Here is a 55736-nt window from a genome sequence, read left to right as displayed (position 1 = left end):
CCTTGCTCACCATCAGGTGGCGTACCGAGAATCCGACGGTCGAGTGCACCGGGTCGATCGCCCAAGTGCCAACGCCGAGCTGTGCGGTCGCAGTGGTCATGTTCATGTCTCCTGAGTTCTCGCGGCCGGCCATCCCGACCTTTCAGAAGAGTAAACGGACCGCAGTCCGAATTGATTCCCGGGGTCGGGTCAGCCGTCTCGACCCCAGACCGCTTCAGCCCCGGCGTCTCCGATTCGCACCACCCCGACGGTCGCCGATATTCCGACGACGAGCGCCAGTATCGCGACGACAATCGCCGCGGCGCGCCTCGGCCGGCCGGTGCGGGTCTCGAGTACGTGCAGGAACGCCAGCGCCAGGGCGACCACGAGCAACCCCACGGCGAAGTAGATCATCCATTGGCCGCGTTCGGCGTGGGTGACCAGGATGGGGCTGGGCTGGGCGTTCTGGTCGTAGAGCCATTCGCCGGCCTCGACGGTGAGCGGGGTCAGCGCCGTGGTCGCCGCGGCGAAGGCCAGCACGAGCCATACGAACCGTCGCCTGGCGGCCGGCCAGATGGCACAGAGGATCTCCAGCGCCGCGGTCAACGGCGCGAGCACGACGATCGCGTGGACGAGCAGGGCGTGCGCAGGGATTCCGGCAATGGTCGTCACAACGCTCCTCGAGCTGTCGGGGCCAACGCCACAATAACGGCCACCGCCGTGGTTCGGTTCAAGCCACACCCCCCGCGAGCGTGCACGTTTGTACGCAGATCACCGGCGAGTCGCGTACAGACGCGCACGCTCGCGGGTCTGGCGGCGAGGGGGTACGCGTCAGGCGGCGAGGGGGGTATAGGTGGTGGTGCGCTGGCGCGCGGGCCTGCCGATACCCGCCGCGATCGCGACGAGCTCCTCGACGGTCTTTGCCGAGCCGAACTCCGAACCCGCCATCCGTGAGATCGTCTCCTCCATCAGCGTGCCGCCCAAGTCGTTGGCGCCGCCGCGCAGCATCACCTGCGTGCGCTCCACACCCAGTTTGACCCAGCTGGTCTGGATATGAGAGATCCTGCCGTGCAGCATGATCCGTGCCAGCGCATGCACGGCGCGGTTGTCGCGGTGCGTCGGGCCCGGCCGGGCTCCCCCGGCCAGGTACAGCGGCGAGCTCTGATGCACGAACGGCAGCGGCACGAACTCGGTGAAACCGCCGGTGCGGTCCTGGATCTCGCTCAGCACCCGCAGATGACCCACCCAGTGGCGGGGCTGGTCGACGTGACCGTACATCATCGTCGAACTCGACCGCAGTCCCACCTCATGGGCGGTGGTGACGACCTCGACCCACAGGGATGTCGGCAGCTTGCCCTTCGTCAGCACCCAGCGCACCTCGTCGTCGAGGATCTCGGCAGCCGTTCCCGGGATGGTGTCCAGACCCGCCTCGCGAAGGCTGATCAGCCACTCCCGGATGCTCAGCCCGCTCTTGGTCACCCCGTTGGCGATCTCCATCGGCGAGAACGCGTGCACATGCATCGACGGCACCCTGGCCTTGACGGCCCGGACCAGGTCGGCGTAGCCGGTGACCGGCAGCTCCGGGTCGATGCCGCCCTGCATGCAGACCTCGGTCGCGCCTGCCACATGCGCCTCCCAGGCCCGGTCGGCGACCTCGGCGGTGGACAGCGAGTAGGCGTCGGCGTCGCCCCTGCGCTGCGCGAAGGCGCAGAACCGGCAGCCGGTGTAGCAGATGTTGGTGAAGTTGATGTTGCGGTTCACCACGAAGGTGACGTCATCGCCGACGGTGTCGCGCCTGAGCGAATCCGCCAGCGCGGCAACGGCATCCAGCGATGGCCCGTCCGCCGCGGCCAGCGCGAGATACTCGTCGTCGGTGCAGCCGGCCGGATCGCGCTCCGCGGAGCGCAGCGCCGCCGCGACATCGGTGTCGATGCGTTCCGGCGCGCGCGCCGCGAGTTCGTGCACCTTCTCCCGGATCGACTCCCAGTCCCCGAACGCATCCTGCAGGTCGCTGCGCGTCTCCGTGTGGCGGCCCTCGGTGTCGATCGCGGCGTGCAGGTCGGTGCGGCCCAGCGACTCCATCGCCTCGTCGGGTTCCTGCCAGGGACGTCCGACGGGATTGACGTCGCGGGCGTATCCGCTGTCCGGATCCGTCAACGCCACCACATGGCCACGCACCCGCGGGTCGATCCAGGCCGCACCCGCCAGCACGTAGCGCGGATGCGCGGTCAGCCGCTGCACGAGTTCGTAGCCCGCTTCGGCGGTGACGGCGGCCAGATCATCCAGCGCGGGCCAGGGCCGTTCCGGATTCACATGGTCCGGGGTCAGCGGCGAAACCCCGCCCCAGTCGTCGACGCCCGCGCCGATCAGCGCCAGGCATTCCGCACGCGCCACCAGGTTCGGCGGCGCCTGGATGCGCATGCCGGGGCCGAGCACCAGCCGCGCCGTCGCGACGGTGGCGACGAAGTCGTCGATGCCGGTATCGGGCACCGCGGCCATCGCCGTGTGCTCCTTGGCCCGGAAGTTCTGCACGATGACTTCCTGCACGTGCCCGAATTGCTTGTGCGACTTGCGAATCGCGTGCATCGTCTCGGCACGCTCGGTGAGTGTCTCGCCGATACCGACCAGCAGGCCGGTGGTGAACGGGATCGACAGCCTGCCTGCGTCGTCCAGCGTCCGCAGCCGTACCTGCGGGTCCTTGTCCGGGCTGCCGTAGTGCGCAAGGCCTTTGGTCTCGAACAGCCGCCGCGACGTGGTCTCCAGCATCATGCCCATCGACGGCGCGACCGGCTTGAGCCGAGACAGCTCGGACCAGCTCATCACGCCCGGGTTCAGATGCGGCAGCAGACCGGTCTCTTCGAGCACCCGGATCGACATCGCCCGCACATAGTCCAGCGTCGAGTCGTAGCCGCGCTCATGAAGCCACTGCCGCGCCTCGTCCCAGCGCGTCTCCGGCCGGTCGCCCAGCGTGAAAAGAGCTTCCTTACAACCCAGTTCGGCCCCCCGACGGGCGACGTCGAGAATCTCGTCGGGTTCCATGTACATGCCGAGACCCTGTGCCCGCAGCCGGCCGGGAACCGTCACGAACGTGCAGTAGTGGCAGGTATCCCGGCAAAGGTGGGTGACCGGGATGAAAACTTTGCGTGAGTAACTGATCGGCAGGCCGCCTGCGGGTCCGCGACGGCCAGCCGAGGTCAGGCCGGCGTCGCGCACCCTGGCCGCGCTGGCGCACAGGTCAGCCAGGTCATCGCCCCGCGCCGCCATCGCGATGGCGGCCTCGTCGACATTGAGCGCGACACCGTCGCGGGCTCTCCGCAGCACGCGCCGCAAGGCGGCCGGACCTGGCGTTGCGCTTGCCTGCTTCAACGGGACGACCGGGCTGGGCAGTTCGATACCGCGCTGGGGGTTCAGAGCCACTCCCATGTAACCCCGGTACTGGTGGATTTCATCCGCACATCCCGCATTTCGACAGCGCCTGACACCGCCTGATACCGCCCTGATACAGCTACGCATGGCATACCGGCCACAGTAGTCCCCGCCGCTGTGCGGGCCCGCGCTCCGCCACCGGGAGTCACCCGTCGAGCGGCCCTGTCGGATTCATCCCCCAAAACGGGTGAAATCGCCCGCAAACACGCGCTGAAGGCGCGTTTTCCTCGGCGAGGTCCCGTGAACCGCGTAGGTTGTTGCGCGGTCGGGTAGGACGGTTAAGGGGCAATCATGGAGATTTCGGCGCGTTCAATGTTGATGGCGGGGGTATCGGCGGTGGCCGCCAGCAGCCTTGTCATCGCACCCGTGGCGGTGCCGCCGGGGGGGACCTCCCTGGCTCCCGAGGTCCGGCTCGCAGCGGCCGTCGCCCCGCAACCGTTCGTGGTAACGCAACCGGCCATCACCGACACCGCCGCGCTGGAGACCCTGGCCCAACTGGCCCCGAGCCTGTTCGTCGCGCCGCCGACCCCGCCGGGGCCTGTCCCAGTCCCGCAGGGCCAGGGTTTGGCCGATGCCATCGTCAACATCTGGTACGCCGTCGAGCCCTGGATCAGTTACGGCGTCGACCTCGCCCAATGGGCGCTGGGCTGGATACCGTTCGGCTGGATACTGGGCGACCAGATCAGCCTGTTCTGGTACAACCTGGTCCTGCCGGTCACCGACGCGGTCATCGTCGACAAGATCGCGCCGATCGTCGCCAACCCGCTGAACCTGAGCGCCTGGTGGAACGGCTTCGTCGCGGTGACAAACGCCACCATAAACGGGCTGGTCGACCTGGGCGTGGCCGAGCTCTACTACTGGTTCGGGTGGATCCTGCCGCCGTGCCCGCCCGGCTGGTGCGCGCTTTCCGCCACCACAACGACCACAGCGGCCACCGACGCCCTCGAGGCCCCCACGCTGCGGTCGGTGATCGGAGACATCGTCCTGCCGCCCGTCGATGACACGACCAACGCGCTCGTCGACGCCAACCAGCGGTTCTTCACGACAGTCAAGAACGTGACGGAATTCGGCCTGTTCGACGTCGCCAAGCCCGTTCTCGATGACCTCAAGCTCGACTTCGCCTCCGAACAGCTCGATCTCAACTACACGCTGGTGAACCGGCTCGCGACAGAGCAGGTCGAGTTCACCAACGAGGCCATCACCGTGCCGAGCCGCTTCCTGCACGACGTGCTGGAGGCCGGCCAGGACCCGCTGCAGGCCATCTCGGATCAGGCGGATTTCCTCGCCGAGCGTGCCACCACACGCACGAACAACGCCGTCGACGCGATCGTCGACTACACCGATGCCCAGCTCGGCAACGTGCTCCCGGGCAAGGCCGAGCAGGCCGAGACTCCGACGACGCTGCGGACAGTGGACGTCGCGCAGACACCCGAGCCGGCGACGGACACCACCGAACCCAGCGAGCCCGCGGAGCCGACGGTCAAGAGCACCGGTCGCGACACCGGGCCGCGCGGCGCGACGCACGGCATCGTTCGCGGGCAGGGCACCCAGTCGGGGACGCTGTCGACGGTGGGCAGCCGTGCGACCCACGACGGATCGGACGCGACAACCGGGACGAACAAGGCGGCCCAGGGCGCCAAGAAGGCCGTCAGCGACCTCAAGAAGACCGTGAGCGACGTCCGCTCGGCCGTCCGGGACGCCCTCGGCGGCAAGAAGACAGCCGATAAGAGCACCGACGGCGGCTCCGACGACAAGTCCGACGAGTAGCGGTCACCGGCCCGGCCGCCCCATCAGCACCCACGTCGGCGGCAGCGCGCCGAGGAAGACGAAGATCAGCACGCCATAGGCCATGATCCCTCGGCCCCCGAAGACAATGTCGCCGCCGGGGCCGCCGAGGGTCATGACGGCGACCGTCCCCAGCCAGGTGAACAGGGGCAGTGCGGCCAGTCGGCCCGAGTCGGTCCAGTGCGTCGCGGCCCACACGAGCGCGGCGTTGAGGGCGCCGCTCGCCAGCGCGCTGATCGGGAACGGCACCGAACCCAGATGCACCGGCAGATAGATGGCGCCGACCACCGCGGAGATGACGCCGTCGATCGCCAGCAACGTCAGGACGACGGCACGCCCGGTGCGCGTCTGGCCGGGATCCGCACGGACGCTACCGGTGGTGGCGGTCAGGTCGGGATGCTGTCGAGGACACCCACCGGCGAACCCACAACCCGTTGGCAGCTGTCGAGGCGGTCCTGCCGGTGCTGCAGGGTCGGGTCCAGATCCGGGTCCACAGAATGATGTCCCTTCGACGGGTCGCTGATTGTCGGGAGCCTACCTCGCGGCCCGCTGGCTAATCCAGGTTCACGCCCGCGAGCAGGTCGGTTTCCCAACCGCGGGAATCGCGTTCGCCCGGGGTGCCCTCCACGAGCACGTAGTGCTCGGCCGCCAGCACCGGCATCGCTATGCCGTTCGACAGCGCGCACGACCGGCCGTCGGGGGCCACCGTCACCTGAGTTGCGTGGGCGCGCAGGGCGTCGATCTTGGCGGGCAGGACATCGCTGACGTCGACGACCGCGTCGATCGCGTCGTCGGGATAGCCGAAACCCAGGTCGTCGACGGGCACTTCGATCCAGCCATCGGGCACCGCCGCCAGGCCCGCCAGGCCGTTCCGGAAGGCGCTGGTCGCGATGACGGTCCAGTACAGCTTCGGCACCGGCCACGACCCATCGGCACCGGCAGCCGCGACGGCCGCGGTGGTCACCCGATGCGCCTGGATGTGGTCGGGGTGCCCGTAGCCTCCGTTCGGGTCGTAGCTGACCACCACGTGGGGCCGCAATCGGCGGATGATGTCGGCCAGCGCCCCGACGGCCTCGTCCGGGTCCGCGTCGGCGAAACGCGTCCTGCCGCGCGCCGGTGTCCCCACCATCCCCGAGTCCCGCCAGTGACCGGGACCGCCCAGGAAGATCGGCTCGGCGACGCCCAGCGCCCGCAGCGCGGCGCTGAGTTCGCCGATCCGGTAGCCGCCCAGTTGATCTGCCCGATCGACCACCAGCTGGGCGTAGCGTTCGCCGATCACCTCGCCCTCTTCGCCCAGGGTGCAGGTGACGACGTGGACGTCGGCGCCGCGCGCGACGTAGCTCGCGATGGTGCCGCCGGTGGTCAGCGTCTCGTCGTCGGGATGCGCGTGGACGAACAGCAGGCGAGGTGACATCGACGCGACCCTACCGCCTGGATCGCCCGCGACGCGGCGCCGTCCCACCCCACGCAGCCGGCCCCGGCTCGCATACATTCTGTTCGTGAGTCGGCGCACCATCGAGTTCGGCTGCGCGATCATCGTCATCGGTCTGCTCGCGGGTCTGGCCGGAGTCGCCACCACGCTGCTGCTGCACGCCGTCGAACACCTCACCTACCACTACACCTTCGGGGACCTGCTGGCGGGCGTCACCGACGCCAGCCCGGTCCGGCGCGCGCTGGGCCCGATGATCGGCGGCGCCCTCGCCGGGCTCGGCTGGTGGGCCTTGCGGCGGCACACCGAGATCCCCACGCTGACGGCGACCATCGCGAGCGGCCGCGTGCGACGGCTGCCGCTGTCCATCGACGCGGCGCTGCAGGTGCTGGTGGTCGGTTCGGGGGCGTCGCTCGGCCGCGAGGGCGCCCCCCGCCAGCTCGCCGTCGCGGTCGGTGACCTCGGCACCTCACGCTGGTCGCTGACGGCGAGGGACCGCGAGATCCTGCTCGGCTGTGCTGCGGGAGCGGGCCTCGCCGCGGTGTACGCCGTGCCGGTCGGCGGCGCGCTGTTCGCCGTCCAGATCGTGCTGAGGAGTTGGCATCCCCGCGTCGTCGGCACCGCGCTGATCACCTCGAGCCTCGCGGTCACGGTGGCATCGCCGGTGACCCATGAGAGAACCCCGCTGCACTGGCCCGACCCGCAGCTGTCCTACTTCCTCACGCTTGCCGGTGTGCTGCTCGGGGTGATCGCGTACGCGGTGGGCATGGGATTCAACCGCCTGATGGACGCCGCTCGGCCCGCGACACCCATCGCGTCCTGGACGCTGGTCCCCGCGATCGCCTGCGCCGGCTTGCTGATCGGCATCTGCTCGGCATGGTGGCCGGAGCTGCCCGGCAACGGCAAGAGCATCTTGACCGTCACCCTCAACAGCGGCCTGACGCTGGGCGCCGCGGTGATCCTGCTGGCTCTCAAGCCGATCCTGACGGCGGTCTATCTGCGCGCGGGTGCGATCGGCGGCATGCTGACCCCGTCGCTGGCCACCGGGGCCGCGCTGGGCACCGCGATCGCACTGGGGGTCAACACCTGGACCTCCGCCTCGGTGAACGTGCCGGCCGTCTCGCTGACCTGCGCCGCCGGCGTGCTGGCGGTCACGCAGCGGGCTCCCGTGTGGGCCGCGGTCTTCGTGTGGGAGCTGGCACGGCCGCCGTGGTGGTTGTTCGCACCCTTCCTCGCCGCGGCGGCGGCCGCCCACGCGCTGCGGCTGTTTCACGAACATCGGGTGCGCAACCGCGATGGGTGACCGGACTGCTACTGGGGCGTCTTCACCCAGTTGCCCGCGTCACCGACGATGCCGACCGGCACCGCGCCGGTCAGGCCGACGTTCTGAACGCTTGGCCCCGTCGCGACGATGGTGGTGTCCTGCAGTATCGGCAGCACCGTCGCCATATCCCACAGCCGCGGCTCGACGGCGTCGATCACGTCAGCGACGTCCTGGCTGCCGTCCAGCGCGGCGTCGATCCTCGGCTGGATGCTGCGGTCGCACACGCCGGTGATGTTGCTGGGCGCCTGGACCAGCTCGCCGAGCTCCGGTGCCGCGACGGGCGCGGTCGGTGTGGAGGGCGGGGGCGGCGGCGGCGCCGGGGTGGGAGCCGGGGGCTGCTGCGGCGCAGGCACGGGCGCGGTCGAGACCGGGGTGGCGTCCAGCGCCGGGCAGCCGTAACGCGATGCCAGCACGGTGGCCAGGTCACCGCCGGCCTGACGCCAGCCGACGACGGCGTCCACCCGGTTGTTGAGCAGGGCGTCGCCGAACAGCGCCACCGGATCCAGCGCCAGCACCGATGCCTCGATGCCGACGTTGCGCAGCTGGTCGGCGGCCGTGTTGGCGACGGCGACCGAGGTCGGGTCGTTGGCGGCGACACCGATCACCAGCGACAGCGGAACACCGTCCTTGGTGATTCGGCCGCGGCTGCTGTCGGGCACTGGGGTTCCCGGCACGGGTGGTGCCGGGTTGGAGACCGGTTCGACCTGATATCCGGACTCGGCGAGCAGGCGCAACGCCGCCTGGGTGGTCATTGCGGGCGGTGCGGTCGGCACATAGCCCGGGTCCGATGGCGAGCGCACCTGCGCCTGGGCGAGGGTGACGGTGTTGTCATCACCGGCGCCCACCGACGCCAGCAGGTCCACGTCGAGAAGCCCGAGGATCGCCTTGCGCACCTGGTTGTCCGCCAGCTTCGGCTCCTGTGCGCGCAGCGTCAGCTGCATCACCCGTGGCGTGACGATCCTGGCGGTCCGCACGTCGGGTATGGCGCTGAGCTGGGCGAAGGTAGCGGCTCCGCCGTGAACCTGGGCGACCTGGGTGTCACCGTTGCGGATGGAGTCGGCGAGTGCGGCGGGTGTGCCGGCGCGGCGGAACAGCACCAGATCGGGTTGGGCGGGCTGGCTCCAGAACCGGTCGTTGCGGGCCAACAGGATCTCGTCGCGTTGCGGGTCGATGCTCTCCACCCGGAACTGCCCGCCGGTGACCGGCATCGCCCGGGCCAGCCCGGCCACGAATCCGCCGGGAATGTCCTTCACGATGTGCGCGGGCACGATGTTGTTGAACAGTTCGCGCCATGCCGGGTATGGCTGCGAGAAGGTGACCACCGCCTGCTTGCCGCCCTCCAGCGACTGCACCCCGGTGACTAGGTCGTAGCCGGCGGGATCGACCACTCCGGGCTGGCTGACCATCTGCCGCCACATGTACCAGTAGTCGTCGGCTGCGATGGGCGCGTTGTCCGTCCATTGCGCCTCTGGGCGGATCTTGTACGTCACGGTGTACGGATCCTGGCTGGTCACCTCGGCCGATTCCAGCAGCGTGGTGTCCAGCTCCCATCTCGACCCGGTCGGGGTGTTCGGGTCGGGAACGGGCCGAAACGAACTCGGCAGGACCAGCGCGGCCATCGCGGCATTCACGGGCGACTGGTCGGAGAGCATGTGCGGGTTGAAGCCGGGCCCGATCGCGTCGATGGCCATGATGATCTGCGTCGCCTTGGCCGGCGGCGGAGGGCTGGTCTCGGTGGTCTCTTCGCTCTGCGGTGCAGGCGGCGGGTCGACCGTGCAGCCGCCAAGGGCGAGCAGCGGCACGGCGATCAGGGCACCGATGGCGACGCGGGAGCGTCCGGGGAAGGACCTCGGGCGAATCGGCACGCGTCTCAGGGTATCGACCCGGCGCGCTGTCGCCGGGATCATGCAGCGTGCGCGCCGCCCGGGGCGTTGGTTCGCGTGAGGGCTCAGCCGCGAGCCTTGGCCCGTGAGCGGGCCCTGGCCCGGCTGGTGGCGTCGAGTTCCACCTTGCGCACCCGCACGATCTCGGGGGTGACCTCGACGCACTCGTCGGCCGCGCAGAACTCCATGGCCTGCTCGAGGTCGAGTTCGAGCGGCCGGGCCAGCGTCTCGATCACGTCGGCCGTCGAGGAGCGCATGTTGGTGAGCTTCTTCTCGCGGGTGATGTTGATGTCGAGATCCTCGGCCCGCGGGTTGATCCCCACGACCTGGCCCTCGTAGGTGTCCTGGCCGGGTTCGACGAAGAACTGGCCGCGGTCGGCGAGCTGGATCATCGCGAACGGCGTGATCTGGCCGCTGCGGTCGGAGACCAGCGAGCCGGTGTGCCGGGCGCGGATCTCACCCGCCCAGGGGCGGTAGCCGTCGAACACGGCGTTGGCGATGCCCGTGCCGCGGGTTTCGGTGAGGAAGTCGGTGCGGAAACCGATCAGGCCGCGGCTGGGCACGATGAAGTCCATCCGCACCCATCCGGCGGCGTGGTTCGTCATCTCTTCCATGCGGCCCTTGCGTGCGGCCATCAGCTGGGTGATGGCGCCGACGAACTCCTCGGGACAGTCGATCGTCATGGCCTCGAACGGCTCGTGCAGCTTGCCGTCGACGGTGCGGGTGACCACCTGCGGCTTGCCGACCGTGAGCTCGAAGCCCTCGCGGCGCATCTGTTCGACGAGCACCGCGAGCGCCAGCTCCCCGCGGCCCTGCACCTCCCACGCGTCCGGGCGGCCGATGTCGACGACCTTGATCGACACGTTGCCGACCAGTTCGGAATCCAAGCGGTTCTTGACCATTCGCGCGGTGAGTTTGTGGCCGGACACCTTGCCCGCCAGCGGCGAGGTGTTGGTGCCGACCGTGACCGAGATGGCGGGCTCGTCGACGGTGATGCGCGGCAGCGCGTGCGCATGGTCGGGGTCGGCGAGGGTGTCGCCGATCATGATCTCCGGTATGCCCGCGACGGCGACGATATCGCCGGCGAACGCCTCGTCCGTCGGCGTCCTCTCGACGCCCTCGGTGACCAGCAGTTCGGTGATCTTCGCGGTCGTGATCACCGGATGGCCTTCCACGTCGCGCATCCAGGCGACCTGCTGCCCCTTTTTGATGCGGCCCTTGTAGATCCGGATCAGCGCCAGCCGGCCCAGGAACGCCGACGCGTCGAGGTTGGTGACGAGCGCCTGCAGCGGGGCTTCCGGGTCACCCTGCGGCGGCGGGATGTGCTCGAGCAGAACGTCGAACAGCGGGTCGAGGTTGTCCCCCGCGGGATTCTCACCGTTGGCGGGTTCGACAGTGCTGGCGATGCCGGCCCGGCCCGATGCATACAGCGTCGGCAGGTCCAGCGCCTTCTCCGCGGCGGCCTGCGCCTCGTCGTCCAGGTCTGAGGCCACGTCGAGCAGCAGGTCGTGGCTCTCCTCGACGACCTCGGCGATGCGGGCGTCGGGACGGTCGGTCTTGTTCACGACGAGGATCACCGGCAGATGCGCCGACAGCGCCTTGCGCAGCACGAACCGGGTCTGGGGCAACGGCCCCTCGGACGCGTCGACCAGCAGCAGTACGCCGTCGACCATGGACAGGCCGCGTTCGACCTCGCCACCGAAGTCGGCGTGCCCCGGGGTGTCGATGACGTTGATGACGGTCATGGTGCCGTCGGGGTGGTGCCGGTGCACGGCGGTGTTCTTCGCCAGGATGGTGATGCCCTTTTCCTTCTCCAGGTCACCGGAGTCCATCAGGCGTTCGATCGCGTCGTCACCGCGATGGCTCAGTGCGCCCGACTGCCTGAGCATCGCGTCGACCAGGGTGGTCTTGCCATGATCGACGTGGGCCACAATGGCGACGTTGCGGAAGTCGGGGCGTGCAGTCACGCCGGTGATTGTCGCAGTGTGAAGCGCCGATCACGAAAACGAGAGATGCCCGTCACTTGAAATCCACCAAGTTCGCCGACCTGAAGCCCAAGAAGAAGTGTTGCCGCAGCAAGCCGCGCTGCAAGCGCTGCCCGCTGGTGCTGCACAAGGTGCACAAGGCCGAGCTGATGGGCCTGCGCGGCAAGGAGCTGGAGAAGGTGTTCAAACGCGCGCGCAAGGTCTAGATGTTTTCTGGGCGGGCGCTCCAGCGCAGTCCGGCAGATCGGACCTGCTTGGCAGCCCATGCGGCGTACCGTGGAATCACCGTCAGGATGATGACTACGCGTCCTTGGAGGTGTCGACATGACGGTGTACGAGATTCTCACGGTCGGCCTGATCTTCATCTTGGCCGCGGCGACCGTCACGGCGATCTACGTGGGGATGATGAACTGGATCAACGCCGCCCACGTGGTGCGGTGCATGGCATGCCATCACCTCACGTTCTCAGGGGTCAACCAGCCCCAGCCGTCGTGCGCTCACTGCCGCCATCCGGCGATCATGCATCCGATCTATTCGGCCCACCACCCGCACCAGATCCGCGTGGTGGCCGACCAGTTGCGGTACTGAACCCGCAACGTCGACGGCCGCGCCGGTGAGGCGCGGCTATCGCTATCTGCGCCATGACCGGTCACACATCGGGGCCTGACGCCGGTCGCATCGCCGCGGCGAGGTCATTCACCCAGGCCCGGTCGGCGGGCACCCAGGGCAGTTCGTCGAGTTCGTCGGTGCCCACCCACCGCAGCGCCCGGTGGTCGTGCGGTCGCGGTACGCCATCAATGCCGGTGACGAGGTAGGCGCGCAGGGTGATCGTCGGGCCGAGCCGCGCCCCGACGACGATGTCGACACCGAGCCGCGGCCCGACCACGACGTGGACACCGAGTTCCTCGCGCAACTCGCGCACCAGTGCGGCGGCGTCGTCCTCCCCCGGCGACACCTTTCCGCCGGGAAGCTCCCACAGTCCGGCCAGTTCCGGCGGGCGGTCACGCTGGGCGACGAGCAGCCGCGAACCCGATATCAGGGCACCCGCAACCACAATCTGGTTCCGCATCCGGTTCTGCACTGCCCGCGACGGTATACCGTCGGGATATGGCTGTCTTGACAGACGACGAAGTGGACGCCGCACTACCCGGACTCGACGGATGGGAACGCTCGCACGGCGCCCTTCGCAGATCGGTCACCTTCGGATCCTTCCTCGACGGCATCGACGCGGTGCGACGCGTGGCCGACCGCGCCGAGCAGAAGGATCACCATCCCGACATCGACATCCGTTGGCGCACAGTTACTTTCGCGTTGGTAACGCATTCGGCGGGCGGGATCACCGACAAGGACGTGGCGATGGCACACGACATCGACGGGATCCTGCACCCCGGCGGGTAGCCGCGGTCCAGCCCAACGTCGCCACCGTCGCGACGATGTAGACCAGACCGGCCCAGGCCAGATACCACGGGCGGCTGATCTGCCAGATGTCCGGCTGGGCGAAGCCGAGCAGCCACGGCGGGCCGATCAGGGTCAACGCCAGCCAGCCCCAGCCCAGGACCCGCGCCCCCGTGCGTTCGCGGAGCGGTCCCTGGAGCAGCCAGATGATCAGCGGCACCACCCACGCCCAGTGGTGGGTCCACGAGATCGGCGACAGCAGTAGCCCGAAAAGTTCGACGACGAGTATCGCGCCCAGCCGGTCCACGTCGACGTCGATCGCGCGCCACGCGAGGAGCGCCAGCGCCGCGCTGAGGGCGATCGCGACGAGCACGATGGGGCCGTAGCCCGCGTCGTACCCGAGTATCCGGGAGATGCCGCCGCGCCAGGACTGGTTGAACGACGTCCCGATCGGTCCGACGCGGTCGGCGTCGCCGAGCAGTTCGAGGAAGTAGCGCCGGGTCTCCCCGCCCACGGCGAGTGCCGAAACGGCGATGGTCCCGGCGAAGACGACCGCCGAGAACAGCGCGGCACCCCACCGGCGGACACCGACGAAGTACAGCCCCGCGACGGCGGGGGTGAGTTTGATACCCGCCGCGAGGCCGACCAGCAGCCCGGAGAGCCACCAGCGCGTGCTGTAGACGGCGCAGAGCACCGCGAGCACCAGCAGCACGTTGATCTGGCCGTAGTCGAAGTTGCTGCGCACCGGTTCGAGCCAGATGCCCACCGCCGTCCACGCCATCGCGACCCGCCGGTCCCCCGGGGTGTCTCCGCGCAGCAGCCGCAGGCTGATCCGGACCACGCCGTACAGCGCCACCACGATGCCGAGCTGCCAGACGAGCGCCAGCACGCCGAACGGGACGAAGTGCAGCGGGTAGAAGACCACGGCGGCGAACGGCGGGTAGGTGAAGGGCAGCGGAAAATCGGGCGTGAGGTCGGCGTACACGTAGTCATAGAGCGCGCCGGACTGGCCGCCGGACTGGCCCAGTGTGCCCGCGCCGCCGACGTACACGTGCAGATCGACGAAGTTGGCGCCGTTGGGCGTCAGGTACGCCCACATCAACCGGGCGGCCATGCTGAGCGCCAGGAGGATCGGCGCGGCCGCGGACAGTCGCGCGGCGGCGGTGGAGGGTGCGGCGGTGGCTTCTATCCGTCCGACTCTATCGAGCGGTCACCATCTCCCTTCGCTCCCGTAACGGTTCCATAAACGCCACACGTGTCACTTGAGTAACACCAGTAACTCGATAACTTCGGGCGAAGGCGTGCCCTCAACCGATTGGGAGTGAGATGAGATTCACCAGGAAAATGCTTGCCACCAGCATGTTCGCCGCTACGGCGGCGGTGCCGGTCGCGTTGGGGCTGAGTGCGACGGCTTCCGCCCAGCCCGCCCCGCCGCCCCCTGCGCCCGCTCTACCTGCCGTGCCCTTCCTCGACCAGCTGGCGTCCGTGCCTGCCCTCGCCCCGCAGCTGCTGCAGAGCGTGGCATCGGTGCTGACCAACACGCAGTCGGCCGCCCCGGTAGCGCCAGCGCCTGCGCCGGGCGCGAGCGCGACGGTCACACTGCCGCAGCCACCTGCCGTGGTGCCCCAGACGGTCGCGGCACCCGCCGTCACGCCGCCGGCCACACCGGCTGCCGCAGGTCCCGGATCGCTGATCCCGTCGGGAGAGGTCAACGTGCCGCAGGTGCCGTTCCTGCCGGTTCCGCTGCCGCAAACGGTGTCGTTCCCTGGTGATCTGGCGTCGCTGGCGCCCGCAGGTGTCCCGGTGCCCGCAGCTGCCCCGGTGCCCGCAGCGCCCGTCGCCGCACCTGCTATCCCGGCACCGCCGCTGCCGGGTGTCACCGCGCCGGCCCCGGTTCCGAACATGCTCTCCCCGTTGATGTTCCCGACCTCGGCCCTGCCCTGACATTTCGCTGCACACCACCGAACGCACTGGGAGCACCCATGTCACCGTCAAGAACGCTGTTGGCCGCCGTCGTCTCAGTCGGCACATCGGCCGCGTTGCTGCTGGGAGCCGGCGTAGCGAACGCCGACCCCGTTTCACCGCTGCCGATCGATGCCCTGCAGGCACCCGGGCTGTCAGCGGTGCAGAGCCTCGGTCCGGTCATCGAGCAGGCGGCGGCAGACCCGTCGAATGCCGCGTCGATGCTGATGGCGGCAGCGGCGGCGTTCACCGGTAATTCGTCGGCACCGACCGATTCGCGCAATGTGGCGTCGGCGGTGAATCAGTTCGTCGCGCAGCCGGTGTTGGCCGCTCCCGAGCATGTGCCTGCTCCCGGTGCGGTCCCGGCCACCGAGGCGCACCTGCCCGCGGGCGTCGACCCGGCGAACGCGGTCGGACCGGCGCCCGAGGCCGCACCGCTGGCGGATGTGCCTGCGCCGCTGCTGCCCGATGCGGCGCCCGCGCCGCTGCCTGGCGCCGTCCCCGCCGCCCATTCGGCACCGGCGCCCGCACCGGGTGCGCCGGCTGCGCCGGCGTTCAGCCCCGACAGTCCCCCCACGCAGGACTTCATGTACCCGTCCATCAGCAATGGGTGCCTGGCCGACGGCGGAAACGTCCTCGCGACCGCGATCTCGGTGGCGGGGCCCGCCAAGATCCCGACCCCGGGGCCGGGCCCGGGTCAGACGGCCTACGTGTTCACCGCGATCGGCACGCCGGGACCCGCAGCCGAACAGCGGCTGCCGCTCAACGTGACGTGGGTGAATCTGACCACCGGAAAGTCGGGAAGCGCCACGCTCAAGCCGCAGGCGGACATCAACCCGCAGGGGCCGACGACGCTGACCGCGATCACCGACACCGGTTCGGGCAGCATCATCTCGACGATCTTCGGTCAGGTCACGACGACCGAGAAGCAGTGCCAGTTCATGCCGACGATCGGCTCGACGGTGGTGCCCTGACGGCCCACCCGACCGCCGAGCGAGAAGCCATGGTCGTCAACTCAAGCTGTTGACGACCATGGCTTTTTTCGCTGGCTTCTATTTCGCCGCGTTCAGGCGCCGGCCGCGTGCTCCCTGGCCAGCGCGCGATACCCGTCGGCGTTGTTCGCGATCTTGGTGATCTCGTCCGCGGTGAGCGGTCTGCGCACCTTCGCGGGGACCCCGGCCACCAGAGAGCCGTCCGGCACAATCGTGCCCTCCAAGACGACCGCCCCCGCGGCGATCAGGCAACGGGCTCCGATCCGCGACCCGTTGAGCACGACCGCGCCCATCCCGACAAGGCTGTCGTCGCCGATCGTGCAGCCGTGCAGCACCGCGTTGTGTCCGACGCTGACGCCGCGCCCGACGTTGAGCGCGAAGCCGGGGTCCGCATGGGCCGAGACGTTGTCCTGCAGATTGGTTCCCGCACCGATCGTGATCGCCTCGCAGTCCGCGCGGACAACCGCGCCGTACCAGACGCTCGCCTCGTCGCCGAGCTCGACGTCGCCGATCACGCTCGCGCCGGGCGCCACCCAGGCGGAGCCGCTGAGCCGCGGCGAACGTCCGGCGAAGGCCGTGATGTGAGGTTCCGTCACGATCGCGGCTACCTCAGTAGGCCATGAAGAGGATGGCGTCGCGGTCGTACTCCCGGCCGGGATGTGCCTCGGAAAGGTGCGCCTGCACCTTCTCGACGAGATCGTCTTCGTCGCTGCCGATGATCGACTCGCCGCACGGGCAGTTCAGGTGTGTCTTCATCAGTTCACCATCCCACAGCGGGACCCGGCCACCGCCTCGGCATGATGACCCCATGGACCTCTACGACGTCATGCGCACCACAGCGGCGGTGCGCGAGTTCACCGACGAGCCGCTGACCGATGAGGTGCTGGCCCGTATTCTCGACAACGCACGGTTCGCCCCAAGCGGCGGAAACCGGCAGGGCACCCGAGTCATCGTCGTCCGGGAGCGTTCGACCCGGGAAGCTTTGGCGCAGCTGACGATCCCGGGGGCGCGCCGCTACATCGCCCAGCGCCGCAACGGCGAGAACCCGTGGAATCCGCTGCATCCCACCCCGTTGTCCTCCGACGACATCGCGGTCACCGAGGTCCCGCACGCGATGACGGCTCCGCTGCTCGACGCATCGGTCGTGTTGGTGGTGTGCGTCGACCTCGGGGTGGTCGCGGCGATCGACCAGGACCTCGACCGGATCGGCGTGGTCGCGGGCGCGTCGGTGTACCCCTTTGTCTGGAACATCCTGCTCGCGGCGCGCAACGAGGGCTTCGGCGGCGTCCTGACCACGATGGTGGTGGCCGAGGAACCCCGGGTCAGGCAGCTGCTTGGCCTTCCGGAGGACCATGCGATCGCGGCGGTGCTGCCGATGGGTGCGCCGGTTCGCCAGCTGACCAAGCTCAAGCGCAACAGCGTCGCCGAGATCGCCACCCGCGAGCGATTCGACGGCGAACCCTTCGAATAGCGCTTCCCGCGCCGAGATCTACATGACGGTCGTGGTCGCCTGAATCCAAGCGCGGGGGCACGACCATGGCTCAGGCCTTCGCCTTCGCTGCCGCCTTCATCTGCTTCTGGAGCTTCTTGTACGACCGCACCTGCTGCAGCGACGCCGCATCGGTGACATCCGCGACCGACATATGCGTGCCGGCGGTGCCGTAGTCGCCCGCGGCCTCACGCCAGCCCGCGGGCGTCACACCGTACTGTTTACCCAACAGCGCCAGGAAGATCCGCGCCTTCTGATCGCCGAACCCCGGCAATCCCTTCAGCCGCCGCAGCACCTCGGCCCCGTCGGCGCCGTCGGTCCACAACGCCGCCGCATCGCCGTCGTAGCGGTCTACGATCACCTGAGCCAGATCCTGGATCCGCTTGGCCATCGACCCCGGAAACCGGTGTACGGCAGGGCGTTCCGAGCACAGCTCGACGAAGCGGTCGGGGTCGTACTCGGCGATTTCGCGCGCGTCCACGCCGCCGATGCGGTCGGCGATCTTCTTCGGCCCGGCAAACGCGACTTCCATCGGTACCTGCTGATCAAGCATCATCCCGACCAGCAGTGCGAACGGGTTGGCCTCCAACAGAGCATCGGCCGCCGGATCCTGGACAAGCTGCAGCGTAGGCACCCGATCGAGTTTAGAGCCTGCAAAACGAGTCAGTAAGTGCCCGAAGCACTGCCAGTTGCTTCGTAGGGCGGCGAATCAACGGCTTGCATTGACAGACTGTGCGAAGGTTGTACACGACAACCGGTGTCGCCGTGGAGGACGAAGAAGTGTGAGACGTGTGGTTGCACCTCTACTCGCGGCGGTGGTCACCGCCGTGACCTTGGCCCCAGCGGCGAACGCGATACCGGACCAAGGCACGCCTGCCTTCGATGAGTACCTTCAGGGTCTCGCGCGCAACGGCTACAACCTGAATCCTGACACTGCGTGGCGCGTTGCCCACCAGGCATGTGTAGGTGGCTTGCCTGGATACATCGGCTGGGAACTGGCCGCTCAAGGGGTGATCGGCCCGGGAGCACAGGATCGGGTGATGGACGTAGCCAGGCAGTACGCCTGCCCGGTTCAGTAATTGACCCGTCTCCTCGAGACCTGCTGGTCGAGCAACCTCCCGACCAGCAGTGCGAACGGATCGGCTCCCAGCAGAGCATCGGCCACCGGATCCTCGACAAGCTGCAGTCTGGCTTCGGAGCCAGTTTAAGGTGGCTCCAATCTGGTGAGGTGATATGTCCGGCGAGCTCGCTCTGGCGCTGGTGGCGGCGCTGACTGTCGCGGTCGTGGCCGCGTCGGTGGTCGTCGTGCGGACCCGCCGCGTGGTGGCCACCCCGACCGAGCGGGCGGTGCATGCCGCGCTGCACACCGCATCGCAGGCGGCGCGCGCGCTTCGCCGAGGTCTCGACGCCGAATCTGCCGAGACCGCTGCGCCTTTCCTGCGCAGCCTGACCGGTGCCCGAGGTATCGCGCTGTTCGACGCCGACGCCGAACTCATCGCCCGCGATCCGCGCGACGACCCGATCTGGATCCGCGACGTGGTCGAGGCCGCCGACCGGACAGCCCGCGATTCGATGACCGGGGCACGCCGACTGCTCAAGAGCACCACGGTCGGCGACGTCGTCGCGCAGCCGCTGATCGCCGAGAGTGGCGACGTGCTGGGTGCCCTCGTCGTGGTCAGCACCCAGCCGCCCGGCCCGGGCATGCTCGGCGCGGTGGGAGAGGTGGCCGGTTACGCGGCCAGCCAGATCGAACTCGCCGACCTCGACGCATCCCGCGCCCGCCTCGACCGCGCCGAGGTGCTCGCGCTGCGCGCGCAGATCAGCCCGCACTTCATCTACAACGCACTGAACACCATCGCCTCGTTCGTCCGCACCGATCCCGACCGCGCCCGCGAGCTGATCCTCGAGTTCGCCGACTTCACCCGCTATTCGTTCCGCGCCGCAGGCCAGTTCACGACGCTGGCCGACGAACTCGGCAACATCGACCGCTATCTGACCCTTGAGCGCGCCCGCTTCGGCAGCGCGCTCAAGGTCCGGCTCCAGGTCGCACCGGAGGTGCTCAACGTCGTCGTCCCGTTCCTGGCGCTGCAGCCGTTGGTGGAGAACGCCGTACGCCACGGACTGGCCGGAAAGGGCGGGGGCGCAGTCGAGATCATCGCCCGCGACGAAGGAACCGATTGCGTCATCACCGTCGAGGACAACGGTGTCGGCATGGATCCCGACGCCCTGCGGCGGGGCACGGGTGACGCGCTGCCCGCCGGAACCGGACGTTCGGCCCATGTCGGCCTGACGAATGTCGACCATCGCCTGCGCGCTGCCTTCGGCAACGATTACGGTCTGGTGGTCGAGACCGCGATCGGGGCCGGAACCAAGGTGATCATGCGGGTCCCCAAGTTCCGATCCGGAGTCCGGGCGGACGCAGGCGCGTTGGGAGTGACCCTGGAATGAGTCAGGAATGACCACCAAGCCACTGACGGTGCTCGCGGTGGACGACGAAGCGCCCGCGCTCGACGAGCTGGCCTACCTCCTGGGCCGCCACGCAGACATCAAGGAGGTCCGCACCGCCGGTGACGCCACCTCGGCACTGCGTGAACTCAGCCAGCACACCATCGATGCGATCTTCCTCGACATCAACATGCCGGGCCTGTCCGGCATCGAACTCGCCGGGGTGCTGGCCAACTTCGCCAGCCGGCCCGCCGTGGTCTTCGTGACCGCCCACGACGACAAGGCGGTGGCCGCCTTCGACGTCGGCGCCGTCGACTACGTCCTCAAACCGATCCGTCAGAACCGGCTCGATGAAGCGGTGCGGCGGGTGTGCACCACGCGGTCCGGCGAGTCCGACGCATCCAGGGCGCCCGCCGCACCGGCAGCCCCCGCCGACACCGTCCCGGACTCCGACGTCATCCCCGCCGAACTCGGCGGTATCACTCATCTGGTGCCGCGGGACAGCATCGGCTGGGTCGAAGCCGAGGGTGACTACGCCCGCCTGCACTCGACGTCGGGCTCCCACCTGGTGCGCATACCGCTGAGCACCCTCGAGACGCGCTGGCGCGATCACGGTTTCCAGCGGATACACCGCTCCTACCTGGTGGCGCTGCGGCTGGTGACGGGGCTGCGCAACACCGACGGTGCGGTCCTCGTGCGCTTGCGCGCCAACGGCGCATCGCCCGCGGTGGAGCTGCCGGTAAGCCGGCGCCAGGCGCGTGAGCTGCGCGACAGAGTGGTCCGCGACCCGATGCGCCAACTCAAACCGGCGGGTGGCGGTGATGACTAGGTGATGACTAGCGGTGAGCGGCCACAGCGACAACGGGTGGTGCTCGCGCACCGACGGGGCTCGCGCGTGGTCCGCACCCGGGCCGAGGTGCAGGAACAGACGCAGGTCGGCGACGCGCTGGTGCGCGGCCTGGTGCGGGCGCAGCTCGGCCTTGCCCTGCGCCTGACCGCTGTCGTGATCGGCACCGCTGCGGCGCTACCGCTGATCAACGGATTGTTCCCCCAACTGGGCGCGCTCACCATTGCCGGCATGCGCGTCAATTGGCTCATCCTGGCCGTGCTGGCCTATCCGATGCTCTACGGGGTCGGGCGGCTGTACATCCGGCTGGCCGAGCAGGGTGAGCGGGATTTCGTTCGCGTGGTCGACGGCGAGCCGTGACGGCGCACCGCACAGCGCGGGCGGACCGCATGTGACCGGCCAGCCGCTGACGGCCGCGGCGCTGCTCGCCGCAGCGGTGGCGACCGTGGCCATCGGCGCCTACGGGGTGCGGTTCTCGCGCACCACCTCCGACTTCCTCGTCGCGTCCCGCGGCGTCGGACCGCAGTGGAACGCCGCCGCGATATCCGGTGAATACCTTTCGGCCGCTTCGTTTCTCGGCGTCGCCGGGCTGATTGCGAAGTACGGCGCCGACGCGCTGTGGTACCCGGTCGGCTGGACCGCGGGCTATCTCGGACTGCTGCTGTTCGTCGCGGCACCGCTACGCCGGTCGGGCGCCTACACGGTCCCCGACTTCGCCGAGTTCCGCCTCGGCTCGGTGTGGCTGCGCAAGATCGCCATGCTCGTCGTCGTCGTGATCTGCGTGTTCTATCTGGTACCGCAGTACCAGGGTGCCGGGCTGACGCTGAACATCCTGCTCGGTATGCCGGTGTGGATCGGACCGCTGGTGGTCGGCGCGATCGTCATCACCAACGTGGTCGCCGGTGGCATGCGCTCGATCACCTTCGTCCAGGCCTTCCAGTACTGGCTCAAGCTCACCGCGATCGCCATCCCCGCACTCGCGCTGCTCGGCCTGTTCGTGTCCGACCGCGGCGAGCTGGGCGGGCCGCTGCCCCCGACGGTGCAGGCGCAGACCACCGTTGCCATCGACACCGACGTCGTCGTGCACGTCGCGGTGCCCGCGGGCATCACCGTCACCGGAACCGTCGACGGCGTCCCTGTCGAGAACGTGCACATCGGCAGCCCCGGCGAGCACACCCTTGGCGAAGGAACGACGCTCACGCTCGCGGCGGGCGCCGCCACCCCGGTCGTGGCGGGCGCCCCGAGTGCGGGATCCGACTGGATCGCCTCGGGCGGGGGCCTGGGCGGTGCCCATCCCCTCTACCAGGTGGTGTCGATCATCGTGGCGACCTTCCTCGGCACCATGGGGCTGCCCCACGTGCTGGTCCGCTTCTACACCAATCCCGACGGCCGGGCCGCCCGCCGCACCGCGTCGGCGGTGATCGCCCTGGTGTCGCTGTTCTACATGTTCCCGATCATGCTCGGCGCGTTCGCCCGGCTCTACGTGCCGCAACTGCTGATCACCGGCGCGGCCGACGCCGCCGTCCTGCTGGCGCCCGGAGCCGCCATCGGAGGCGCGTTCGGGGAGGTCCTGGCGGCGCTGGTGGCCGCAGGCGCCATAGCGGCGTTCCTCGCGACGTCCTCGGGCCTGCTGGTCAGCATCGCCGGCGCGGTGGCCACCGACGTGCTACACAGCCGCATCCGCGACTTCCGGATCGCCGCCGTCATCGGCGGCCTCATTCCGCTTCCCCTCTCGCTGATCACCTCGGGGCTCGAACTGTCCCGCAGCGTCGGGCTGGCGTTCGCGGTCGCCGCCTCCACGCTGTGCCCGCTACTGGTGCTGGGCATCTGGTGGCGCGGGCTGACCGCGATCGGCGCGGCCTGCGGGCTGGTCGTCGGGGGGATGGTGTCGGGCACCGCGGTCACGCTGGCCATCGCGGGTGTCGTCGACGACCACGTGCTCGGCGGCTGGCCGGGAATCATGACGGGCTATCCGGCCGCCATCAGCGTTCCGCTCGCCTTCGCGACGATGGTGGTGGTCAGCAAGCTGACCCGATCAACGGCGCCGCCCGATGTCGCGCAGATCTTCGCACGGATGCACGTCCCCGCCCGGCCGCGAGATTGTGACCACCTGGGGATGGGGCCACGCCGCTTCGACGTTGTTATCCGCATGCTGCAGACTCAGCTGACGATGGCGCGCAGGCAGAGGGTGGCTTTCCCGCTGCTGGCCTTTGCCTTCGCCACGATCATGCTCGGCACCACATTGCCGACGCCGATGTACGCGTTGTACGGCGAACGCATGCACTTCGCGGTGGTGACCACCACCGTGATCTACGCGACCTACGCCGGCGGGGTGCTGGCTGCGCTGCTGCTGTTCGGCCGCTGGTCCGATGCGGTGGGACGGCGTCCGGTGCTGCTCGTCGGCGTCGCCGCGGCCCTGGCGAGCGCCGTCGTGTTCCTGTCCGCGGATTCGGTGCCCCAGCTGCTGGCGGGACGGCTGCTGTCCGGGCTGTCGGCCGGCCTGTTCACCGGCACCGCGACAGCCGCCGTCATCGAGGCCGCCCCACCGCGCTGGCGGGGACGGGCGACCGCGGTGGCCACCGTCGCAAACATCGGCGGCCTTGGCGCGGGGCCCCTGCTCGCGGGTGTCCTCGTGCAGTACGCGCCGCAACCGTTGCATCTGACGTTCCTCGTGCACATTGCGCTGGCGGTGCTGGCCGGTGCCGCGGTGCTGATCGCGCCGGAGACCTCGCAGCGCGCCGGACGGATCGGGGTGCAACGGCTGTCCATCCCCGCCGAGGTCCGGACGGTGTTCCTGATCGCAGGCTTCGCCGCGTTCGCCGGTTTCGCCGTCACCGGGCTGTTCACCGCCGTCGCGCCGTCGTTCCTGGCCGACGTCGTCGGCGTCGGCAACCACGCCGTCGCCGGCGCTGTATCCTGCTCGATCTTCGCCGCGTCCGCTCTGGCGCAGATGGCCGCGGGCTGGCTGCCATCCGGATCGGCGGTGGCGATCGGCTGCGCAATCCTGGCCGTCGGCACGGTGATTCTCGCAGGGGCCCTGCACTTTTCGTCGTTGACGGGGATGATCGTCGCGGCCGTGGTCTGCGGGATCGGCCAGGGCATCAGCTTCAGCAGGGGCCTGGCCGCCGTGGCGGAGCGGACGCCGCCGAGCCGTCGCGCCGAGGTGAGCTCGGCGTATTTCGTTATCGCCTACGTCGCCATCTCGCTGCCGGTCGTCGGAGTCGGCGAGGCCGCCCAACACTGGGGACTGCGCACCGCGGGCGTGAGCTTCTCCGCCGCGGTCACCGTCCTGGCGATCGTGTGTCTGGTCGCGATCCTCGTCGAGGAGGCCCGCATCGCGCGCCGCGAGTCGGCGACCGCGCCCAGCCGGACTTGAGTGCCTCTGCTCGGCGCGGCGCGCCTAATCCGGTGTCACGCCTACCCGCTCTTGCGCCGGAACTCCCTGCGATTCTCGACGGGTCCATGCGCCCGCGGCTGTTTGCGCCCGCCATCCTTGTGGTCGGATCCACCCGCTGAACTCGCGTTCTTGCGCTCCAGCGCCTCGCGGAACTTCCGCTTGGTGTCGTCCCCCTCGTCGCCGCCGGTCACGTCGGTTGCACCCGCAGGTTCATCAGCCATGAGCGAAGCCTAGCCCCGTGTCGCCACCTTTATCGGCGGCCCGGCGGCACGCCGTACACATGCGAAATCGGCAGCGTGAGCACCACCCGACGGTCATCGACCATGGCGCGCCGGTAGTCATCCCAGTCGGGGTGCTCACCGGCGATGTTGCGGTAGAGCGCAATCAGCGCCTCGACGGTGTCGTCATCCGGTGAGGCGGCGGGCGGGGTGAGGATGGCGTCACCCTCCGCGACCGCGTAGGCCCACCCGTCGTCGGAGCTGACGTGGATGGACGCGCGCGGGTCGCGACGCAGGTTGCGCGTCTTGGCCCGGGGCTCGGTGATCGACACCTCGATCGTGACCTGGCGCGGATCGAAGAAATACGCCACGTTCGACAGCTGCGGTCTGCCGTCGCGCTTGATGGTGGCGAGCACCCCGAGCGAGTTGCCACTGATCAACGCCAACAACTTGTCGTCGAACACCTGCCGGGCCATACGCCGAGCCTACGTGGGCCGCGAGGGTGAGCGCCGCCTATCCCGGCAGGCGTTTCTACACTCGGTGTGGTGGCAGCTCTGTCCGGAATCGACGGGAATGTTCTCGAGGGTGTCTCCGCGACGACGTTGTGGACGCTGCGCAACCGCGCCACCGAGGCGATGCGTTCCGACGGGGTGATCCGCGATCCGCTGGCGATCACCCTGTTCGACGCGATCGACTACGACTACCGCAGGTTCGGCAGGCCCGACCAGGTGCACGCGCTGCGCGCGTTGGCCTTCGACGCCGCCACCCGCCGCTACCTCGCGCAGCGCCCGCAGGCGTCCGTGGTGGCGCTCGCCGAGGGTCTGCAGACCAGCTTCTGGCGGCTGGACCGGGCCGGGGTGATCGGCCAATCACGGTGGTACTCCATCGATCTGGCGCCGATCATGGCGCTTCGCGAACGCCTGCTGCCGCGCGACGACCGGATCGTCGCACTGGCACAGTCCGCACTCGATTTCACCTGGATGGACGCGGTGGACCCCGCGCAAGGGGTGTTCATCACCGCTGAGGGACTGCTGATGTATCTCGACCCCGTCGACGCGATGCGTCTCATCGGAGAATGCGCGGCCCGGTTCCCCGGCGGCCAGATGATGTTCGACTCGATCCCCCACTGGCTCAGTCGCCGGACCCTCGAGGGGTTACGCCCCACCCGCCGCTATACCCTGCCGCCGATGCCGTTCGCGATGACACCCGACGAGGCGCTGGCGCTGGCGGGCAGCATCCCGCAGGTCAGCGCCGCGCGGGATGTCGCGCTTCCGCGCGGGCGCCGGTTCTACCGGCTGGCGGCCTGGCCGGCGCTGGACCGCATGGGTGTGCTGCGCCGCAACCGCCCCAGCTTCACGGTGTTGGAGTTCGGCTCGTGACCCGCTACGCCGTCCTGCTGAGGGGCGTCAACGTCGGCGGGGTGAACCTGAAGATGGCCGACGTCGCCGCCGCCCTGGAGGGCGCCGGATTCGGCGCCGTGCGCACGATCCTGGCCAGCGGCAACGTCCTGCTCGAGAGCCGTTCCAACGTCGGGGCGGTCAAGACCAAGGCAGAACGGGCGTTGCGCGACGCGTTCGGGTACGACGCCTGGGTGCTGGCCTACGACCTGGACACAGTCGCGGCGATCAGCGCGGACTACCCCTTCGACCGGGAGGTCGACGGCCACCACTCCTACGTGACGTTCGTCAGCGACGCGGCGGTGCTCGACGAGCTGGCGGCCCTGGCCGACGACGCAGGTGAGGACGAGAAGATCCAGCGCGGCGACGGGGTGATCTACTGGCAGATCCCGAGGTCTGCGACGCTGACCAGCACGATCGGCAAGACCATGGGCAAGAAACGCTACAAGTCCTCGACCACCACCCGCAACCTGCGCACCGTCGAGAAGCTCCTGCGGTGACGGCCGACAAGGTGGATGCCACCGTGCTGACCGGTGTTTCGGAGACGGCGCTGCTGACCCTGCTGGTGCGGGCCACCGAGGCGCGCAGATCCGACGCCATCCTCGAGGATCCGATGGCGATCGGCCTCGTCGATTCGATCGACTTCGACTTCGCCAAATTCGGTCACCACCGCCGCCAGGACATGGCGCTGCGTGCCATCGCCTACGACGGCCAGACCCGCCGCTACCTGACCGACCATCCCGCGGCGACGGTGGTGGCACTGGCCGAGGGCCTGCAGACCAGTTTCTTCCGCCTCGACGACGGCCGAGTGGGGCATGAGTTCCGTTGGCTCACCGTCGATCTGCCGCCGGTCGTCGCCCTGCGCAGCAAGTTGCTGCCCCCCTCGGAACGGGTGACGATGCTGGCCCAGTCGGCGCTGGATTACACGTGGATGGATCACGTCGACACCGCCGACGGGGTGTTCATCACCGCCGAGGGTCTGCTCATGTACCTGCAGCCCACCGAGGCGATGGGGTTGATCACCGAGTGCGCCAGGCGATTTCCCGGCGGGCAGATGATGTTCGACCTGGTGCCCCCGTCGCTGGCGGCCCTGACCCGACGCGGAGTCCGGACCTCGCGGCGCTACCGCATACCGCCGATGCCGTTCACCTTGTCGACGTCCGACGCGGCGAGGCTGGCGACCGTCGTGCCCGGGATCCGGGCGGTCCGCCCGGTGCCGCTGCCCACCCCCCGCGGCCGGGTGCTCAACACGCTGACCTGGGCGATCGAAAACCTGCCCGGACTGAACGGCATCCGCCCGACGTGGACGCTGCTGGAGTTCGGTTGAGATTCGCTCGGGTATCGGTAGAGAAACCCCTCACAGCAGGGTGTCTACCGCAGGGGCGGAGTCCGCGTCGACGGCCCCGGCGTGGTCGCCGATCAGCGCCACCAGCCGGTCGGTGACGGCGGGCGCCAGGTCGTGGCCCATCCCCGCGATGGTCACGTGGCGGGCCCCCGGGATGGCCGCGGCAGTGGCGATACCGCCGCTGGGGTGCACGATGAGGTCGCGGTCGCCGTGGATGACAAGCGTCGGGGCCGTGACGGCGCGCAGTTCGGCGGTGCGGTCCGCCGACTTCATGATCGCGTTGATCTGCCGCGCCACTCCGGCACCGGCGACCGGGCCCGGTCCGCGCTCCCATGCGCCGGCGGCGTAGGCGGCCGCGGCCCCTTCGTCCAGCGGCATATGCGGGCTGGCGATGTGGCGTGCCAGCTCCATGTGGCGGGCGATGAATCTCGCCCTGGTGCGCGGCGCGGGTTTGGCGAGCAGCGCCAGCGTCGACCTCGCCGGCTGTCCGACGTCGCGGGCGCCGGTGGTGGAGAAGATCGACGTCAGCGTCGCCGCCCGGCGGGGATGGCGTGCTGCGATCGTCTGAGCGATCATCCCGCCCATCGACATGCCGACCAGATGGGCACTGTCGATGCCGAGGTGGTCGAGCAGGCCGACCGCGTCGGTAGCCATATCGGCCAGGTCGTAACCGTCGCGGCGGGGCCTGCGGGTGAGTTGGCGCAGCCGGCCGGCCGGCTTGCTGGTCGCCCACGTCGACCGCCCGACATCGCGGTTGTCGAACCGGATGATGCGGAACCCGCGATCTGCCAGGCCCGCCAGCAGCGCCGGTGACCACGAGGTCAGGTCGAGCGTCAGGCCCGCGATCAGCAGGAGCGGCGTACCGGCGGGGTCGCCGCTGGTGCGGTAGCACACCCGGCTGCCGTCCGGGAACACGCAGAAGCGGTCCGCCGTCATGCCTGCAGCACCGCGATCCGGGCGCCCTGTTTGCGACCTGTGACGCCAGGCCCCGAAAGGTGCAGGTTGGGGTCGACCACGGAGTCGTCGCGCAGCAGCTTGACGTCGCTGTGGTAGCTCATCGAGGTCAGCCAAGGCTCCCCCGCGCCCTGCTTGGGCAGCTGGTCGATCGCACGCTTGACGTAGCCGGCACCGAAGTCGAGGAGCGGCCGCGTCGGCATGGCCGGGTCCGCCAGCTCGGGTCGGGCGACGGTGTGACCGTTGGCGTCCATGTGGGTCAGCAGCCTGCAGAAGTGTTCGCACAGCAGCCCGACCTTCAGGGTCCACGACGAGTTGGTATAGCCGATGGCGAACGCGAAGTTCGGCACGCCGGTCAGCATCATGCCCTTGTACGCGACCGTGTCGGCGATGTTCACCGGCTCCCCGTCGACGCGCAGCGTCATACCGCCGAACGCCTGGACGTTGAGCCCGGTCGCGGTGACGATGATGTCGGCCTGCAGCTCGCGCCCGGATTCCAGCAGGATGCCGCGCTCGGTGAAGGTGGCGATGCGGTCGGTCACCACCGAGGCGCTGCCGTTGCGGATTGCCTTGAACAGGTCACCGTCCGGGACGGCGCACAGCCGCTGGTCCCACGGGTTGTAGTCGGGGTTGAAATGCTCGTCGACCGGATAGCCCGCGGGCAGCTGCTTGGCGTTGAGATAGCGGATCAGCCGGCGGGCCGTTCCCGGGAAGCGCTGGCTGAACCCGTACACGGCGCGCTGCCTGGCGATGTTGAACCGGCGCGCGACGGCGTAGCCTCGCTGGTCACCCAACAGCTTCCTGGCGGTGTTGGCGATCGCGTCCTTCGACGGCACCGACATGATGTAGGTCGGCGAGCGCTGCAGCATCGCGACATGGCCCGCCGTGGCGGCCATGGCGGGAACGAGCGTGACGGCGGTCGCGCCGCTGCCGATGACGACCACGGTCTTCCCGGCGTAGTCGAGATCCTCCGGCCAGTGCTGCGGATGTACGACCCGGCCCGCGAAGCGTTCCCGGCCCGCGAAGTGCGGGGTGTAGCCCTCGTCGTAACGGTAATAGCCCCCTGCGCAGAAGATCCAGTTGGCGCTGATCTGCACCAGCTCCGCCTGCCCGTCCTGGCCGCGTTCCACGTCCACCAGCCAGCGCGCGTCACCGGTCGACCACGCGGCGCCGAGCACCCGGTGGTGGAAGCGGATCTTCTCGTCGATGCCGTTCTCGGCGGCGGTCTGACGCAGGTAGGACAGGATCTTGTCGGCCGAGGCGATGGCGTGGTCGTCCCGCCACGGCTTGAACTCGTACCCGAAGGTGTGCAGGTCGGAGTCCGAACGAATGCCCGGGTAGCGGAACAGGTCCCAAGTCCCGCCGGTGGCGCCACGAGCCTCGAGGATGGTGAAGGTCCGCTGCGGATGCTCCTTCTGCAGGTAGTAGGCGGCGCCGATGCCGGAGATGCCTGCCCCGACGATCAGCACGTCGACGTGTTCGACGGCGCTGGCGGACCGTGAATTCGAAACCATGACTGTGACTCCTTGCCGGGATCCGGGAAACCAGGTGGAAAACTGTTGCATCGATGATGGCCGGACACCCGGTCGGTTCCAAGGTCATATCAACACCATCATGGCGACGATGTGGTGCAAAGTGCACCAGTCGACATAGTCTGACCGGCATGTGGAGCCAGCCGTCCGCGCGGGTGCGGGACCTCATTCGCCAGGGCGCACAGATCGCCGTCGATCCCGCGGCCGCGGATTGGCTGGAGGAACTCGACCGTGCCACGGTCGGCTCCAATCGGGCGATCGTCGACGACCCGGTGCTCGCGTCGGCCATCAGCGCGACGAACCGGGCCAACATCGTGCACTGGGCCACGGCCAACATGGTCGATCCCGGCGCACCGGTGCCTGCCAACCTCGGGCCGGAGCCGCTGGGGATCGCACGGGATCTCGTGCGCCGGGGTATGGACAACGCCTCCCTCGATGCCTATCGGGTCGGCCAGGGCGTCGCCTGGCGCAGGCTCATGGAGATCGCGTTCGGTCTGACATCGGATCCGGCCGAGCTGCAGGAGATGCTCGACGTGTGCTCACGGTCGGTCAGCGCGTTCCTCGACGCGACCCTTGCCGGGATCGCCGCGCAGATCGAACTCGAACGCGACGAACTCACCCGCGGCAGCCACGCCGAGCGCCGGGAGACCGTGACGCTGATCCTCGACGGGGCCCCGATCGGCCGTGAGAGGGCCGAAGCCCGCCTGGGATACGCGCTGAACCGCCACCACACGGCGGCCATTGTGTGGAGCGACACATCCGAGGGTGATCTTGGCCACGTCGATCGCGCCGCGGAGGTTTTCGGCCGGAGCGCGGGCGCGACGCGGCCGCTGAGCATTCTGGCGAGCACCGCGTCCCGGTGGGTCTGGGTACCGGGGGCCGGCGGAGTCGACGCCGCGGCGCTCGGGCGGGCCATCGCCACGATACCCGGGGTGCGCATCGCGGTCGGGCCCACCGCCGCCGGCGTCGAGGGGTTCCGCCGCAGCCATCTCGACGCGATCACCACGCAGCGCATGCTCGCGCGGCTGGAATCCCAACAGCGCGTTGCGTTCTTCAGCGACGTCCACCTGGTCGCGGTGCTGACCCAGGACCCTGCGCGCGCGAACGAGTTCATCAGCCGTGTTCTCGGCGATTTCGAGCATGTCGACATTGAATTGCAGTCGACCATAAGGGTTTTCATCAATGAGCAGTGCAATGCCTCGCGCGCGGCGGCCCGGTTGTACCTGCACAGGAACACGCTGCTGCGCCGGATCGCCCGCGCGGAAGAGTTGCTGCCGCGGCCTCTGGGTCAGACCAGTGTCGAGGTCGCGGTCGCCCTGGAGGCGCTGCGCTGGCGCGGCAACCGGACCACGATCTGAAAGGCGATGCGCCTCAGCCGAAGGCCGACGCCACGTAGCGCAGCGCGTCGTCCTTGTCGACGCCCAATGCGCGCGCCGCCGACACGAAAGTGTGCGCCGCGGTGGCCATCGCGGTGTCGGAGGGATCCACCCGTGCGACGAAAGTGCCGAACCGTCCGCGGGTTTCGAGAATCCCCGCCGACTCCAACTCACGATAGGCACGCGCGACGGTGTTGACTGCCAGATTCAGCTCGGCGGCGAGTTCGCGTACCGTGGGCAGCCGCGTACCCGGCGACAGCCTGCCGTCCCGCACCCCCGCAATGATCTGCGTCCTGAGCTGATCGAACAGCGGCCTGGCCGCCCGAACGTCAACTCGCACCCAATCCCCCAGATTTGCCACATGCCCAGTATCGCCTAAACCGCTAGTTTGGTCATGTGCAAGTAACGGTGTTCAGCGGCGCCGGCATCTCCGCCGAAAGCGGTGTGCCCACGTTCCGCGACGTCGAGACGGGGCTGTGGTCAAAGGTCGACCCGTACGAGATTTCCAGCGAACAGGGTTGGCTCGACCATCCCGACCGGGTGTGGGCGTGGTATCTGTGGCGCCACTACATGATCGACGCAGTTCAGCCCAACAATGCGCATCTGGCGGTCGCGGAGTGGGAGGACTACGCGGACGTGCACGTCATCACCCAGAACGTCGACAATCTCCATGAGCGGGCCGGCAGCAAACGGGTGTACCACCTGCACGGGAGCCTGTTCGAGTTCCGTTGTGACGCTTGCCACTCCAGGTTCGAGGGTGACCTGCCCCCGATGCCCGAGCCGGTTGAATCGCTGGATCCGCCGCACTGCCCGTGCAGCGGCCTGATCCGGCCCAATGTGGTGTGGTTCGGCGAAGCCCTTCCTGACGCCGCATGGCAACGTTCAATGGCCGCGGTCACCTTCGCCGACGTGCTCGTCGTGGTGGGCACGTCGTCCATCGTCTACCCCGCGGCCGGCTTGCCCGAACTGGCACTGGCCAAGGGCACCGCGGTCATCGAGATCAACCCGGAGCGCACCCCGCTGTCCGACGTCGCGACGGTGTCACTGCGGGAATCCGCTGCAACCGCGATGCCGGGTCTGCTGCAGCGCCTTCCCGAGCTGCTCGGACGCGATCAGCTGGCCTAGGTTTGGCCTAGGTTTGGCCCCGCTCGGGCCGTACCGCGCGCCCGATGGCCATCTCGGCGACGGGCAGCGGCGCCCACCGCGGCATCGCCCAATCGCGGCGCGCGTCCTCGAGCTGGAATCCCGCGCCTGCGATCGTGTCCTCGGTGTGCCGATGGGTGTGGCAGTTGCCCAGCAGGCGCGGCCACACGGTGGCGTCAGCCAGCCGCTGCAGCTGCGCCCGCGGCCCGGTACCGGCGATGTGCTCGAGATACCGCAGCTCCCCACCCGGCCTCAACAACGAAAACAGTTGCCGCAGAACGCCGGCGGGCTCCTCGATCGAACACAGCACCAGCGAGCAGACGACCGCGTCGAAGGGTTCGGCCGCGTGAAACTGCTCGACGGCCTCCTCCGTGACGGTCACCGGAACCGGCGCGGTGACCGCGGCTTCCCTTGCCACCGCGGCCAGCCTGCGCTCGGGCTCGATGGCGACGACCTCGCTGACACCGAGTGGATAGAACGCGAAGTTGGTGCCGGTACCCGCCCCGATCTCCAGCACGCGCCCCGTGAGGCCGCGGAGATTCTCGATGCGCATCCTGCGGATCGCGTCGGGTTCGTGTCCCGACATCACGGTCCACAATCTGGCGAACACCGGATTGTCGATCGTCGTGCTCATCGAGCAGTCCCTTCAGCCGTGCCGTTCACTTCCACGGTCTACACCTCAGCGCTGGTCTGCGCCAGCGCGGCGCGGCCGGGTGCTCGATCTGCTCGATCCCCGCCGGTCTCACTGATACCGATCCGTGCCTGCAGCCGGGCCAACGGCCCAGGCGCCCACCAGTTCCACCGGCCCATCAGGTGCATGAACGCGGGTACCAGCATCATCCTGATCAGGGTCGCGTCCGCGAGCACGGCCAGCGTCAGCCCCAGGCCGAACATCCGCATCAACGCCACCTGAGCCGCGATCAACGCGGCGAACGAGATCGACATCAGCAGCGCGGCGGCGGTCACCACCCGGCCGGTGCGCGCCAATCCCAGCGCCACGCTTTCGTCGTTGTCCCCAGGCCCCTGCGGCGATGCCAGCCAGTACTCCCGGATGCGCGATACCAGAAACACCTCGTAGTCCATCGACAGGCCGAAAGCGATGCAGAACAACAGGATCGGCAAATTGGACACCAGGGTGCCGGTGGGGGTGGTGCCCAGTGCGCCCAGGTGGCCGTCCTGGAAGATCCACACCAGCGCACCGAACGCCGCCGACAGCGACAACACGTTGAGCACCAGCGCCTTCAGCGGCAACACCACACTGCCGGTCAGCAGGAACAGCAGCACGAAGGTGATCCCCGCGATGACACCGAGCACCAGCGGCAGCCGGGAGGTGATGGAGTGGGCACTGTCCCGGGTCGCCTGTGCCACCCCCGCAAGCTGGACCGGTTTGCCACCGGGGGTCGCCACGGCATCCAGCCGGTCCAGCTGGCGAGAGGAGGCGTCGCTGAACAGTGGCGCCTCGGTGCTGACCGTCAGATACGCGCTGCCCTGCGCCATCCCGGTCGACGCCGACGGTGGTCCCGCCAGGGCGCCGTCGACGAAGGAGCCCCCCGGCGCCGACACCGACGCGACGTCGTCGACCTGCGACAGCCGGGCGGCGTAGCGGTCGATGTCGGTGACGTCGAGTCCGGCGGTATCGGGGACGACGACCGTGACGTTGGCGGTCGAGTCGGTGGCGAAGCCGGATCGCAGCTGATCGCCGACGTCGCGGGCCGACGCCGAGGGCGGCAGCACCCGGTCATCGGGGAAGCCCCACTTGATGCCGAGGAAAGGCGCCCCCAGCAGGAGGAGCACAACCACCACCGCGGTGCTGATGGGGATGGACCGCCGCATCACGAACTTCGTCGAGCGATACCAGAACGACCGCTCGACGGGTCGGCGCCGGGGGTCGGGACGGCCCAAAAGCCGCCGGGCGAACCGGCGGACGTCCAGTGCGTCCAACCGATCGCCCGTCAGCGCGATCCCCGCCGGCGCCACCACGATCGCGGCGGCCGCGGCGAACACCACGGTGGCGACGCCGGCGTAGGCAAACGACTTCAGGAAGTACATCGGGAACAGCACCATGGCCACCATCGACAGCGCGACGGTCACCGCCGAGAAGAGCACCGTGCGGCCCGCGGTGGCCATGGTTCGGACCAGCGCGGCATCACGCCCGGCGCCCGCCTCCAGCTCCTCACGGAAGCGGCTGACGATCAGCAGCGTGTAATCGATGGCCAGGGCCAGTCCGAGCGCGACGGTCAGGTTCATGGCGAAGATCGACACGTCGGTGACCAGGGTGACGGCGCGCAGCACCGCCATCGACCCCAGAATCGCCAATCCGCCGACCGCCAGCGGCAGCGCCGCGGCGACCAGGCCGCCGAACACCCAGATCAGCACCACAAAGCTCAACGGGACCGCGATGGATTCCATTTTGAGCAGGTCTTTTTCGCTCTGCCTGTTCAGCTGGACGTACGCCATCGCTTCACCGCCCGCGCGCACCGTCACGCCGTCGCGGTCACGCACCAGCCGGTCGGCGAGCTCCTTGGCGTGTTTCTGTGCGCCGGTCTCACCGCCTGTGATACCCGCGACGATCAGCCCCGTCCTGCCGTCCTTGCTGACCAGCGTGGCCGCGGCCGCGGGTGGTGCGGTCCACGCCGAGGTCACGTTCGCGACGTAGGGCGAGGCCGCCAACTGGCCGGCGATCTCCGTTCCCACGGTCCTCGCGGAGGCGGCGCCGGGCTGGTCGGCCGTCACGCTGATGATCAGTTCCATGTCGCCCGCGTGGAACTTGTCGGCGAGCAGGTGCTCGGCCTGCGTCGATTCCGACGACGGGTCGGCGAAGCCGCCCGCCGAGAGCTTGTCGGCGACGGGTATGCCGAAGATGCCGGCCAGCACCATCACCAGCCCCGCCACGGCGAGCATCCGGCGCGGCGCCGCAATGGCCAGGTGGGCGATACGTTGCAGCACTTTTCTTTCCTGTCGTTCTTTCCTGTTCTTGCCCGGCCCCTGCCGGTCCGTTCGGTCAGGTCCCGCCAAGCACACGTCGGACCCGCTGCCGGATATGACGTGCCCGGCCGGCCGGGGGTTCAACGCGCCGGGAAAGGGTCGGGCAACGGCCGCCCGGGCTGGGAAGTTAAGGAAATTGGGGAAACCCCCGATTCCGGGCGCCGGAGGTGCAACTAGCCTTGCGCTCATGCGCACCATGACACCGGTTATGTCGTGTTATCTGGCCGAGTGGTACCGCCCCGACCTGACCCAGCAGGTTGTCGACGGCTTCTTTGCCGCCCTCGACGCCGCCGTTCGTGCCGCATCCGGCCCGGATGGTTCGCTGCGCCTGCTGGTGACGCTCGCTGTGCCCGCCGACGAAGTCCTCTACGGCGTCTTCACCGCCGACCACGCCGACCACGTCCTGCAGGTGTGCCAGCAGGCGGGCGTGCCCGTCGAACGGCTCAGCACAGACGTCGGCGCCCGCATCGATCGCGGCGGAGGCGTGGAACGGAACCCCGGAACCTACCCGTAAGTAGTATTGCCAGCATTTTCCGAAAGTCGACTCAAAGAATCCTTAGAGGCGGCCCATAGTCTCGACCACATGTGGATCGACGACACCAACGCTGATGTCATCAAGGTTGACTTCGACGCGCTCTACCACGGCGATGTCCTGGTCGAGGGAGACACCTCCGAGCAGTTCGACGAGTGGGGTCTGCTGCCGACGGCAGTGTGAACATGCGGGCGCCGGCCCGGCGCCCGCACGCCGGGGCCGAGTTTGCCCGCAGCGGCCGCCGTAGCGCCTCGCTGACCGCCGTTGATTCCGCCAGCCCTCGTCAATCCTCGTCAATCCTCGTCGATCCTCGTCGATCCACTCCGTTACCGCACTACCGCGGCGCCATGCGGATCGCCCCGTCCAGCCTGATCACCTCGCCATTGAGCATCGGGTTCTCGATGATGTGCACCGCAAGCGCACCATATTCATCCGGATCCCCCAGCCGCGCCGGATGCGGCACCTGCTGACCCAGTGACTTCTGCGCCTCCTCGGGCAGCGAACCCAACAGCGGCGTCTTGAACAGTCCGGGCGCTATGGTCACCACGCGAATCAGCTCACGCGCCAAATCGCGGGCGATCGGCAGCGTCATCCCCACCACGCCGCCCTTGGACGCCGAGTACGCAGCCTGACCGATCTGGCCGTCGAACGCCGCCACCGACGCGGTGTTGATGATCACGCCGCGCTCCTCCCCCACGGGTTCGGTCCTGGCGATCCGCTCCGCGGCCAGGCGCAGCACATTGAAGGTGCCGATCAGATTCACCGAGATGATCGAGGTGAACGCGTCGAGGGGAAATGCGCCGTTGCGGCTCAGCGTCTTGATGGCGTTGCCGATGCCGGCGCAGTTGACGTTGACACGCAGCGGCCCCATCTCCTCGGCGACATCCAGCGCCGCCGAAACCTCGTCGGGATCGGTGACGTCGGCCTTTACGAACCGGGCCTTTACGAACCGGGCGCGTTCGCCCAGTCCCCTGACCACGTCCTCACCCCGCAGATCGATGACCACGACCGACGCGCCGCGGTCGAGCAGGCGCTTCACCGTCGCCAGTCCCAGGCCGGAGGCCCCACCGGTCACCACCGCAACGGCGTCTTTGATCTCCACTCGCTGACTCCTGTTCGTCTCGTGTTCGTCTCGCGGGGAGCGGGATTTCCGCACGATGAGGGCCGGACTACAGCCAGTCGCGCAGCACGGCCTCGGTGTCGGCGCCCGGCACCCCGGGAGGGGTCGGCGCGTCGGGGACGCTGCGGGAGAACCGTGGCGCCGGCGAGGCCTGCAGCCGGCCATCGTCGCGGTAGAAGGTGTGGCGCTCGGCCACATGCGGCTCGGAATCGACCTCGCCGGGGGCCAGCACCGGCGTAACGCACGCGTCGGTGTCGGCGAACACCTTCGCCCAATGGTCGCGGTCGTGGGCGCCGAAGGCCTCCGTCAACCGGGCCCGCAGCTCGGGCCAGCGGGCGACGTCGTTCTGGCCGGGCAGATCGGCCCCGGCCAGGCCCAGCCCGGCCAGCAACTGCGTATAGAACTGCGGTTCGATGGCGCCGACCGCGACATAGCGGCCATCGGCGCACGCATAGGTGTCGTAGTAGGGGGAGCCGCCGTCGAGCATGTTCGTACCGCGCTCGTCGGACCACATGCCGTTGCCGCGGAACGACCAGATCATCTGCATCAGCACCGAGGCACCGTCGACCATCGCGGCATCGATGACCTGGCCCTTACCGGAGGTCTGCCGCTCCCACAGAGCGGCGAGGATGCCCACGATGAGGAACATCGATCCGCCGCCGAAATCACCGGTGAGATTCAGCGGGGGGACGGGGCGTTCGCCGGACCGGCCGATCGAATGCAGCAGACCATTGAGGGAGATGTAGTTGATGTCGTGGCCGGCCTGCAGCCTGCGCGGCCCGGTCTGCCCCCAGCCGGTCATTCGCGCATAGACCAGGCGGTCGTTGACCGTCGCACAGTCGTCGGGACCGAGCCCAAGCCGTTCGGTGACACCCGGGCGGAACCCCTCGATCAGCACGTCGGCCTTGGCGATGAGCCGCATCACCAGCTCTCGGCCGTCTTCGCTTTTCAGGTCGGCAGCAACCGAGCGGCGGCTGCGCAACAGGGTGTCGCGGCCGGGCATGGGCAATGCGTCGGTCTTGCGCGGCCGGTCGATGCGCACCACGTCAGCCCCGAGGTCGCCGAGGATCATGGCGGCGTGCGGGCCGGGTCCGATGCCGGCCAGTTCGATGACTCGCAATCCCTGCAACGGTCCCGGCATGCGTCTGCAACCTCCGCTTCGTCGCGCCGCTCAGATAGTTCACGTGTCCAACCATCTGGGTTCTCGCCAGCGTATCCGGCCGCCCTGCGGGCCTGCCGAAAATCAGTGGACCGTGCGACGCACTCTGCGTCACCATCGATTGTGTGAGTACGCAATACGACATCCAGCAGCCGGTGCGGCCGACGGGTGGCTGGCGTGTACTCGCCCCCTTTGGCTACCGCGAGTACCGACTGCTCATCGCCGCGGTTTCGATCTCGATCTTCGCCGAGGGCATGTGGGCCGTGGTGATGGCGCTCCAGGTGATCGCACTCGACAACGACCCCACGTCGCTGTCGTTGGTCGCGACCTGCCTGGGCGCCGGACTGGTCTGCTTCGTGCTCGTCGGCGGGATCGCCGCGGATCGCATCAGCCAGCGCAAGATCATCATCGCCGTCGAGGCGGTAAACCTGATCGCGGTGTCGGCCGTCTGCGTCCTCGGCATGACCGGCACGCTGCGGATCTGGCATATGGCGGTCGCCGCGGGCGCGCTCGGCATCGCTGCGGCGTTCTTCTTCCCCGCCTACAGCGCGATCCTGCCCCGCATCCTGCCCGGAGAACAGCTGCTGGCGGCCAACGGAGTCGAAGGGGTGCTGCGTCCCGTGTTCCAGCGGGCCGTCGGCCCAGCGGTCGCGGGCGTGCTGGTCGGTGCGACGTTCCCCTCGCTGGGCGCGGCGGCGGTGGCCGTCCTGTTCGGCATCGGACTGGCACTGCTGGTTGCGACCAGTCCGGCCGGCGCCGCGCCGGGGCAGGCGACCGGACCGCGCCCGCACGTGCTCGCCGATCTGCGCGACGGGTTCCGGTTCATGCTCCACACCCGATGGCTGCTGTGGACGCTGCTGTTCGCGAGCATGTTCGTGCTGGTGGTCATCGGCCCGATCGAGGTGCTGCTGCCGTTCATCGCGCAGGAGCGATTCCACGACGGTGCCCGGTCGTACGGGTTCATCCTGGCGTTCTTCGGGATGGGCAGCGCGCTTGGCGCGCTGGCGGTCTCGTCGGCGCGGCTCCCCCGCCGCTACCTCACGGTCATGATGGCGATGTGGAGCGTCGGGTCGATCCCGCTGGTCGTCATCGGGTTCACGTCGTCGTTCCCGTTGATGGCCGCCGCCACGTTCCTCGTCGGCGTCACCGACGGCGCCGGGATGGTGATCTGGGGGACGCTGCTGCAGCGGCGGGTGCCGACGCAGATGCTCGGCAGGGTGTCGAGTCTCGACTTCTTCGTTTCGCTGGCGTTCATGCCGCTGTCGTTTGCGATCGCCGGGCCGCTGTCGAAGGTCGTCTCGATGCAGACCATCTTCCTGGTAGCAGGTCTGGTGCCGGTGGCGCTCGCCGCGATCGCCATGACCGCGGCCCGCATGCCGCGCGATGAGATCGAGCACCCGTTGCGCTGAGCGGTCCACTCCGACGCCAGGACCGGGTCGACCCACCACGGCGAAATCTGCATCAGGGTTGTGCCCGCCGCGGTTGGCACGACCCTGAGGCGGGACTCGGCGCAACTCGACAAGCCGACAAACAGATGGGCACCCCCGCCGCTTGCGGGGGTGCCCATCTTGTTGTCGCAGTGGATCAGTGGCCTACGCGCAGACCGCTTGCACCGAGCGATGACGTGTCATCCGGGCGGATGACATCGAACCACAGCGGGCTGTCCACGCCGCGCGGCGCGTTGTCCGCGGCGGGGACGATCGGTTGGGTGACATGGTTGTCGGCGTTGGCGGGTGCGGCAAGTCCGAGGATCGCCGCGACCAGACCACTGGCGGCGACTGCGGCAAATCCGAACTTCTTCATCTTGGTGTCTCTTCTCTGTTCTTCCTCATCGGCACTCACGCGGGCTCGATCGGGCTCTATCCGGTCGGGGGGCCGGCGCATACCGCACCGCGGCCCGGTGGTCAACTCAACGCATCTGGCGCTGACGTGACTTACTGATAAACACACAGGTCAGGCGGATAATTCCAGTGGCAGCAATTGAATGCGTAGTGGCAGAAATACACCAACACCCGCCAAAACCGACCACAATCCGGTGACCGCAGCGTCACGCGCGCGGCCCGGGTGCGCTCGGTCACGCCCGCCGGGAAAGGGGCCGCAGCCGTGTTTGCCATCAGCCGCCTTGGTACACCTTGCGGTAGCTCGTCGGCGACAGCCCCACCCCGCGGCGCAGGTGATGGCGCAGATTGCCGCCCGACCCCAATCCGGACAGCCGCGCGACCTCGTCGACGGCCAGATCGCGGGACTCCAGCAGCTCGCGAGCCCGGTCGATGCGACGGTTACGCACCCACGCGCCCGGGGATTCCCCGGTCTCCTCACGGAACCTGCGGTTGAAGGTCCGCGGACTCATATTCGCCCGACGGGCCAGCACCCGCACCGTCAGCTCGTCGTCCAGATGGCGCATCGCCCACTCGCGGGTGGCCGCCGTCGAGGCGTGATCGGGGACCGGCACATGGCGGTCGATGAATTGCGCCTGGCCGCCCTCCCGCCATGGCGGCACCACGCAGTATCTCGCGACGGCGTTGGCTACTTGGGCGCCGTGATCGGAACGAATGATGTGCAGGCACAAGTCGATTCCCGCGGCCAGCCCCGCCGAGGTGAGCACATCGCCGTCGTCGACGAACAGGACGTTCTCGTCGAGCAGGACGTCGGGATGCAGTCGCCGCATGTCGTCGGCGAATCGCCAGTGCGTCGTCGCCGGGCGCCCGGTGAGCAGCCCGGCGGCGGCCAGCACGAAGGCCCCGGTACAGATCGACACCATCCTGGTGCCGGGACGGATGCGTGCGAACGCCGCCTCCGCCGCCGGTGACAGCACACCGGCGTCGCGGGCCGCCGGATCGCGGGTACCGGGGATGACGACGGTGTCGGCGGTCGCCAGCGCCTCGGGCCCCGCCTCGGGCAGTAGCGCCAGACCCGTCGTCGTGGCCACCGGACCGGGGGTCGGCGCACAGGTCACGACGTCGTAGAGCCGGTCTCCACCGGTGCCCGCGGCAGCTCCGAACAGCGTCGGCGCGATGGTGGCGTCGAAGCCGACCACCGGCGCCAAGAGAAGGACGGCGACACGATGCACGCACCAATTCTGGCACGTTTTTGACGAATCGTGTCATTCATGCCAGTAGCCTTCGGCCTCCGCAACCGCGAGAGTGGTCCGGTGACCGATACCGCCACCCAGAACCGCACCCGCCCGCGCATCCACTGGGCCTGGGTGATCGCGGCGGTGAGCTTCGTCGCGCTTCTGGGCGCTGCGGGCTTCCGCTCGGTCCCCGGCGTCATGATGACCCCGCTGCATCACGAGTTCGGCTGGTCGCACGGCACAGTCGGGCTGGCGATGTCGGTCAACATGATGTTGTTCGGCCTCACGGCGCCGTTCGCGGCGGCGCTGATGGACCGATTCGGCGTTCGCCCGGTGTTGACCGTCGCGCTGACAATGATCGCGTCCGGCGCGGCGCTCAGCGTGGCGATGACGGCGAGCTGGCAGCTGGTCCTGTTGTGGGGCGTGCTGGTGGGCATCGGCACCGGCGCGATCTCCATGGGCTTCGTCGCGACGATCGCCACCCGGTGGTTCGACGCCCGCCGGGGTCTGGTCACCGGCATCCTCACCGCGGCAAGCGCGACGGGACAGCTCGTCTTTCTGCCGATCGTGGCCGAGGTCACGACCCACCACGGGTGGCGGTGGGCCTCACTCATCGTCGCGGGCGCGGCGCTGGCGGTCGTGCCGCCGGTGGCGTTGTTCATGCGCAACTACCCAAAGGACAAGGGTCTGTCGCCGTACGGCGCAACGGAGTCGAGTGAACCGGCGCCGGTACCGGCCAGCAGCTTCCGCGCGGCGTTCGACGGGCTGCTGATCGGCGCCAGGGTGCGGGTGTTCTGGCTGCTCGCCGCCAGTTTCGCGATCTGCGGCATGACCACCAACGGACTCATCGGCACCCACTTCATCCCGGCCGCCAACGATCACGGCATGCCCACCACGGTGGCGGCCGGCCTGCTGGCCACCATCGGCGTGCTCGATGTCGCGGGCACGGTGTTCTCCGGTTGGCTCACCGACCGCGTCGACCCGCGGCTGCTGCTCGTCGTCTACTACACCGGTCGCGGCGTCTCACTGCTGCTGCTGCCGTCGCTGCTGTCCCCCCACGCAGAACCCAGCACATGGGTGTTCGTGATCTTCTACGGCCTGGACTGGGTCGCCACCGTCCCACCAACGATCGTGCTGTGCCGCAACTACTTCGGCTCACGCTCCCCGGTGGTGTTCGGTTGGGTCTTCGCCTCCCATCAGATCGGCGCGGCGATCGCCGCCGCGGGCGCCGGCAAACTCCGTGACCTGCAGGGCAACTACGACGTCGCGTTCTACTCGGCCGCCGGGCTTTGCATGCTCGCGGCCGTCTTATGCCTGAGCATTCCGCGCAGTGTCAGCGCGCTTGCTCCCGTCGTTTGAGCACTCTCGGCAACAATTGGAAACGTGCAGGTCAGAGGGCGCTCCGCGGCCATTTAGCACAATCTCGACTTGGCCGTGGCCGTTTTGTGCCCTTACCATCCGATTCGGCGCCGCACCGCAAAGCGGCCCCGAGCAACCGTAAGGAGCAGACCGTGAAGACCCGCACCAGCAAGGCACTCGGTGCGACCGCAGGCATCGCCGCGATCGCCCTGTCGTTGCCGCTGGCGATCACCGCCTACGCCGACCCGCCGCCCGAGCCGACGTCAGTAGACGAGATCCCCGACCCTCAAGGCCCGGGCTGTGACGCTTTCAAGAAGGAACTGCCCAACTTCAAGAGCCTGGCCAGCGAACCGATCGGCACCGCGCTCACGAAGATCCCGTCGCTGAGCACCTTCAACGCCGCGATCTCCGGGGGGCTCAACCCCGAGGTGAACGTCGTTCCCGTCCTCAATAACGGACCCTATGTGGTGTTCGCACCCACCGACGAGGCCTTCACCGCGCTTCCCCCGGAGCAGCTGGACGCCTTGAAGGCCGATCCCGCCGCACTGACCAGCCTCGACTACTACCACGTGTTCCTCGGGCTGCTCGGCCCGGACGACGTCAAGGGGCAGCGGCCCACCCAGCAGGGTGAGCAGATCAAGGTCACCGGCGAGGGTGGCGACATCGTCGTCAACGACACCGCCAAGGTGCTGTGCGGCGGAATCCAGGCCAACAACGCCAGGATCTACATCATCGACAAGGTGCTGGATCCGGCCAACCCGCCGGAGGCGCTGACCCCGTCCCCCACGACCACGTCGGAGACCAGCACCACCGAGGCTCCTGCGACAACGGAGACCAGCACCACCGAGCTGCCCGCGGAGGTCGGCACGACCGAAACCACGGTCGAGACACCGCCGGACATCAGCGTCGAGGAGACGATCACCGAATCCGCGACCTGAGCGGAGTCGACGCGATCACCCGCCTGTGTGCACGGCGGGTGTGAGCGCCGGCTTCACCCGAGCGCCGCGTCGAGCCGGTCCAGATAAGCGGCGAGGCCGTCGGTGCCACCGATCGCCGACGCCGCGGCGTGCACGCTGACCGCGATGGTGTCACCGATGCCGTGCACGCCGTGGGTGAGTCCCATCATCGGGGATAACCCCGGATAGCCTGCCGTCACTGCGACCGGCGCCCCACCGAATGCCAGATCGGCCGCACCACGGTCGACGCTGGACACCACCGTGTTGCCCGTCGCGCTCGTCGCTCGCAGTGTCGGGTCGAATTGCGCCACCCCCCAACGCAACAGGGGTGCCGGCAAGGCGGCGAACGCACGGCTGGCGGTGACCATCCCCGGGTGCCGGGCGCGTCGGCGCCGCAAGGCCAGTTCCGCCACGATGCGCTCGGCGCGCTCGGCCGCGTCGAGTTCGGGGTGCAATCCCACCCCGACGTTGCCGAAGTTGTTGTGCGCCCGCGGCGCTCCGGCTCGCGACATCGGCACCTCGGCGCCCAGCGCCGACGGATCGTCACCCAGCTCACGCAGGTGCGCCGACAGTGCGCCACCCACCGCGGCGAGCACCCCGACCGTCACCGTCGGCCCCGGCAATTGGTCGCGGCGGCGAACCAGGGTGCGGATGGCCCTGACCCCGTCGGGACGGTTGTTGGTGGTGAGCACCGGTCGTGAATCCGCTTGCGGCGGTACCGCTCCCGAGGCGGTGTCCGCGACAAGGCGCCGGTGGCCACGGGCGGCCATGACCGCACGGCCAGGCAGGGCGACGGCGCGAAACGGCGGTGGCGACGGAACGGGAGTCACCGGTGCCGGCCTGCCGAACATCCACGCCGCCAGCGCCGACGAACGCTGACCATCGGCGAGCACATGTGCCACCTGCATCACCGCGACGGTGCCGGGGCCCGACAGCCCCGGGATCGCGTCGATCGGGGTGAACACGTGCAGCCGCCACGTCATCTCGACGGCGTCGAGCTGCCGATCGGCCAGCGTACCCACCGCCGCGAGGCAGCCCGGCCAGGTGGGGTCATCGAGTTCGTGGATGACGAGCTGGCTCTCACCCACGCCGCGGGTCACCCAGGCCGGGTAGGTCAGCGCTCCGCGCTCGTCGACCCGCAACCCCAGATCGGGGCAGGCACCCGCACGTTCGCGAAGGACGCGCAGTTCCCGGTGAACGTCGGCGGGCACCCCCGAGAACCCGTACAGCAGGAACTGGTCGCTGGGGATCTTGGCAGACAGCCAGTAGGTCTGCGCGTCAACGGCCGCGAGCCTGCGCACGCTACCGAGCCGTTCCGATGAAGTCGAGGATGCGGTGCGCCACGGCCGCGGGCATGTGCGCCACCGCCGCGGTATCAGCCACGAGCCGGATCGTTCTGGCAGCCAGGGCAATTGGCGGAGGCTGGTGCACGGGCGTTCGGGCAGCCAGACCCGCGCCCACCATCGCGTCCCAGTCGGGCCCGACGTCGACGCCGAGCACGCCCGGTCCGGTGTACCCCGTGTTCGCCACGGTGGCAGTATCCGTGTCGCAACGTCGGTCGGCCAAACGACCGCAAACGGCCATCTCGAAAAGCGGTGAGGCGCTAGCGTCAGCGCATGACGACGGGCACCCTCCCAAGCCAACCGGTACACGGGGCCAGGGCGGATAAGCTCCACACCGTGCGGCGCTGGGCCAGGACCGACGCGACCCAGCAGCGCATCCTCGACGCGGCCACCGACGTGTTCGCGGCGCGCGGGTTCGCGGCATCGACGATGGCCGACATCGTGGCCCGCTCGGGCGCCAGTGTCGGCAGCATCTACCACCATTTCGGCGGCAAGAAGGAACTGTTTCTGGCCATCTTCGAACGGTTGGCAGCGGCCATCGATCAGACCGTCGACGCGGCCACCGACCAGGCGGGCAACGACAGCGCCGCACGCACGCTGGAGATCAGTGCGCGCGCGTACCTCGACGCGATGTGGACCCATCGGCGTGCCGCGATGGTGCTGGCCGCCGATGACAGCCCGGCGGGATTCGAGACGATCCGGCGCGACACCATGCTGCGGGGCTTTCGCCGGTGGATGTCGGTCGTCGAACCGGACGCGTCACCGCGCGGCCGGCTCCAGACGCGGGTGCTCATCGCCGTACTCGCGGAGGCCTCCACGATGGTCATCGCCTGCCAGGATCCCGCCGAGGTGCCACCGATCACCGACGCGACGGTCGAGTGGATCGGCCGGCTGACCGGCTGACGCTCAGAGCGCGGCCCCGGCGGCTTGAACGGCGGCCTCCAGCTCGGCGATCACGATCTTGCGCATGCCCAGCATCGCCTTCGTCGCCGCGGCCGCGCGTGCCGGATCGGGATCGCCGGTCAGCTCCAGCAGCCGCTTCGGGATGATCTGCCAACTCAGCCCGAACCGGTCCTTGAGCCAGCCGCAATGGGATTCCTCGCCGCCGTCGACCAGGCGATTCCAGTAGTAGTCGACCTCGTCCTGGTCCGCGCAGTCGATCATGAACGAGACGGCTTCGGTGAACGAGAACATCGGACCGCCGTTGATCCCGAAGAATCTGGTGCCGTCCAGCACGAACGTGCCCGCCACCACATCGCCCGGCGTCCCCGGCCCGGCGTCGGTGTAGCGCTCGAGGCTCTCCAGCGCCGAGTTGGGGAACACCGCGGTGTAGAACTCGATCGCTTCCTCGAGGTTGTGGTCGAACCAGAGCGACGGGGTGATCGACGGCATCCTCAGTCTCCTGTTCCTTGGATCTCACAGGGACAGACCTCCCCGGCGAAGGAAACTCATCGTCGGTCAGGTGGCGTGAGTATGTTGGGCGCGGGGCCCCGCCGAGAGGATGTCCGTGAGCACACCACGCACGAAATCACGCACCGTCACGTTCCGCGGCGCCGGCGACATCACCCTTGTCGCCGACGAATGGAACCACGAGGCCCGACCGGAGCCGGGTGGCGGCAGGCCGACGGTCCTGCTGCTGCACGGCGGCGGACAGAATCGGCACTCGTGGAAGAACACCGGCCAGATCCTCGCCGATGACGGACTGCATGTCGTGGCCGTGGACACCCGCGGTCACGGTGACAGCGACCGCTCACCCGCGGGAAACTACTCGATTGAGACACTGGCTGCGGACGCGATGACGGTGCTCGACCAGATCGGCGGGCCGGTGGTGCTCGTCGGCGCCAGCATGGGCGGGCTCACCGGCATCCTCGCCGCGCACCAGGCCGGCGAGGAGCGGATCTCCAAACTCGTCCTCGTCGATGTGGTTCCGAGGTACGAGAAAAGCGGCAGCGCGCGGATCCGCGAATTCATGTTCAACCACGTGCACGGCTTCGAGTCGCTGGAGGAGGCGGCCGACGCCGTGGCCGCCTACCTTCCGCACCGCACCAGGCCCCGCAGCCCCAAGGGTCTGAAGAAGAACCTGCGCAAGCGCGACGGCCGCTGGTATTGGCACTGGGATCCGGCGTTTCTGACCAAGCCGGACGACGACGCGTCCACCCGCGCGGACAAGCTCGAGCAGGCGGCGATCGGGCTGACGATTCCGATCCTGCTGATCCGCGGCAAGCTCTCCGATGTGGTCAGCGCAGACGGAGTGACGGAATTCCTGGCCAAGGTGCCGGGGACGGAGTTCGTCGAACTGTCCGACGCCGGACACACCGCGGCCGGCGACGACAACGACACGTTCTCCAGGGTCGTCGTCGAGTTCGTGAACCGATGACCGTCCATCGCCGCACCGCCGGCTTCAACTTCCTCGAGGAACCCGAGCTGCCCGCGCCCCAGGTCAGCGGTGGGCAGGCCGAGGACATCCTGGCGACCCACTTCGGGATCCGGGCGCACGCGAAATCGCTGGGCAGCCAACAGGACAAGAACTTCCTCGTCTGCGACGACACCGACGAGGTGCTCGGCGTCCTCAAGATCGCCAACCCGGCGTTCAACGCGACCGAACTCGAGGCCCAGGACGAGGCCGCCGACATCATCGCCGCGGCCGAGCCGGCGTTGCGCATCGCCGTGCCGCTGCCCAACCTCAATGGCGAGAAGTGCACCGCCATCACCGGATTGCTCGACACAACCGCGTATGTGCGCCTACTGCGCTTCCTGCCCGGCGGAGCGCTGCTGCAGTCGGGATACCTCTCGCCCGCCACGGTGGCCGCGATGGGTGACCTCGCCGGACGGGTCAGCCGTGCGCTCGCGTCGTTCAGCCACCCCGGCCTGGACCGGATCCTGCAGTGGGATCTGGCCTACGGCCACGATGTGGTGACGGCGTTGATCGCACATGTCGCCGACCCGTCGCACCGCGATCGGCTCGAGGCCGCAGCGCACGACGCCTGGTCGCGGATCGCCCGGCTGGCGGATCGCCTGCCGCGTCAGGCGATTCACCTCGATCTCACCGACGCCAATGTCGTGGTCTCGCGCAGCGCAGGTGGAGCGCCGCGGCCCGACGGGGTGATCGACTTCGGCGACCTCACCGAGAGCTGGGCGGTTTCGGAGCTGGCCATCACCCTGTCGTCGGTGCTCCAGCATCCGGGAACCGATCCCGCATCGATCCTCCCCGGGGTACGGGCGTTTCACGCGATCCGGCCGCTGAGCGATACCGAGGCCGAGGCGCTGTGGCCGATGCTGGTGCTGCGCACCGCCGTGCTGATCGTCAGCGGGGCGCAGCAGGCGGCGATCGATCCCGACAACGACTACATCACCGAGCAATCCGACGGCGAGTGGCGCATGTTCGAGCAGGCCACCTCGGTGCCGGTGGACGTGATGACGGCGGCGATCAAAGATTCGATCGGACTCGCAGCGCCGGCGGCGGACGTCGGCTCCGTCAGTGCGCTGGTGCCGGGGCTGGCCACCGACGAGGTCGTGACGCTGGACCTGTCCACCACCTCGGACGTCTTCGACACCGGTTTCATCCCGGGCGGCTGGCTACCGCCGGACCTCGAGGACGGATGTGCCAGGGCCGCAATCCAGGACGGGGCGGCGCTGGTGGTCACCCGCTTCGGCCAGCCGCGGCTAACCCAAGCACCGCCGCTGGCCCAGCACTGCCCCGCGGTGGTGCCCACCGGCGTGAGCCTGTGGACCGCCGAACCGATGGGCCTGGTGGCGCCGTGGGACGGCGAGGTCATCGCCCGCTCGCATGACGCGATAACGTTGCGCAGCAACGAGTTCGAGCTGACGCTGACGGGAGTCGACCCGAGCGCGGACCCGGGCGCGCTGCGCACTGGCGCCGGACTGGCCGGCGTTATGCCCGGCCGGCGGGCCGAGCTGAGCCTGCGGCCGGTCGGGGCCCCGCCCGCACCATCACTGGTCGGTGCCGACCTCGCGCCGGGATGGCTTGCGGTCACCCGTGATCCACGTCCGCTGCTCGGGCTGCCGTCGCTGGGCGTAAAACGCGCTGAGGACTTGATGGCCCGCCGCGACAGGACTTTCGCCCCCGTACAGGAGCATTATTACCGCAGACCCCCGCAGATCGAACGGGGCTGGCGGCACTTCCTGATGTCGACCGCCGGCCGCTGCTACCTGGACATGGTCAACAACGTCACGGTGCTCGGCCACGCCCACCCGCGGATCGCCGACACCGCTGCACGCCAGCTTCGTAAGCTCAACACCAATTCCCGGTTCAACTACGCCGCGGTGGTCGAGTTCAGTGAACGGCTGGCGGCGCTGCTGCCGCAACCCCTGGACACCGTGTTCCTGGTCAACTCCGGCTCGGAGGCAAGCGATCTGGCGCTGCGCCTGGCGATGGCCGCCACCGACCGGCGCGACGTGGTGGCGATGCGCGAGGCCTACCACGGCTGGACCTACGCCACCGACGCGGTCTCGACCTCCACCGCAGACAATCCCAATGCGCTTGCCACGCGGCCGGATTGGGTTCACACCGTGGAGTCTCCGAACAGCTTCCGCGGCAAGTACCGGGGAGCCGACGTCGGCAGATACGCCGACGACGCGGTGCGGCAGATCGACGAGCTGGTCGCCGGCGGCCGCCCACCCGCGGCGTTCATCTGCGAGACCGTCTACGGCAACGCCGGCGGGATGGCGCTGCCCGACGGCTATTTGGAACGCGTCTATGCGGTCGTCCGGTCCAACGGCGGGCTGGCGGTCGCCGATGAGGTGCAGGTGGGGTATGGCCGGCTGGGGGAATGGTTCTGGGGGTTCGAACAGCAGCACGTGGTCCCCGACATCGTCTCGATGGCCAAATCGACGGGCAATGGGTATCCGCTCGGTGCGGTGATAACCAGCCGGGTGATCGCCGACGCCTTCGCCAGCCAGGGCTACTTCTTCTCGTCGACCGGCGGCAGCCCGCTGTCGTGCGCCATCGGGATCACGGTGCTCGACGTGCTGCGCGACGAAGGGCTGCAGGACAACGCCGCCCGCGTCGGTGCGCATCTGAAGGCCCGCTTGGAGGCGCTGCGCGACAAGCATCCGATCGTCGGGACGGTGCACGGCAAGGGCCTCTACCTCGGCGTGGAGATGATCCGTGACGCGACGACGCTGGAACCCGCCCCCGAGGAGACGTCGGCGATCTGCGACCGCATGCTCGAACTCGGAGTGATCATCCAGCCCACGGGCGATCATCAGAACATCCTGAAAACCAAGCCCCCCTTGTGCATTGACGTCGAGGCCGCCGATTTCTACGTCGACGCGCTGGATCGGGTGCTCACCGAGGGCTGGTGACGCCGTGCCGGAGCAGCCGCGCATCGGCGTCTGCGGCCGGCTCGGCGTCGGGTTGGGTTGCCAGCACGCTGGTGACGAACGCCATCGCGGCCGCCTTGTTCTCCTGGAACGTCGGCTCGATCTGGCTGGCGGGCAGGACGAAACCGCCCTCCATCGCCGTCCGAGGCCGCAGTTCGATCGTGAATGACGGTATCCCGTACACCCCGTAGGTCCAGTCGGTGGTGTCGCCGGCCGTCGGGTACAGCTCGGCGGACTGCTGGGGTGTGTAGGCCACGCCGTGCACACCGGCGATCTCGGCCGCCATCCGCTGTGCGAGCGTCTTCATACCGGCACGGTCGGCGGGGTCGGCGATCGGGTCGGCGGTGTACCCCCACGGATAGAGGATCAGCTGCGAATAGCTGTGATAGGTAATGATTCCGGCGAACAACTCCCGCGCGATCAGGTCTCGCACCGCCCTCGTCTCGGGCTCGGAGAACGCCCGCGGGCCCACGTAAGTCTCATCGGACGGAACGTGGCTGGACGTGTTGACATCCAGCGTGCCCCACATATAGCCGTAGTTGCGGTTGGGGTCGACGCCGATGCTCCCGTCGGGGTTTCGCCGACGGTTCTTGCGCCACAACCTGAATGTGGTCCTGGTGTGCTCATGCCCGTCGGGGTTGACCATCGGCGCCACCCAGATCTCGCACGTCGACAGCCAGCTCGCCACCGGTTCGGTCGCCGAGTTGGTCAGCAGGAACTCGGCCAGCAGATAGGGCACCTCCACGGCAAGCCATTCCCGCGCGTGGTGGCAGCCCAGGAACGCCAGCTTCGTCCGGCTGCCTTTCCGCTCGCCCAGTCGCAGGGCCAGAATCGGGCGGTTCTCCACGCTGCGGCCGATGTCGTGCAGCTCGGCGATGTCGGGGAACCGTTCGGCGAGCTCCCGCATGTCCTGTTCGAGTGTCGCGGCGGAGTGATACGCCGTGGTCGCCTCCTCCGTCGCAAAATCCGAGAGGAACCGCTCCGTCGGCAGCAGCTGTTCAACGGTGTAGCCCATCCGTTCGAGCCGCTCTACGGCGGCTTCCGACGCCTGGAGCACCGCGTGACCGGCCGCCAGCTCCCACACGTCGAGGCCCAGCGGCAGGTGGACGAGCCGGCTCAGCGGCGATGTCTCCGGCTGTTCGGTCCGTACCGTGACGATCACGCTCATGTTTCACTCCCTCGATTCTGGCCGCGCCGTGGGTGACGCGGCTCGCTGAACTGTTCGATCGGGCCGAGCCACACGACGGTCGCGAGGCCCCGGCGCTCGATGTCCTCGAGTTGCGCGGCGGCCGCGGCCACCACGACGGTGTCTCCCTGCCGCTCCCACACGTCGAGGCCGGCGGGCAGCTTCAAAAGGCGATCGACTGTGGCGCCCCGGGTGGCGGTGAGTTCGGCGACCCACCGGCCCTGACCGCGAGTCATCGGTCGGCGCCTTCAACACAGGCTCTTCCAACCCAGACTCTTTCAACCGATGGGCGTGTCAACGGTTCTGCTCCCAGGCCAGGCTCCCGTATTTCACGAGATGGACGCAGTCGGCACCGGAGGGCGGGGCGATCCGCCCGTCATCCGCACTCCGCGCGGTTCGAAGCGGTTGGTGAGCCATCGTCGGTCCCTCCCGAACCTTCATCGTGTCACGTCCCCTTCGGAGTATGTGGGCGATGCCGCGGTGCCGACACGAGTAGGCGGATACTCCACCTGCGCCGTATTACGGTTCGGTGCGCTCGGGCGACGCGACACCTAGTTCGTAGGCGAAGTGGGACCGCGCGATGTGCCTGGCTTCGGCCATGCATCTACGCAAGCGGTCTGGATCTCGAAGGCCTGGCGCCCCGGCTCACGCGCACCCAGACGACCGTCATTGCCGCGTCGGTGGGATCGTGCTGCTCTACGTCGGCGCAGTCACGCATCCGACGTGTCGGCGGCCTGCTCCGCCTCTGCCAGCCGCTGATGCAGCCGCGCGCGGATGTCTTCGGGTGTGTAGGACCGGCGGCGCCGTTCGTCACGCGCGACGAGGACACCGCCGGCGACCACACCCGCGACACCGGCCATCCCGATCCACTTCCAGACGCTGCGCATGGCATGAGTCTGCCTAAGCTGCGCAGGTGGACGCGAACACGGTGCCGTTGGCGCGGGCGCTCGATCAGACCAGGACCGGGGACATCTGGTTGTTTCGCGGCGGATCGCGGCCCGACCGCGCGATTCAGACACTCACCAACAGCCCGGTCAACCACGTCGGCATGACCGTGGCCATCGACGACCTGCCGCCGTTGATCTGGCATGCCGAACTCGGCGACAAGTTGACCGATATGTGGACGGGCACCAATCACCGGGGCGTGCAGCTCAACGACGCACGTGAGGTGGTGGAGCGGTGGATCAACACCTACGACCAACGCTGCTGGCTGCGCCAGCTCACGCCGTACGCGACCCGCGAGCAGGAGGACGAGCTGCTGCGGGTGATCGCCCGGATGAACGGCACCGCCTTCCCCACCACCGCTCGCCTGACTGGCCGTTGGCTGCGCGGCCGGGTGCCGGTGGTCAGCGACTTCACCCGCGGGATTCCGTTCGTGCACAAGAGGGTTCGTGAATCGGCCGAACGCAGGAAGGAAGCCAAGCTCACGGTGGGGTTGGAGACCGCCTACTGCGCGGAGACCGTCGCCATCACCTACGAGGAGATGGGACTGCTGACCACCGAGAAGCATTACAACTGGTTCGACCCCGGCTCGTTCTGGAGCGGAGACCACCTGCCGCTCGTTGCCGGGCACCGGCTCGGCGACGAGATCGCGGTGGTGCTCTGAGTCAGTCGATCTGCATCTCACCCATCTTCGACCAGCCGGTCGCGTCGATGGTCTCGCTGATGATGTTCGGTGTCGAGGCCAGCGCCTGCGGGAGCTCCTTGATGGCGTACTCGAAGTGGTCGGTGCTGACATGCGCCTTGCCCGCATCGGCGTCGCGGAAGCCCTCGACCAGAACGTAGACCGCGGGGTTGTCGAGGCTGCGTGACCACTCGAACCACAGGCAGCCCTCCTCGGCGCGGGTGCCCTCGGTGAACGGTTTGACGAGTTCGGGCCAGCGCTCCGTCCACTCCGGCTTGGTTTCGAATTTGACGACGATGAAGATCACCATTGCCTCCTGATTCGAGTGCCCCTTGACCGCAACATACGCGATGCGCATTCGATGTGTCCTCAGCCGCAGCTCAGAAATTCCTGCTGGCCGGTAGCACAGGTTTGCGGTCAGCGGTGAGGCAAGAACCGCCCCACGAGGCCAGCCTGGAACTGCTGGACCAAAGCCCGCTGTCGGGCCAGCTCGAGGGAGTGCGGCGTGTGCGATCCGATGGCGACAGGCCCGGCCACGGGAACACTGGAACGTCCGTCTGACCGCCGCGGGACCGGGGACGAAAGCCGCGCCGTGCACGACCTCGCCGTGCAGGATCTCTATGACGGCCACGCCGACGCGCTGCTGCGCTACGTGTTCCGGCTGACCGGTGATCGGGCGCGCGCCGAGGACGTCGTTCAGGAGACGTTGCTGCGCGCCTGGCGGCACCTCACGACCGGCGGCGGTGAGCAGCCGGTGAGGTCATGGCTGTTCACCGTCGCACGCAATATCGTCATCGATCAGAGCCGTACTGCGCGCTACCGCAAGGAGGTAATGTGGTCGGACCCTGCCGATGTCGGCGACTACGACGGTCCGGGTGAGGTGATGGCGACACTGGACCGGCTGCTGGTCAGTGAGGCGCTATCGCGGTTGCCCGACGCGCACCGCGACGTGCTCACGCGGGCCTATTACCTCGGCTGGACCGCGACGCAGATCGCCGAAGACCTCCAGATCGCCGAGGGCACGGTCAAATCACGGCTCCACTACGCGCTGCGCAAACTGCGGAGCATCCTCACAGAGATGGGCGTCAGCACCGTCAACCCGTGAACGACCGCGACGTTCCCGTTTCGGTTGTGCGAGTGTTGAATTCGATGGCGTGAGCCGTCCGCTGTTGCCGGCTCGAGCGGGGTACCCGCCGCATCACCGGAATCGTGCGGCCTCCGACGTGAGACTCGCGCGCTGGCGCTGCGCGGGTGCCCGGCCGAAATGAGTAGTCGATTACTCGTGAGGAAGGTGCGTGGGCCACGGGATCCTTCTGATCAGCGGCGCGATGCCGCGCGTCACGAAAGGATGGCCATGAACCGGATATCGAGATCCGTAAGAACTGCGGCGATGTCCGGGATGCTATCCCTCACGGCCCTGACCTACCTGGCCGGGGCGGGACCCGGCGTGGGCACCGCCCAGGCGGCCCCCGCATTCGGCCCCAGCTATCAGGGCGGCAACTGCCCGGGCGGGATCACGTGCACGCACTGGTGCCCGGGTGACCCGCTGCTGCCGGGTAGCCAGGTAATCACCTGGGATTGGAACATCTGCCACGACTGGTACTGGAACTCGCACGGCACCATCGACATCGCCTCCAACACCATCTACCCGTGGCAGGGCGTTCCGCACCAGGCCCCGCCACCTCCACCGCCGCCGACCGCCGCCCCTCCCCCGCCGCAGCCGTTGCCGCCGGACTGCCCGCCGTGGTCTCCGATCCTGGCTCCGTCGCGGTGCGGAGGACTGTAGCCTGATCGGCTTACCTATGGAATTCCTTGTGCCACAACAGAATTAAGGGCGCAAACGGACTCGGGAGCCCCGGAGATGTGCACGGTGCCGTCGCGAGTCCAGGCCCATAGGGCCAGATCGACGACCGGGGCGGTGACGGTCGCGGACGGAGCCCCCGAGTGTGCGCGGTTCGCCCTCGGGCCTTCGGCGGCGTCGCCGTCCGCCGATCGCACCGACCAGCGGCCGGCCTCGACCAGCCACCGCTGGCCGGTGTCCGCGGCGACGAACTCCACCACCGCCTCGGTCCGGTAGGCCGCCCCGTCGGGCATCCAGCCCCACATGACGTCGACCACGTGGTCGACCGCGCCCGCGGCGACGTCGTCGGCGATCGGGCTGACCGGCACGGCTGCGGTCAGTTCGGCGTCGACCCGGTGCATGGTCGCTTCATAGGTCTGCATGCGCCGGGTGAACCCGACGGTCTGGTCGGGTGGCCACCACGACCAGCAGGGCTCGGCGTCGTCACGCTCGGTGAGCTGATGTACCAGATCGGCCGTGGCGCGTTCGCGCAGGGCGAGCAGGTCCGCCATCGTCTCTGGACGGCTCGGCTTCGCCGCCTCGACCGCGAAAATCTCGGACTCGCTCAGAACCCGTCGCTGCAGGATCGCCGCCCAGAACAGGTGCACTTCCGTCAGGTGCCACAGCAGGTCGGCGGCCGTCCAGTCCGGACAGGTCGGGCAATGGCGGTCAGCGGCGGTGCGGGACAACACGTCGGCGAATCGCTGCGATTCGGCCGTGATGATCGCCAGACGGTCCATCGATTCATCGTGCCAATACGGCCTCCCGGCCGTCGAGTGTTCTGCACCGGCGGCTACCTCGAATCCGAGCAGTCACCGGTAGGCGTCTCGGCGATGCACGAGGTGGATGATGCGCACGACGACGCGGTCTTCGAAGATCTGGTAGATCACGAACAGGGAGGGCAGCTTTCGTG

60 protein-coding genes and 2 pseudogenes (1 of these 62 cut by a window edge) are annotated in these 55736 nt (G+C 68.8%); 30 read left to right on the top strand and 32 right to left on the bottom strand.

Going from position 1 to position 55736, the window contains the following annotated elements:
* From ADBZ6K_RS11670 to ADBZ6K_RS11660, 3 genes are all read right to left on the bottom strand, one after another.
* Positions 1-100: the 5' portion of a YceI family protein gene (locus ADBZ6K_RS11670; RefSeq protein WP_526346679.1), read on the bottom strand. It extends 446 nt beyond the left edge of the window; 100 of the gene's 546 nt are visible here — the first part of the coding sequence; its start codon is at positions 98-100; its stop codon lies off the left edge, out of view.
* 89 nt (positions 101-189) lie between these two features.
* The gene (locus ADBZ6K_RS11665; protein ID WP_526346677.1) at positions 190-651 is read right to left on the bottom strand and encodes a DUF2231 domain-containing protein; all 462 of its coding nucleotides are present in this window, start codon (positions 649-651) and stop codon (positions 190-192) included.
* A 159-nt stretch (positions 652-810) separates the two neighbouring features.
* Positions 811-3402, bottom strand: coding sequence for a bifunctional FO biosynthesis protein CofGH (locus tag ADBZ6K_RS11660; RefSeq protein ID WP_526346675.1), 2592 nt, complete (start codon positions 3400-3402; stop codon positions 811-813).
* 294 nt (positions 3403-3696) lie between these two features.
* Between ADBZ6K_RS11660 and ADBZ6K_RS11655 the strand changes: the two genes are divergently transcribed.
* Complete coding sequence (locus tag ADBZ6K_RS11655; RefSeq protein ID WP_526346673.1) at positions 3697-5172, top strand: hypothetical protein; 1476 nt, start codon at positions 3697-3699, stop codon at positions 5170-5172.
* A gap of 3 nt (positions 5173-5175) precedes the next feature.
* Here ADBZ6K_RS11655 and ADBZ6K_RS11650 read toward each other — a convergent pair whose 3' ends face one another.
* Together ADBZ6K_RS11650 and mshB are read right to left on the bottom strand one after the other, a co-directional pair.
* Complete coding sequence (locus ADBZ6K_RS11650) at positions 5176-5631, bottom strand: hypothetical protein (protein WP_526346821.1); 456 nt, start codon at positions 5629-5631, stop codon at positions 5176-5178.
* 112 nt (positions 5632-5743) lie between these two features.
* Positions 5744-6604 carry an N-acetyl-1-D-myo-inositol-2-amino-2-deoxy-alpha-D-glucopyranoside deacetylase gene (gene mshB, locus ADBZ6K_RS11645; protein ID WP_526346671.1) on the bottom strand — a complete coding sequence of 287 codons (861 nt, stop codon included), beginning with the start codon at positions 6602-6604 and terminating at the stop codon, positions 5744-5746.
* Positions 6605-6689: 85 nt separating this feature from the next.
* On the opposite strand from mshB, the gene ADBZ6K_RS11640 reads away from it, so the two are divergent.
* Positions 6690-7922, top strand: coding sequence for a chloride channel protein (locus ADBZ6K_RS11640; RefSeq protein ID WP_526346669.1), 1233 nt, complete (start codon positions 6690-6692; stop codon positions 7920-7922).
* 8 nt (positions 7923-7930) lie between these two features.
* Here ADBZ6K_RS11640 and ADBZ6K_RS11635 read toward each other — a convergent pair whose 3' ends face one another.
* Entirely contained in the window at positions 7931-9850 is a 1920-nt protein-coding gene (locus tag ADBZ6K_RS11635; protein WP_526346667.1) for an ABC transporter family substrate-binding protein, read from the bottom strand.
* Positions 9851-9891: 41 nt separating this feature from the next.
* Positions 9892-11793, bottom strand: a complete 1902-nt coding sequence (gene typA, locus ADBZ6K_RS11630; RefSeq protein ID WP_526346665.1) for a translational GTPase TypA — start codon at positions 11791-11793, stop codon at positions 9892-9894.
* Positions 11794-11849: 56 nt separating this feature from the next.
* Here typA and ADBZ6K_RS11625 point away from each other — a divergent pair, with 56 nt between their 5' ends.
* Together ADBZ6K_RS11625 and ADBZ6K_RS11620 are read left to right on the top strand one after the other, a co-directional pair.
* Entirely contained in the window at positions 11850-12017 is a 168-nt protein-coding gene (locus ADBZ6K_RS11625; RefSeq protein ID WP_526346663.1) for a hypothetical protein, read from the top strand.
* A gap of 118 nt (positions 12018-12135) precedes the next feature.
* Entirely contained in the window at positions 12136-12399 is a 264-nt protein-coding gene (locus tag ADBZ6K_RS11620; protein WP_526346661.1) for a hypothetical protein, read from the top strand.
* Between the two features lie 61 nt (positions 12400-12460).
* Here ADBZ6K_RS11620 and ADBZ6K_RS11615 read toward each other — a convergent pair whose 3' ends face one another.
* The gene (locus tag ADBZ6K_RS11615) at positions 12461-12880 is read right to left on the bottom strand and encodes a (deoxy)nucleoside triphosphate pyrophosphohydrolase (protein ID WP_526346659.1); all 420 of its coding nucleotides are present in this window, start codon (positions 12878-12880) and stop codon (positions 12461-12463) included.
* A gap of 38 nt (positions 12881-12918) precedes the next feature.
* Between ADBZ6K_RS11615 and ADBZ6K_RS11610 the strand changes: the two genes are divergently transcribed.
* Complete coding sequence (locus ADBZ6K_RS11610; RefSeq protein WP_526346657.1) at positions 12919-13209, top strand: 4a-hydroxytetrahydrobiopterin dehydratase; 291 nt, start codon at positions 12919-12921, stop codon at positions 13207-13209.
* Here ADBZ6K_RS11610 and ADBZ6K_RS11605 read toward each other — a convergent pair.
* Positions 13148-14320 (bottom strand): mannosyltransferase, encoded by a 1173-nt coding sequence (locus ADBZ6K_RS11605; RefSeq protein ID WP_526346655.1) that lies wholly within the window; start codon positions 14318-14320, stop codon positions 13148-13150. The two genes, ADBZ6K_RS11610 and ADBZ6K_RS11605, sit on opposite strands and share 62 nt — an antisense overlap.
* Positions 14321-14532: 212 nt before the next feature.
* Here ADBZ6K_RS11605 and ADBZ6K_RS11600 point away from each other — a divergent pair, with 212 nt between their 5' ends.
* Positions 14533-15150, top strand: coding sequence for a hypothetical protein (locus ADBZ6K_RS11600; RefSeq protein ID WP_526346653.1), 618 nt, complete (start codon positions 14533-14535; stop codon positions 15148-15150).
* A 38-nt stretch (positions 15151-15188) separates the two neighbouring features.
* A complete protein-coding gene (locus ADBZ6K_RS11595) occupies positions 15189-16142 on the top strand; it encodes an Rv1157c family protein (protein ID WP_526346651.1) in 954 nt (317 codons plus the stop codon).
* 92 nt (positions 16143-16234) lie between these two features.
* On the opposite strand, the gene ADBZ6K_RS11590 is transcribed toward ADBZ6K_RS11595, so the two are convergent.
* A complete protein-coding gene (locus ADBZ6K_RS11590; RefSeq protein ID WP_526346649.1) occupies positions 16235-16756 on the bottom strand; it encodes a gamma carbonic anhydrase family protein in 522 nt (173 codons plus the stop codon).
* A gap of 13 nt (positions 16757-16769) precedes the next feature.
* On the bottom strand, positions 16770-16916 hold the full coding sequence (locus ADBZ6K_RS11585; protein WP_526346647.1) for a DUF1059 domain-containing protein: 147 nt from the start codon (positions 16914-16916) through the stop codon (positions 16770-16772).
* A gap of 52 nt (positions 16917-16968) precedes the next feature.
* Between ADBZ6K_RS11585 and ADBZ6K_RS11580 the strand changes: the two genes are divergently transcribed.
* On the top strand, positions 16969-17631 hold the full coding sequence (locus ADBZ6K_RS11580; protein WP_526346645.1) for a nitroreductase family protein: 663 nt from the start codon (positions 16969-16971) through the stop codon (positions 17629-17631).
* Between the two features lie 70 nt (positions 17632-17701).
* On the opposite strand, the gene ADBZ6K_RS11575 is transcribed toward ADBZ6K_RS11580, so the two are convergent.
* Positions 17702-18283, bottom strand: coding sequence for an HhH-GPD-type base excision DNA repair protein (locus tag ADBZ6K_RS11575; protein ID WP_526346643.1), 582 nt, complete (start codon positions 18281-18283; stop codon positions 17702-17704).
* Positions 18284-18431: 148 nt separating this feature from the next.
* On the opposite strand from ADBZ6K_RS11575, the gene ADBZ6K_RS11570 reads away from it, so the two are divergent.
* Positions 18432-18728 carry a DUF732 domain-containing protein gene (locus ADBZ6K_RS11570; RefSeq protein WP_526346641.1) on the top strand — a complete coding sequence of 99 codons (297 nt, stop codon included), beginning with the start codon at positions 18432-18434 and terminating at the stop codon, positions 18726-18728.
* A gap of 17 nt (positions 18729-18745) precedes the next feature.
* On the opposite strand, the pseudogene ADBZ6K_RS11565 reads toward ADBZ6K_RS11570, so the two are convergent.
* Positions 18746-18835: pseudogene (locus ADBZ6K_RS11565) on the bottom strand (HhH-GPD-type base excision DNA repair protein); the annotation flags it as partial.
* 47 nt (positions 18836-18882) lie between these two features.
* On the opposite strand from ADBZ6K_RS11565, the gene ADBZ6K_RS11560 reads away from it, so the two are divergent.
* The 5 genes and pseudogenes from ADBZ6K_RS11560 to ADBZ6K_RS11540 all read left to right on the top strand — a co-directional run bounded on the left by ADBZ6K_RS11560 (position 18883) and on the right by ADBZ6K_RS11540 (position 24317).
* Positions 18883-20097 (top strand): sensor histidine kinase, encoded by a 1215-nt coding sequence (locus ADBZ6K_RS11560; protein ID WP_526346639.1) that lies wholly within the window; start codon positions 18883-18885, stop codon positions 20095-20097.
* A gap of 7 nt (positions 20098-20104) precedes the next feature.
* Positions 20105-20923: a LytR/AlgR family response regulator transcription factor gene (locus ADBZ6K_RS11555; RefSeq protein WP_526346637.1), complete on the top strand. Its 819-nt coding sequence runs from the start codon at positions 20105-20107 to the stop codon at positions 20921-20923.
* A gap of 3 nt (positions 20924-20926) precedes the next feature.
* On the top strand, positions 20927-21301 hold the full coding sequence (locus ADBZ6K_RS11550) for a hypothetical protein (protein ID WP_526346635.1): 375 nt from the start codon (positions 20927-20929) through the stop codon (positions 21299-21301).
* Between the two features lie 31 nt (positions 21302-21332).
* A pseudogene (locus ADBZ6K_RS11545) lies at positions 21333-23072 on the top strand (sodium/solute symporter); the annotation flags it as partial.
* Entirely contained in the window at positions 23058-24317 is a 1260-nt protein-coding gene (locus ADBZ6K_RS11540; RefSeq protein WP_526346819.1) for an MFS transporter, read from the top strand. The pseudogene ADBZ6K_RS11545 and the gene ADBZ6K_RS11540, both read left to right, overlap by 15 nt.
* A gap of 41 nt (positions 24318-24358) precedes the next feature.
* On the opposite strand, the gene ADBZ6K_RS11535 is transcribed toward ADBZ6K_RS11540, so the two are convergent.
* Together ADBZ6K_RS11535 and ADBZ6K_RS11530 are read right to left on the bottom strand one after the other, a co-directional pair.
* Entirely contained in the window at positions 24359-24559 is a 201-nt protein-coding gene (locus ADBZ6K_RS11535) for a DUF5302 family protein (protein WP_526346633.1), read from the bottom strand.
* 29 nt (positions 24560-24588) lie between these two features.
* Positions 24589-25032: a PPOX class F420-dependent oxidoreductase gene (locus ADBZ6K_RS11530; RefSeq protein WP_526346631.1), complete on the bottom strand. Its 444-nt coding sequence runs from the start codon at positions 25030-25032 to the stop codon at positions 24589-24591.
* 78 nt (positions 25033-25110) lie between these two features.
* Here ADBZ6K_RS11530 and ADBZ6K_RS11525 point away from each other — a divergent pair, with 78 nt between their 5' ends.
* From ADBZ6K_RS11525 to ADBZ6K_RS11515, 3 genes are read left to right on the top strand one after another with little or no spacing between them, the layout of a single operon-like run.
* Positions 25111-25935, top strand: coding sequence for a class I SAM-dependent methyltransferase (locus tag ADBZ6K_RS11525; protein ID WP_526346817.1), 825 nt, complete (start codon positions 25111-25113; stop codon positions 25933-25935).
* Positions 25932-26453 (top strand): DUF1697 domain-containing protein, encoded by a 522-nt coding sequence (locus ADBZ6K_RS11520; RefSeq protein ID WP_526346629.1) that lies wholly within the window; start codon positions 25932-25934, stop codon positions 26451-26453. The genes ADBZ6K_RS11525 and ADBZ6K_RS11520 overlap by 4 nt, the downstream gene beginning before the upstream one ends.
* Complete coding sequence (locus ADBZ6K_RS11515) at positions 26450-27280, top strand: class I SAM-dependent methyltransferase (protein ID WP_526346627.1); 831 nt, start codon at positions 26450-26452, stop codon at positions 27278-27280. Before ADBZ6K_RS11520 ends, ADBZ6K_RS11515 begins: the two co-directional genes overlap by 4 nt.
* Positions 27281-27310: 30 nt before the next feature.
* On the opposite strand, the gene ADBZ6K_RS11510 is transcribed toward ADBZ6K_RS11515, so the two are convergent.
* The gene (locus ADBZ6K_RS11510) at positions 27311-28234 is read right to left on the bottom strand and encodes an alpha/beta fold hydrolase (RefSeq protein ID WP_526346625.1); all 924 of its coding nucleotides are present in this window, start codon (positions 28232-28234) and stop codon (positions 27311-27313) included.
* Positions 28231-29766: a flavin-containing monooxygenase gene (locus tag ADBZ6K_RS11505; RefSeq protein ID WP_526346623.1), complete on the bottom strand. Its 1536-nt coding sequence runs from the start codon at positions 29764-29766 to the stop codon at positions 28231-28233. The genes ADBZ6K_RS11510 and ADBZ6K_RS11505 overlap by 4 nt, the downstream gene beginning before the upstream one ends.
* Before the next feature lie 149 nt (positions 29767-29915).
* On the opposite strand from ADBZ6K_RS11505, the gene ADBZ6K_RS11500 reads away from it, so the two are divergent.
* On the top strand, positions 29916-31142 hold the full coding sequence (locus tag ADBZ6K_RS11500) for an Rv1453 family transcriptional regulator (RefSeq protein WP_526346621.1): 1227 nt from the start codon (positions 29916-29918) through the stop codon (positions 31140-31142).
* Positions 31143-31155: 13 nt separating this feature from the next.
* Here ADBZ6K_RS11500 and ADBZ6K_RS11495 read toward each other — a convergent pair whose 3' ends face one another.
* Complete coding sequence (locus ADBZ6K_RS11495; RefSeq protein ID WP_526346619.1) at positions 31156-31521, bottom strand: Rv1152 family transcriptional regulator; 366 nt, start codon at positions 31519-31521, stop codon at positions 31156-31158.
* A gap of 35 nt (positions 31522-31556) precedes the next feature.
* Between ADBZ6K_RS11495 and ADBZ6K_RS11490 the strand changes: the two genes are divergently transcribed.
* The gene (locus ADBZ6K_RS11490; protein WP_526346617.1) at positions 31557-32285 is read left to right on the top strand and encodes an SIR2 family NAD-dependent protein deacylase; all 729 of its coding nucleotides are present in this window, start codon (positions 31557-31559) and stop codon (positions 32283-32285) included.
* 7 nt (positions 32286-32292) lie between these two features.
* Here the strand turns inward: ADBZ6K_RS11490 and ADBZ6K_RS11485 are convergent, their stop codons facing one another.
* Complete coding sequence (locus ADBZ6K_RS11485; RefSeq protein WP_526346615.1) at positions 32293-32937, bottom strand: class I SAM-dependent methyltransferase; 645 nt, start codon at positions 32935-32937, stop codon at positions 32293-32295.
* A gap of 38 nt (positions 32938-32975) precedes the next feature.
* Entirely contained in the window at positions 32976-35249 is a 2274-nt protein-coding gene (locus ADBZ6K_RS11480; protein WP_526346613.1) for an MMPL family transporter, read from the bottom strand.
* Between the two features lie 226 nt (positions 35250-35475).
* Here ADBZ6K_RS11480 and ADBZ6K_RS11475 point away from each other — a divergent pair, with 226 nt between their 5' ends.
* Together ADBZ6K_RS11475 and ADBZ6K_RS11470 are read left to right on the top strand one after the other, a co-directional pair.
* On the top strand, positions 35476-35802 hold the full coding sequence (locus ADBZ6K_RS11475; protein ID WP_526346611.1) for a hypothetical protein: 327 nt from the start codon (positions 35476-35478) through the stop codon (positions 35800-35802).
* A gap of 69 nt (positions 35803-35871) precedes the next feature.
* Entirely contained in the window at positions 35872-36003 is a 132-nt protein-coding gene (locus tag ADBZ6K_RS11470) for a hypothetical protein (protein ID WP_526346609.1), read from the top strand.
* Between the two features lie 151 nt (positions 36004-36154).
* On the opposite strand, the gene ADBZ6K_RS11465 is transcribed toward ADBZ6K_RS11470, so the two are convergent.
* Together ADBZ6K_RS11465 and ADBZ6K_RS11460 are read right to left on the bottom strand one after the other, a co-directional pair.
* Entirely contained in the window at positions 36155-36922 is a 768-nt protein-coding gene (locus tag ADBZ6K_RS11465) for a 3-hydroxyacyl-CoA dehydrogenase (protein WP_526346607.1), read from the bottom strand.
* A 67-nt stretch (positions 36923-36989) separates the two neighbouring features.
* Positions 36990-38081, bottom strand: a complete 1092-nt coding sequence (locus ADBZ6K_RS11460; RefSeq protein ID WP_526346605.1) for a CaiB/BaiF CoA transferase family protein — start codon at positions 38079-38081, stop codon at positions 36990-36992.
* 173 nt (positions 38082-38254) lie between these two features.
* Between ADBZ6K_RS11460 and tet(V) the strand changes: the two genes are divergently transcribed.
* Positions 38255-39508, top strand: coding sequence for a tetracycline efflux MFS transporter Tet(V) (gene tet(V), locus ADBZ6K_RS11455; protein WP_526346815.1), 1254 nt, complete (start codon positions 38255-38257; stop codon positions 39506-39508).
* A gap of 175 nt (positions 39509-39683) precedes the next feature.
* On the opposite strand, the gene ADBZ6K_RS11450 is transcribed toward tet(V), so the two are convergent.
* Positions 39684-39941 carry a hypothetical protein gene (locus tag ADBZ6K_RS11450; RefSeq protein ID WP_526346603.1) on the bottom strand — a complete coding sequence of 86 codons (258 nt, stop codon included), beginning with the start codon at positions 39939-39941 and terminating at the stop codon, positions 39684-39686.
* A gap of 271 nt (positions 39942-40212) precedes the next feature.
* Positions 40213-41169, bottom strand: coding sequence for a GlxA family transcriptional regulator (locus tag ADBZ6K_RS11445; protein WP_526346601.1), 957 nt, complete (start codon positions 41167-41169; stop codon positions 40213-40215).
* A gap of 81 nt (positions 41170-41250) precedes the next feature.
* On the opposite strand from ADBZ6K_RS11445, the gene ADBZ6K_RS11440 reads away from it, so the two are divergent.
* A complete protein-coding gene (locus tag ADBZ6K_RS11440; protein WP_526346599.1) occupies positions 41251-42531 on the top strand; it encodes an MFS transporter in 1281 nt (426 codons plus the stop codon).
* A 152-nt stretch (positions 42532-42683) separates the two neighbouring features.
* Complete coding sequence (locus ADBZ6K_RS11435; protein ID WP_526346597.1) at positions 42684-43469, top strand: fasciclin domain-containing protein; 786 nt, start codon at positions 42684-42686, stop codon at positions 43467-43469.
* Positions 43470-43522: 53 nt separating this feature from the next.
* On the opposite strand, the gene ADBZ6K_RS11430 is transcribed toward ADBZ6K_RS11435, so the two are convergent.
* Positions 43523-44788, bottom strand: coding sequence for a DUF1298 domain-containing protein (locus ADBZ6K_RS11430; protein WP_526346595.1), 1266 nt, complete (start codon positions 44786-44788; stop codon positions 43523-43525).
* Position 44789: 1 nt separating this feature from the next.
* Positions 44790-45017: a hypothetical protein gene (locus tag ADBZ6K_RS11425; protein ID WP_526346593.1), complete on the bottom strand. Its 228-nt coding sequence runs from the start codon at positions 45015-45017 to the stop codon at positions 44790-44792.
* A gap of 86 nt (positions 45018-45103) precedes the next feature.
* On the opposite strand from ADBZ6K_RS11425, the gene ADBZ6K_RS11420 reads away from it, so the two are divergent.
* A complete protein-coding gene (locus tag ADBZ6K_RS11420) occupies positions 45104-45733 on the top strand; it encodes a TetR/AcrR family transcriptional regulator (RefSeq protein ID WP_526346591.1) in 630 nt (209 codons plus the stop codon).
* 3 nt (positions 45734-45736) lie between these two features.
* On the opposite strand, the gene ADBZ6K_RS11415 is transcribed toward ADBZ6K_RS11420, so the two are convergent.
* The gene (locus ADBZ6K_RS11415; protein ID WP_526346589.1) at positions 45737-46222 is read right to left on the bottom strand and encodes a VOC family protein; all 486 of its coding nucleotides are present in this window, start codon (positions 46220-46222) and stop codon (positions 45737-45739) included.
* Positions 46223-46337: 115 nt separating this feature from the next.
* Here ADBZ6K_RS11415 and ADBZ6K_RS11410 point away from each other — a divergent pair, with 115 nt between their 5' ends.
* On the top strand, positions 46338-47207 hold the full coding sequence (locus tag ADBZ6K_RS11410; protein ID WP_526346587.1) for an alpha/beta fold hydrolase: 870 nt from the start codon (positions 46338-46340) through the stop codon (positions 47205-47207).
* Positions 47204-50155, top strand: a complete 2952-nt coding sequence (locus ADBZ6K_RS11405; protein WP_526346585.1) for an aminotransferase — start codon at positions 47204-47206, stop codon at positions 50153-50155. Before ADBZ6K_RS11410 ends, ADBZ6K_RS11405 begins: the two co-directional genes overlap by 4 nt.
* Here ADBZ6K_RS11405 and ADBZ6K_RS11400 read toward each other — a convergent pair.
* The 3 genes from ADBZ6K_RS11400 to ADBZ6K_RS11390 all read right to left on the bottom strand — a co-directional run bounded on the left by ADBZ6K_RS11400 (position 50139) and on the right by ADBZ6K_RS11390 (position 52246).
* The gene (locus ADBZ6K_RS11400) at positions 50139-51341 is read right to left on the bottom strand and encodes a M14 family metallopeptidase (protein WP_526346583.1); all 1203 of its coding nucleotides are present in this window, start codon (positions 51339-51341) and stop codon (positions 50139-50141) included. The two genes, ADBZ6K_RS11405 and ADBZ6K_RS11400, sit on opposite strands and share 17 nt — an antisense overlap.
* Positions 51338-51595 (bottom strand): hypothetical protein, encoded by a 258-nt coding sequence (locus tag ADBZ6K_RS11395; RefSeq protein WP_526346581.1) that lies wholly within the window; start codon positions 51593-51595, stop codon positions 51338-51340. The genes ADBZ6K_RS11400 and ADBZ6K_RS11395 overlap by 4 nt, the downstream gene beginning before the upstream one ends.
* Before the next feature lie 474 nt (positions 51596-52069).
* Positions 52070-52246: a hypothetical protein gene (locus ADBZ6K_RS11390; RefSeq protein ID WP_526346579.1), complete on the bottom strand. Its 177-nt coding sequence runs from the start codon at positions 52244-52246 to the stop codon at positions 52070-52072.
* A gap of 26 nt (positions 52247-52272) precedes the next feature.
* Between ADBZ6K_RS11390 and ADBZ6K_RS11385 the strand changes: the two genes are divergently transcribed.
* Positions 52273-52965, top strand: coding sequence for a guanylate cyclase (locus ADBZ6K_RS11385; protein WP_526346577.1), 693 nt, complete (start codon positions 52273-52275; stop codon positions 52963-52965).
* Between the two features lies 1 nt (position 52966).
* Here the strand turns inward: ADBZ6K_RS11385 and ADBZ6K_RS11380 are convergent, their stop codons facing one another.
* Positions 52967-53290 (bottom strand): putative quinol monooxygenase, encoded by a 324-nt coding sequence (locus ADBZ6K_RS11380; RefSeq protein ID WP_526346813.1) that lies wholly within the window; start codon positions 53288-53290, stop codon positions 52967-52969.
* A gap of 198 nt (positions 53291-53488) precedes the next feature.
* On the opposite strand from ADBZ6K_RS11380, the gene ADBZ6K_RS11375 reads away from it, so the two are divergent.
* Positions 53489-54088 carry an RNA polymerase sigma factor gene (locus tag ADBZ6K_RS11375; RefSeq protein WP_526346575.1) on the top strand — a complete coding sequence of 200 codons (600 nt, stop codon included), beginning with the start codon at positions 53489-53491 and terminating at the stop codon, positions 54086-54088.
* A gap of 285 nt (positions 54089-54373) precedes the next feature.
* The gene (locus ADBZ6K_RS11370) at positions 54374-54769 is read left to right on the top strand and encodes a hypothetical protein (RefSeq protein ID WP_526346573.1); all 396 of its coding nucleotides are present in this window, start codon (positions 54374-54376) and stop codon (positions 54767-54769) included.
* Positions 54770-54783: 14 nt separating this feature from the next.
* On the opposite strand, the gene ADBZ6K_RS11365 is transcribed toward ADBZ6K_RS11370, so the two are convergent.
* On the bottom strand, positions 54784-55563 hold the full coding sequence (locus tag ADBZ6K_RS11365) for a maleylpyruvate isomerase family mycothiol-dependent enzyme (protein WP_526346571.1): 780 nt from the start codon (positions 55561-55563) through the stop codon (positions 54784-54786).
* Positions 55564-55736: the final 173 nt, after the last annotated feature.

Origin of the sequence: Mycobacterium sp. (assembly GCF_044223235.1) — a bacterium.
Taxonomy (GTDB): domain Bacteria; phylum Actinomycetota; class Actinomycetes; order Mycobacteriales; family Mycobacteriaceae; genus Mycobacterium.
This window is presented reverse-complemented; position numbering and strand designations above follow the sequence as displayed.

Bases quoted from the DNA above. Each gene is read 5' to 3' on its own strand.
- ADBZ6K_RS11660 (WP_526346675.1), bottom strand. From the start codon at position 3,402: ATGGGAGTGGCTCTGAACCCCCAGCGCGGTATCGAACTGCCCAGCCCG.
- ADBZ6K_RS11655 (WP_526346673.1), top strand. From the start codon at position 3,697: ATGGAGATTTCGGCGCGTTCAATGTTGATGGCGGGGGTATCGGCGGTG.
- mshB (WP_526346671.1), bottom strand. From the start codon at position 6,604: ATGTCACCTCGCCTGCTGTTCGTCCACGCGCATCCCGACGACGAGACG.
- ADBZ6K_RS11635 (WP_526346667.1), bottom strand. From the start codon at position 9,850: ATGATCCCGGCGACAGCGCGCCGGGTCGATACCCTGAGACGCGTGCCG.
- ADBZ6K_RS11620 (WP_526346661.1), top strand. From the start codon at position 12,136: ATGACGGTGTACGAGATTCTCACGGTCGGCCTGATCTTCATCTTGGCC.
- ADBZ6K_RS11615 (WP_526346659.1), bottom strand. From the start codon at position 12,880: ATGCGGAACCAGATTGTGGTTGCGGGTGCCCTGATATCGGGTTCGCGG.
- ADBZ6K_RS11610 (WP_526346657.1), top strand. From the start codon at position 12,919: ATGGCTGTCTTGACAGACGACGAAGTGGACGCCGCACTACCCGGACTC.
- ADBZ6K_RS11605 (WP_526346655.1), bottom strand. From the start codon at position 14,320: ATGGCCGCCCGGTTGATGTGGGCGTACCTGACGCCCAACGGCGCCAAC.
- ADBZ6K_RS11600 (WP_526346653.1), top strand. From the start codon at position 14,533: ATGAGATTCACCAGGAAAATGCTTGCCACCAGCATGTTCGCCGCTACG.
- ADBZ6K_RS11595 (WP_526346651.1), top strand. From the start codon at position 15,189: ATGTCACCGTCAAGAACGCTGTTGGCCGCCGTCGTCTCAGTCGGCACA.
- ADBZ6K_RS11585 (WP_526346647.1), bottom strand. From the start codon at position 16,916: ATGAAGACACACCTGAACTGCCCGTGCGGCGAGTCGATCATCGGCAGC.
- ADBZ6K_RS11580 (WP_526346645.1), top strand. From the start codon at position 16,969: ATGGACCTCTACGACGTCATGCGCACCACAGCGGCGGTGCGCGAGTTC.
- ADBZ6K_RS11560 (WP_526346639.1), top strand. From the start codon at position 18,883: ATGTCCGGCGAGCTCGCTCTGGCGCTGGTGGCGGCGCTGACTGTCGCG.
- ADBZ6K_RS11555 (WP_526346637.1), top strand. From the start codon at position 20,105: ATGACCACCAAGCCACTGACGGTGCTCGCGGTGGACGACGAAGCGCCC.
- ADBZ6K_RS11550 (WP_526346635.1), top strand. From the start codon at position 20,927: ATGACTAGCGGTGAGCGGCCACAGCGACAACGGGTGGTGCTCGCGCAC.
- ADBZ6K_RS11540 (WP_526346819.1), top strand. From the start codon at position 23,058: ATGGGGCCACGCCGCTTCGACGTTGTTATCCGCATGCTGCAGACTCAG.
- ADBZ6K_RS11535 (WP_526346633.1), bottom strand. From the start codon at position 24,559: ATGGCTGATGAACCTGCGGGTGCAACCGACGTGACCGGCGGCGACGAG.
- ADBZ6K_RS11530 (WP_526346631.1), bottom strand. From the start codon at position 25,032: ATGGCCCGGCAGGTGTTCGACGACAAGTTGTTGGCGTTGATCAGTGGC.
- ADBZ6K_RS11510 (WP_526346625.1), bottom strand. From the start codon at position 28,234: ATGACGGCGGACCGCTTCTGCGTGTTCCCGGACGGCAGCCGGGTGTGC.
- ADBZ6K_RS11505 (WP_526346623.1), bottom strand. From the start codon at position 29,766: ATGGTTTCGAATTCACGGTCCGCCAGCGCCGTCGAACACGTCGACGTG.
- ADBZ6K_RS11500 (WP_526346621.1), top strand. From the start codon at position 29,916: ATGTGGAGCCAGCCGTCCGCGCGGGTGCGGGACCTCATTCGCCAGGGC.
- ADBZ6K_RS11485 (WP_526346615.1), bottom strand. From the start codon at position 32,937: ATGAGCACGACGATCGACAATCCGGTGTTCGCCAGATTGTGGACCGTG.
- ADBZ6K_RS11475 (WP_526346611.1), top strand. From the start codon at position 35,476: ATGCGCACCATGACACCGGTTATGTCGTGTTATCTGGCCGAGTGGTAC.
- ADBZ6K_RS11470 (WP_526346609.1), top strand. From the start codon at position 35,872: ATGTGGATCGACGACACCAACGCTGATGTCATCAAGGTTGACTTCGAC.
- ADBZ6K_RS11460 (WP_526346605.1), bottom strand. From the start codon at position 38,081: ATGCCGGGACCGTTGCAGGGATTGCGAGTCATCGAACTGGCCGGCATC.
- ADBZ6K_RS11420 (WP_526346591.1), top strand. From the start codon at position 45,104: ATGACGACGGGCACCCTCCCAAGCCAACCGGTACACGGGGCCAGGGCG.
- ADBZ6K_RS11415 (WP_526346589.1), bottom strand. From the start codon at position 46,222: ATGCCGTCGATCACCCCGTCGCTCTGGTTCGACCACAACCTCGAGGAA.
- ADBZ6K_RS11405 (WP_526346585.1), top strand. From the start codon at position 47,204: ATGACCGTCCATCGCCGCACCGCCGGCTTCAACTTCCTCGAGGAACCC.
- ADBZ6K_RS11400 (WP_526346583.1), bottom strand. From the start codon at position 51,341: ATGAGCGTGATCGTCACGGTACGGACCGAACAGCCGGAGACATCGCCG.
- ADBZ6K_RS11395 (WP_526346581.1), bottom strand. From the start codon at position 51,595: ATGACTCGCGGTCAGGGCCGGTGGGTCGCCGAACTCACCGCCACCCGG.
- ADBZ6K_RS11390 (WP_526346579.1), bottom strand. From the start codon at position 52,246: ATGCGCAGCGTCTGGAAGTGGATCGGGATGGCCGGTGTCGCGGGTGTG.
- ADBZ6K_RS11370 (WP_526346573.1), top strand. From the start codon at position 54,374: ATGTCCGGGATGCTATCCCTCACGGCCCTGACCTACCTGGCCGGGGCG.
- ADBZ6K_RS11365 (WP_526346571.1), bottom strand. From the start codon at position 55,563: ATGGACCGTCTGGCGATCATCACGGCCGAATCGCAGCGATTCGCCGAC.